Origin of the sequence: Pseudodesulfovibrio karagichevae (genome assembly GCF_041414475.1) — a bacterium.
Taxonomy (GTDB): domain Bacteria; phylum Desulfobacterota; class Desulfovibrionia; order Desulfovibrionales; family Desulfovibrionaceae; genus Pseudodesulfovibrio; species Pseudodesulfovibrio karagichevae.
In genome coordinates, this window is the sequence record NZ_JBGLYH010000005.1 from 1 (window position 1) to 55565 (window position 55565).

Here is a 55565-nt window from a genome sequence, read left to right on the forward strand (position 1 = left end):
GAAAGAGCCAGCGAGTTGCCTCGCTGGCTCCATGAATACAATTATTACAGGAATCATTCGGCGTTACAGCATAAAACGCCTATCAGCCGATTGGGAGCCGCTGTGAACAACGTCTTGCAACTCCACACCTAGCGCCGGACGAAAGGGAGCGCATCCAGGGGATGAAAGGGTACAACACTTGTCAGCCGGGGGCGAAATCATCCGTCCATAGCCGTGCAGCGGCTATCAAAACCTGATTTTCCGTCAAAACAAAAGAGCCGACGTCCGAGAACAACGGACGTCGGCTTTTTGTCATGACACGGGACCGGTTAGGCCCGCGCGTGTCGGCGGTTTTGCGGCCTCTTGCCGTGCATGAGCCAGACGCCCGCCACCAGGATGACCAGGGACAGGGCCAGGAAGTGCAGGAACATGGCCTTCTGGATGGCTCCCCAGATGATGTACAGGGACCCGGCCCCTGCCAGGCAAGGGCAGGCGTAGCGGTTGAAGGCGCCGAGGTCGGTGAAGGTCTTCATGACCCAGATGTAGAGGGAGATGTAGATGACGTAGAGGAAGGCGATGGGCAGTTCGGAGATGTCCATGAAGTTGCCCCACCAGCCCGCGAAGTTGCCGTACCAGACCACGAGCCAGAAGCAGGACAGGGCGTAGCCGATCATGGCCGAGTGGGTGGTGCAGTTGTTCACCGGGTTGACCCGGCAGAACAGGTCGGGCTTGGGACCCAGGCCGCGCGAGGCGATGGAGAACATGCCGCGCGCCGAGCCCATGATCAGGCCGTTCAGGGTGCCCAGGCAGGAGATGATCACGAAGACCGTGAGCAGGGTGCCGCCGAGGCGGCCGAAGATGATCGAGATGACCCGCACCGGGGCCGCGTCGCCCTGGGCCAGGACCTGGTCGTTGGTCAGGACCCCGGAGATGCCCATGTAGTAGAGCATGTAGATGCAGACCACGCTGATGGTCCCGACCACCAGGGCGCGGGGCAGGGTCGTCTTCGCGTCCTTGAGTTCGGCGTTGATGACCGTGGCGATGATCCAGCCTTCATAGGCGAAGGCCGTGGACAGGGTGGCCAGGGCCAGGCCGCCGCCCCCGTGGGACACGGTTTTGGCCGCCACCGTGAAATTCTCCACGGTCATGCCGTTGGTCAGTCCGACGATGGTCCCGACCACGGCGACCAGTCCCAGGGGAATGAGCTTGACCACGGTGGAGGTCACCTGCCACCGTCCGGCCAGGACCGGCGAGAAGAAGTTGAGCAGAAAGAAGGCGGTCATGTAGCCCCAGGCCAGCGGCCAGAGCGCGCCCTCCACGCCCATCAGCCCCTGGGTGTAGTTGGCCGAGACCCAGGCCAGGACCGCGACCAGGGTGGGGTAGTAGATGAAGGTCATGAACCAGGCCACCAGGTATCCGGCGGTCTTGCCGTAGGCCTGTTCGAAGTAGTCCACCACACCGTTGATCTTCTGGATCCGGGTGGCGATCTTGGAGAAGACGTAGGCGGTGACGACCATGATCACCCCGCCGATGAGCCAGGCGAGCAGGGCCGTGGGCAGGCTCCCGTTTGATGCCTCGAGCACGTTGTCCGCCTTGAAGAATACGCCCGAGCCGATGACGATGCCCACGACCATGGCGGTCGCGGTCCAGAATCCGTACTTTTTTTGTAGATTGTTCATGATGATATAGGGTCGCCCTGCACGGGCTGTATGTGGGGGTTGCAAAAACGGCCCGTCCTTCCCGAAAACCGCACCTCCTGCGGCGACAGGCCACGGACCCCTTACCGTTCACGGGCGGATACGTCCAGCCCTTTGGGGGCTCTTTTTGACAGGGCAGCCGCTTTGGGGGCCTTCGACGCTTGACTCGCTGATCAACTTGCCCTAAACCTAATTGGTCCAACCAATTTTGCATGGGACGGAAAATGGAAGCCAGACCGGTTAGCAGAAAAAGTATATCCGATGAGATCGTCAGCCAGATCAGGGAGATGATCGATCACGGACGGTTGCAGCCAGGAGACCGGCTGCCCGCCGAGCGCAGGCTGGCCGAGCAGTTCGGCGTGTCCCGCACCACGGTGCGCGAGGGGATAAAGATTCTGTCCGAGTCAGGGCTGCTGACCAGCCGCCAGGGGGCGGGCACCTTTGTCAGCCGCCCGGACGACGGGGCCAGGGGCGGGTCGCTTATCGAAGCGGTCCTGTCCGGGAACCACGACCTTCAGGACGTGTTCGAGGTGCGCAAGATGCTTGAACCCGAGATCGCGGCCCTGGCCGCGCGCAACGGCTCCCCGGACGCCAAGACCCGGCTCGAGGCCATCCTCATGGAGCAGGAGCAGGCCATTGCCGACGGCGAGAGCGGGGCGGGCATCGACAACCGGTTCCACCAGGCATTGGCCGAGGCCTCCGGCAACCCGGTCCTGCGAGAAATGGTCGCGGCCCTGCACGAGGGGTTTTCCCACAGCCGGGCCGAGGAGGTCCAGTCCCCCCAGCGGCAGAAGGCCTCCCTGGCCGCCCACCGGGCCATTGTCGAGGCGGTCAAGAACGGCCACGCCATGCAGGCCGAGCGGGCCATGCGGGAACATCTCGATGAAGTTGAAAGAATCATCTTTGATAATCAAAGAGGAGCATACTCAAGGAGATAACGATGAAGGAAATCAAAGACAAAGCACGGGAACTGATGAAGGGCTTTTGCCGGGTCTGCAAGGTCTGCGACGGCAAGGCCTGCGCGGGCGAGGTGCCGGGCATGGGCGGCCTGGGCACGGGCGCGTCCTTCAAGGCCAACCTGGAGGCCCTGGAGGGCTTCCGCCTGAACATGCGGCTGCTGCACGACGCGGCCGAGCCGGACACCTCCACCTCTCTGCTGGGCATCGACATGGCCATGCCGGTCATGGCCGCGCCCATCGGCGGCGTGTCCTTCAACATGGGCGGCGGCGTGTCCGAGGAAGACTACGCCGATGCCGTGGTCGGCGGCTGCAAGGCGGCTGGGATCGTCGGCTGTACCGGCGACGGCGTGCCGCCCTTCCTGCACGAGGCCGGGTTCGCGGCCATCGAAAAGAACGACGGCCACGGCATCCCGTTCATCAAGCCCTGGGAGGGCGCGGAGTTGAACGAGAAGCTCGAGAAGGCGCGCAAGACCGGCTGTTCCGTGTTCGGCATGGACGTGGACGCCGCCGGGCTGATCACCCTGCGCCAGATGGGCCGTCCCGTGTCGCCCAAGCCCGTGGCCGAGCTCAAGAAGCTCATCGACCTGGTCCACGGCTGGGACGCCAAGTTCATCGTCAAGGGCATCATGACCCCGGACGAGGCCGAGCTGGCCGTTCAGGCGGGCGCTGACGCCATCATCGTCTCCAATCACGGCGGGCGCGTGCTCGACCACACCCCCGGCACGGCCGAGGCCCTGCCCGATGTGGCCGAGAAGGTCCACGGCAAGATCACCGTCCTGGTGGACGGCGGCATCCGCACCGGCGCGGACGTGCTCAAGATGCTGGCGCTCGGCGCGGACGGCGTGCTCATCGGCCGCCCGGTCTCCGTGGCCGCCGTGGGCGGATTGCAGGAAGGCGTGGAAAAGTACTTCGCGACCATCAAAGCCCAGCTCTCCGGAGCCATGGTCCTGACCGGGTGCAAGGACATCGCCTCCATCGACACCAACGTTCTCTTCTAAGGAGCGCAGAGCCTTGCTTACCACCTACATCCTGTACATCTGCCTCGGTGCCGTGGCCGGCGTCCTGGCCGGACTGCTCGGCATCGGCGGGGGGCTGGTCATCGTGCCCATGCTCAACTTCGCCTTCGAGTGGCAGAACTTCCCCATGGAGCACATCCAGCACGTCGCGCTGGGCACGTCCATGGCCACGATCATCTTCACCTCGCTGTCCAGCATGCGCGCCCACCACAAGCGCGGGGCCATCAACTACACCGCCTTCTGGCGGCTGACTCCCGGCATCATCGTGGGCACCTACCTGGGCTCCTGGATCGCCTCGCTGCTGTCCACCCTGTTCCTGAAGGTCTTCTTCGGCCTGTTCTTGTACTATGTGGCCACGCAGATGCTGCTGAACATCAAGCCCAAGGCCGCCCACGAGCTGCCCGGCGCGGCCGGAACCTTCGGCGCGGGCGGCGTCATCGGCGTGTTCTCGGCCCTGGTCGGCATCGGCGGCGGCACCCTGACCGTGCCGTTCCTGTCCTGGTGCAACCTGACCATGCACACGGCCATCGCCACGGCCGCGGCGGTGGGCCTGCCCATCGCCCTGGCGGGCACCGCCGGGTACGTCATCAACGGCTGGTCCGTGGCCGGCATCCCCGGTCCGCACATCGGCTACGTGTACATCCCGGCCCTGCTCGGCATCATCGTGACCAGCATGCTGACCGCGCCCTACGGCGCCAAGCTGGCCCACAGCCTGCCCGTGGCCAAGCTCAAGAAGATCTTCGCCATCCTCTTGTTCCTGGTCGGCACGCGTATGCTTTGGAGCGCCTTCATGTAGGCTGCTCTCCCAAACCTCTAGGCAATAAAAAAAGGGGCTGCGTTCGCAGTCCCTTTTTTTATATCGGCGAAGATCCGAAATTCCGCTTCTTACAAACCGTTCTCCCTCTGATGGGCGTCCAGGACGTTGTCCACGCGGACGAGCTTTTCCTCTATCTTGCCGGGCTTGATGGTGTAGCGGGTCACGGTCCATTCGAGCTGGTCGATGAACTCCACGTGGCCGTAGCCGTTTTCGGGCAGCAGGTCGCGGATGGCCTCGATGAAGTCGTCGATCAGGATGTAGTGGCCCTCGTGGTCCACGCGCAGGACGTCGCCGTCATAGGCCACCTGCTCGAAGGGGCAGATATCCTTGATCTTGTCGTACATTTCCGGGCTGACGCGGTGAAAGTCACCGTAGACGCGGACATCTTCCATGGTATTTCTCCCTTGGGGAACGTTGTGGGAGTGAGTTAGGCATTCAGGCCCAGGCGGTCAACCAGAAAGCGGGATTTCTGTTCCAGGTCGTGCCACAGCAGGGCGCGGTTGTCCCGGCCCAGGCGGATGAGTTCCTCGTCCGAGTACTTGGTGTCCAGCTTGAGCTTGTTGCCCATGACCTGGCCGATCTGTTTGGCGGTCTTGGACCGGGCCAGGGACGAGTGCTGCACGTGGCGCACGGCCAGGCCGCCCACGTACAGGGCGGGCGTGCCGTCGAGGCCCGCGCGCAGGTCGCGGTCCAGGTCGTCGAACTGGGACGGGGTGTAGCGCAGGTCGAAGGGGCCGGTGCGCTCGATCGAGCGCAGGTTGACCAGGTGGCAGCAGCCCGACACGGACAGGCAGGCCCGGGTGTAGGTGAATAGGCCGGTGTCGGTGGACCCGGCGCAGTTGTCGTAGACCGGCACCCGGCTGGGCAGGGCGCCCGGCTCGGGCGCCTGGGGAGCCACGGGAAAGAGGTTGTAGTCGGCGGACTGCAGGCCGTAGGGCGGGACGGCGGCGGTGATCCGGCAGCCCACGGCCCCGATGTCGTCGCGGCCGCGCACCGGGCCGAGCAGGCGCAGGAGCCAGTCCCCGGGCAGGACGATGTCGTCGTCCAGGAAAGCGGCCCACCGGGCCTTGCGCACTCCGGGCAGGGACAGCAGCCAGTTGCGCGCGGCGGGAGCGCCCACGTTGACGGGCAAGGTCTCGATGTGGAACCGGTCCGCGCCGAATTGCTGGGCCGCGCGGGCCAGGACCCGGTCCGTGTGGTCCGTGGACCCGTTGTTCAGGGCGAACACGCGGGCCGGGCCGATGTCGCTGGCAAACAGCGATTCCAGGGTTTCGGCCAGGAGGTCCGCCTTGTTCCAGGAATAGACCAGCACGGCCGCCTCGGCGCAGTCCTCCGGCTTGGCCACGGGCGTGGGACGGAAGAGGTCGTGCAGCTTCAGCGTCAGGTTGACGTGCCACGGGATGGCCTGCCACAGCCCGGCCAGGGCGCCCTTGGCCTCGCCGGTACGGCCCATGCGCAGCAGGGTCTCGCCGCCCGCGTACGCCCGCCACAGCCCCCAGACGGCCGGGTCGAGCCCTTCGATGAGCGGCAGGGCCTCCTCGGGCGGCAGACAGTGGAAGGCCCGGTCCGCCATAAACCGCGCCCGCAGCGGCAGACTCGCCTCGGTCCATTCGACCATGTCCAGGGCGGCCATGGCGATCTCCGGCCTGCCCAGGTGGATGAGGTCCTGCCAGATGAAATGCAGCCAGCCCAGGCCCGTTTCCGGGTTGCCCAGGACCACGACCATGAAGCGCAGGATCAGCCCCCGGTCGTCCTGCCGGGCCAGCTCGTACCAGGTGTCCGCGGCCTCGCCCTCTTCGGGCCGTTTCATGTCGGCGGCCAGGACCATGAGCCGGGCCAGGGCGCGGTCCGCCTTGAGTCCGAGGTTGACCGCCTTGACCGCCCAGCGGGCCAGATCCGGGTGGAGCGGGTGGGCCTGCATGGACCACAGGGCCATGCCCACTGCCGCGCTCCGGCAGCCGGGGTTCTCCTCGCTCAGGATGAACAGGCCGGGCAGCAGTCCGGCCAGGGCCTCGGGCAGCCCCATGCCCAGCTGCCAGCCGGAAAAATGGCGCGAAAAGGCGGGCTGGACGGGCGCGCAGAGCGGCAGGGTGCGGGGGAAGGCGAAACGGTTCATGCTGTTTGCCGATTAACAGAAATTCATGGCCTGGGCCAGTCAGCCGGAGGCCAAGGCCTTGAGGTCGTCGAGGATGATCCTCGCCGCCCGGCCCGGCGCGCCGGGGTCGCCGACCATGGTGCGCAGGACCTTGAGCCCGTTCTTGACCTCGTCGTATGCCTCGGGGTCGTCCAGCCAGGACCGGGCGGTCCGGGCCAGGTTCTCGGGCGAGGCGTCCCGGCCGACGTATTCCGGGTAGATCTCCTGGCCCAGGATGAGGTTGGGCAGGGAGATGTACTGCACGTTGACGAGCATCCGCCCCACCAACTCGGACAGGGGCGAGACCTTGTAGGCCACCAGCACCGGGGTGCCGATGAGCGCCGTCTCCAGCGTCACCGTGCCCGAGGCGGCCAGGATGAACTTGCAGGTGCGGAAGGTCTGGTAGCGCTCCTTCGGCGAAACGAAGGACACCGGGATGTCCGCGGGCCACAGGGAGCGCAGCAGGGATTCGTCCATGCCCGGCGCGCGGACCAGGACGTATTCCAGGCCGGGGTGGTCCACGGCGAGCCGTCGGGCCGCGTCCGCGAACACCGGGAGCAGGGAGGTGACCTCCTTGGTCCGGCTGCCCGGCAGCAGGCCGATGCGGTTCTCCCGGACCGGGAGCGCGTCCAGCAGGTCCAGCGGCAGGACGTCCATGAGCGGGTGGCCCACATAGTCCACATCCATGCCGTACTTGGCGTAGAAGTCCTTCTCGAACGGCAGGATGCAGATGACCTTGCGGACGAACTCGCGCAGGAAATTGGCCCGCCCGGAACGCCACGCCCATATCTGCGGGCTGATGTAGTAGTAGACCGGGATGCCGAGCTTCCTGGCCATGCGGGCGATGCGGAAGTTGAACTCCGGGCAGTCCACCAGGACGATGGCCCTGGGCCGGATGGCCGCAAGCTCCTTCCTGATCACCCCGAGGAGCTTGAGGATGCGCGGCAGGCCGCCGAGGATCTCGGTGATGCCGACCAGGGATATCTCGCGCATGGAGTGGCGCGGCGTGAACCCCTCGGCCTCCATGGCCGGGCCGCCCATGCCGGTGAAGGGCACGTCCGGGTCCAGGGACCGAAACGCCTTCATCAACTCCGCGCCGTGCAAATCGCCGGAGGCCTCGCCCACGCTGAACCAGATGGGGCCGGATGGATTGCCTGTCTGCATGCACAGTTAGTAGCCCATGTCCGCCCGCGCCGCAAGGCGAACCGGGATATGCCCGTCTACGGGGGTTGCCATGGGAGGCGTAGGCCTGTACTAGACACTCGCAACGCGAACTCTAGAACGAGGATATATATATGTTGAAAGTCGGAGTGGTCGGTCTGGGCCGGATGGGCGGCGTCCATCTGCGCAATTACACCGAAATGCCCGATGTGGAAGTGGTCGGCGTGGTCGATGTGGACGCCAAGGCGCGCGAAGGCGCCGCCGCCCGGTTCGGCGTGCCGGTCTTCGCCACCCTGGACGAACTGCTCGCCCAAAAGCCGGACGCCGTGTCCGTGTGCGTGCCCACCTTCCTGCACCATGAGGCGGGCATGCGTCTCCTGGACAAGGGCGTTTCCACGCTCATCGAAAAGCCCCTGGCCGCCACCGCCGCCGAGGGTGCGGAACTCGTGGCCAAGGCCGGGGAAAAAGGCGCCGTGCTCATGGTCGGCCATTCGGAACGCTTCAACCCGGCCATCGAGCGGGTCAAATCCCTGCTCGAAGACGACGTCATCTCCGTGCACATCGAGCGCGTCAGCCCGTACCCGGTGCGTATCCAGGACGTGGGCGTGATCAAGGACCTCGGGTCCCACGATATCGACCTGATCCGCTACCTGACCGGCTCGGACTTCAAGCACGTACACGTGGTCGCCTCCGCCACCTTCGGCAAGCACGAGGATTCCGCCGTGATCACCGCTGAAATGGAAAACGGCGTCCTGGCCCAGATTTCCACCAACTGGGTGAGCCCGTTCCGAGGCCGCAGGATCAACGTGGCCTGCAAGTCCCGGTTCGTGGCCGCCGACCTGATCGCCCAGAGCGTCATGGAATATTCGCCCTTTTCCGAGGTCGAAAAGACCTACTCCGTGCGCGAATGGCCCGTGGTGGCCCGTGAACCCATCAAGGCCGAACTGACCGCCTTCCTGGACGCCCTGCGCAACGGCGCTCCTGCGCCCATCACCGGCCAAGACGGCCTCGAAGTCCTCAAGACCTTCGAACGCCTCTTCGACAGCCTGAACAGCTAGGCGTCCTACCGTACCGATAAAAAAGGGCCGCTCCGTTCGGAGCGGCCCTTTTTTTGCCTCCGGCGGCCGGGGGAAGGGGAAGGAAACCCCTTTGAAAAGGGCTTTTCCTTCCCCTTCCCCCGGCCCCCCATCCCCATCTTTTCCTAAACTTCTTATCGCCGCTTCGCGGGGCATGCACATAAAAAAGCCTCCGACTCATAATAAGCCGGAGGTCTTTATTCTTTCATTCTTCTGGAGCGATTCGGGTGCGCCAGCACCCGACAGCGGCTCTCCCACCGCGCTCGCACAAGGCTTTCGAGAGTGGGGCAGCTGTGCATATTATCAGGGGCAAGGCAACCGCAGCGTAGCCGTCTACGTGAGGATTGGCTTGCCCCCGAAAAATGTGCAGATGGCCCGCTATCGGAAGCCGCCTTACTTGACCGCTACCGACGCATCCTCCGTGACGGGTGTGTCTTTTGGAGCCTCCACCGAAATATAGTCGACGACATCCGCCAGCCCATTGACCTCTTCCGCTATAGCTAACGCAGCCGTTTTCTGGCTGTAGTCCTTGGCGCGTCCGATGAGGATGGCATGGCTGCGGATGACTTCCACGCGGAGGTCCGAGCCGTCGAGGCGCTTGGTCTCGCCGAACCGATCGGACAGTTCCTTGACCAGGAGTTCGTCGCGGGCTGCGTCGCGGGCGGCCTGCCTGGCCGGGGGGAGCGGGTAGAACTTGCAGGTGATCGTCTTGATGCCCTCCACCGTGGCCGCCGTGCGGATGGCGTAGTCCGCCTGGTTGCGGCTCTTTACATGGCCCACCAGGTACGCCTTGGCGTCAATGACGTGGGCCGAGAGGCGGATGTCGTTGAGTTCGAGGCGCTCGCGCAGCCGCCGCTCCATCTGGGCGTCGCGGATGATGCACAGGCTGCCGCCTTCCACGTTGTCGCGCGGCAGGTACTTGTCGGCCGTGACCATGGCGTCGTAGCCGGTCATGGCCCCTCCGGCCACCTGGACGGCTGGGTAGAGCGCGCATCCGGCCAGGAGCGCGGAAAGGATGGCGGCCAGTACCGCCCGGCATACTTTTTCGGGCATCATTGACCAAAGAGTATAGTGGAAGGTCTAGATAATGTCTAACACTATCGGGCGGGTCATCCCTTGACGGCCAGGACGTGGACCAGGCCCGCGATGGACTGCCGGTCCACGATGTGGAATTCGGGCAGCCGGTCCTTGATGTCGTCCCAGTAATTGGCGCGGATGGCCAGGACCGCCTTGTCGTGTCCGGCCATCGCCTCGATGAGCCGGTCATAGTTGTCGTATTCGGGATAATCGTGTCCGGCGTAGTAGGTGTAGATGCCGGAATAGACCCGCGCGGCAAATGGCGCGTAGCCGCGTTCGATGTAGTCCTTGAGGACCAGGGCCTGGCGCCGGGGGCTCATGGCGTCGTTCAGGGACGGGGCGGCCAGCATGCCCACCGGGTGGATCCACAGGATCATGGCCAGGGCGCAGGTCAGGAGCGCGGCGCGGAATCCCTTGGCGCGCACCGAAACGATGGCCGCGCCGCCGAGGATGAGCACGGCCGCGCACAACCCCATGCCGTGCACGGGCACCGGGAGCGGGATGAGGTCGCCGCCCAGGAGCAGGGCCGCGCCGATGACGGCCCACAGGCCGCCCTCCAGGGTCCACAGCCGCCTGGCGCGGGTGTCGCTCATGGTCCGCAGGGCGTCGGCGATGAGGATGGCCAGGGGCGGGAACATGGGCAGGACGTAGATGAAGACCTTGCCGGACAGGGACGAGAGAAAGAGGAAGGTGGCCGCGAACATGATCCAGAGCAGGGTCCTGGGTCCGGCCTGGCGGCGTCCGCTCCACAGGGCGGACCAGAAGGACAGGGAGAGCAGCCGGTGCACCGGGGCGGCGAACAGGGCCAGGGGCCAGGGCATCCAGGCCAGGGGGAAGGCCGCGAAATACCACCACCACGATTCCTTGTGGTGGAAGGTGTGGGTGGCCCGCTCCAATATCTGCTTGCCGAGCACGGTGTTGATCAGGAAGCCCGGCCCCTCGGCCACGATCACGCCCGCGATCCAGAGGGCGAGCATGCCGAGCATGGCCAGCAGGCCCAGGCCCGTGCGCCGGGAGAGCAGCCGCCTTACCTCGCCCTTGAAGGCCAGGAACAGGGCGATGTCGACCAACGGGAACAGGAAGCCGAGCGGCCCCTTGACCAGGGTGGCGGCCCCGGCCAGGACGAATCCCCAGACCGGCCACCAGCCCTCGGACTTATCGGTGTAGGCCCGGTAGAAGGCGGCGTGGCTGAGGATGATCAGGGCCGCGAACATCAGGTCCATGCGCGAGTAGTGCAGCAGGGCCGCGACCATGAAGGTGGACATCAGGATCAGGGTGGAGGCCAGGGAGGTGGTCCGGTCGAACTTGAGGGTGCGGGCCAGGGCGTAGGCCGCGAACAGGAAGAACAGGCCGGACAGGGCCGCGCCCAGGAAGAAGACGGCGGGCTGGTGGAACGGGGTCAGCTTGTCCAGGAGCCAGAGGAACCAGAAGTAGACCGGCGGCTTGTCCGGGTAGGGCTGGCCGTTCAGGGCCAGGACGATCCATTTGCCGTGGGCGGCCAGGTTGTTGTAGGCGTCGGCGTAGCGGACCTCGTCCGAGAACCACAGGGCGCGGTTGTTCAGGGCGAACCAGGTCTGGGCCAGCACGGCCAGGGTCATGGTCAGCCAGGGGTGGTTTTCGAGCCGGGTCCAGATGGTGCGAAGGGCGCTCATGTCATGATCTCCTGAAAAGCGAGGAATCGGCGATGATCACGGCGGCGAAGCCGCCCACGCTGCCGAGCAGCCAGCCGAAGAATACGTCCGAGGGGTGATGCCAGCCGAGGTAGATGCGCGAGAAGCCCACCAGGGCGAGGAACAGGCCGAGCAGCGCGGTGACGGCCAGGCGGGACAGGCGCAGGGCCAGGGGCAGGGTCCAGCCGGTGATCTCGGTGGTGTGGCCCGAGGGCAGGGACTCCTGCGCGGCGCGGCCGGACAGGGGCTCATACCAGTGGCCGTTGCCCGGCCGGGGCCTGCCGATGAGGTACTTGCTGAAATGCACGGCCAGCCCGGCCACCACTCCCTGGACCACGAGCAGGACCAGGACGAAGCGCAGCCGCTCCCGGTTGCCGCTGCGCCAGGCGGTCAGGAGCATGCCCGCGTAGAGCAGGTAGAACAGCGGGTTGCACCAGTCGGTGACGATCTTCATGAACAGCCTGAGCCCGGCGTGGGCCTCGCGGTGGTTCCGGAAGAACGCGGCCACGTCCCCCTCGCCCGCGAACCCGAACCAGAGCACGGCCAGGACGAGCAGGAGCGGCGCGGAATAGAGCGCCCAATGTTTCAGGGATGTGCAGCGCATGCGGGTTTATAAGCCATCGGAAGAGCCCAGGCAAGCCGGGGCGCGGCGGGCGTCTAGGACTCGCCGTCTCCGTTCTCGGGGTAGGGTTCGTGGGTGTACCGGGCCCAGACTTCCGGGCTCGCCTTCAGGTCCTTGAGGATGTCGGTCAGGGACTTACCTTCCTGTTTCCAGTACTTGTCGGCGTTGTCCGAACACTCGAAGGGGATGACCAGGGTTCCGTCCTCGGTCAGGAAGGGTTTCTTCTCGTCCATGGCGAGGGACTATTTCACGGAACCGGCGCAAAGACAAGCCTCCTGTTCCGAGGATGGATCGCCCGTGTTGACGGGATGTTGGCGCGCCGTGTCCGGAATCAGGCCACGGCCTGCTCGCTCGCGGGCAGGCAGACCTTGCGGTCGATCTCGCGGACCTTCCGGAGCATGGACTTGGCGATGCGCTTGAACTCGCCCAGGTCCTTGGCCTCGTAGGCGTACTTGGCCCGGGTCAGCCCGGCCATGTCAACGATCTCGTTGAACAGGTAGGGCCCGTAGAGCGGGTCCTGCTTCATGAACTGCTCTATCTTCCTCAGGGTCTCGTGGATCGTCTGCTGGTTGGCCTGGAGGTCCTTGAACAGCTTGGAGAGGTGCTTTTCCGCGTTGCGCATGGAGTTGGTCCACATGGGCGAGCGTGGTTCCATGCGCAGGGGCGGCACGGTGTGGCGGCAGCGGTCCAGGTCGCGCAGGAAGCTCTCCACCGCGCCCGGGGCCGAGGCCAGGATGCCCTTGGTGTAGGCCGTGTCCACGTCGACCACGCTGGCGCCCTCGATGGGCACGCCGCCGCCGTAGAGGTTGAAGATCGGGAAGTCGGACTGCTTGAGGTCGTCCTCCAGCTCGCGCTTGGCGGTCATGTACTGGACCGTGGTCAGGATCTCCTCGCCGTCCATGTTGCGGGTGGTCTGGTGCCAGGAATACCGCTTGCGGTCGGTGGTGTGGTTGTGGTGGCCGCCCGAGTGGGACATGCCGTTGATCCAGGCGTAGTCCTGCCCGGCCAGGAGCAGGTGGGAGACCCCGCAGTAGCGCAAAAAGCGCGACAGGGTCACCGAGACGTTGCCGCCCGCGTCGAGCACCAGGTCCCGGTCCTTGAGCACGTAGGTGCCCACGCCGCCCACGGTCCACAGGGGCAGGGTGGGGCCGGGGTAGCGCTTGAGGACCATGGGGTCGATCTTGGTGGAGTAGACCAGGGGCACGTCCTGGACGAAATCCGGGTCCAGCCGCTCGTATACCTTGAGCATGGACTTGTCGTAGTCGATGGCCGCGCACAGGTGCGGCTTGATGCCGAGGTTCTGCAGGGACGGGATGGTCTGCAATGCGCAGGTGTAGAGCACGTGGCCCATTTTTTCCTTGAGCAGCGGGGCCATGGTCTCCAGCGACGGGCCCGCGCCGAGGATGACCGCGCCCACGCCCGCGCCCCGGCCCTCCATGGCTTTGAGGCTGCCGTCGCGCATGGCCTTGGCGAAGTTGTCGATCTCGTTGCCGACCATGACGTCCTGGCGGTGGCGCAGGGTGGACAGCTCCAGGGAGAAATTCTCGAGTTTGTTTCTCAGCCAGGTGGCCCAGCGGGCGTACTCGGGCCCGAGCTGGCGGCTGGGGATGTCGCTCTTCAGGTGGATCTGGCCGTAGATGAACTGGAGATCCAGGTTGCGGACCACCTCGGACAGGAACCGTTCGTCCGGGACCAGCAGGTGGAACTTCTTGTTTTCGAAGAAGGGCCGGTAGTCGGTCTGGCCCAGGCAGGCCAGGAGCATCTCGGAGCGGGGCTCCAGGAGCATGACCTTGTGGGTGTCCGGGGTGTTGGTCAGCAGGTGGTTGATGCCGTAGCCCAGGTTGCAGCCGACCACGAAGGTGGCCGAGGTCCCGGCCTTTTCCGGGTGCAGCCAGTTTCCGTACAGCCCCTCCGGGGGCAGGGATTCGAACAACCCCTTGCCGCTGTCCATGCGCCAGTCGTGCAGGCCGAACTCGTTGCGGAACAGCCGCGTCTTGAGCATCTCCTCGTTGAACGGGCGGGTGGACAACCACTGGAAAATGGGGTTCCCGGTGCGTTGCAGGTATTCGATGTTGTCTTTCAGGAACGGGTACGGATTCATGGTACGGCCTCGCATGCGCAAAAAATGACGGTTCGACGAGGAAAATGCACTTTGCATGCCAGTTGCGCCAAGCCTGTTTTTGCCCTACGGTGCGGGCATCCATTTTGAACCCAACCCGCATGATTTCAGGGCGCTACGATGAACAAGAACCTGCTTGAGCTGATCGGCGACACGCCGCTGGTGGAAATCCGACACCTCAACCCCAATCCGAACGTCAGGATTTTGGCCAAGATCGAGAGCCAGAATCCCGGCGGGTCCATCAAGGACCGCGTGGCGGCGGCCATGATCCAGGCCGCCGAGGAGTCGGGCGAGCTGACCAGGGACAAGATCATCATCGAGGCCACCTCGGGCAACACCGGCGTGGGCCTGGCCATGGTCGCGGCCATCAAGGGCTACCGCATCAAGCTGCTCATGCCCGAGACGGCGAGCGAGGAGCGCAAGATGATCATGGCCGCCTACGGCGCGGAGCTGGAGCTGACTCCGGGGCATCTGGCCACGGACGGGGCCATCGAGCAGGCCTACCGCTACGCCCGCGAGGAGCCGGACAAGTACGTGCTTATGGACCAGTACAACAACCCGGCCTCCATCCGCGCGCACTACATGGGCACCGGGCTCGAAATCTGGAACCAGACCGGCGGCGCGGTGACCCACTGCGTCATGACGCTGGGCACCTCGGGCACGGCCATGGGCATCGCGAAAAGGCTGCACGAGATGGGCCAGGTCTACGTGGCGGCGGTGGAGCCCTACGCGGGCCACAAGATCCAGGGCCTCAAGAACATGCTCGAATCCTACCCGCCGGGCATCTACGACAAGCACGCTCTGGACGAGATCCTGCACGTGGAGGACGAGGTCGCCTTCGAGAACTGCCGCAGGCTGGCCCGGCACGAGGGCATCTTCGCGGGCATGAGCTCGGGCGCGGCGCTGGGCGGGGCGTTGCAGCTGGCCGAGCGGCTGGACAGCGGCCTCATAGTGGTCATCTTCCCGGATTCGGGCGAGCGCTACCTGTCCACCCACCTCTACCGTCAGCGGTCCGGCAGCGGGGTGACGATTTTCGACATGGCCTCCGGGGCCGACAAGATGCTCAACACCGGCGCGGGGTTGGGCGCGTACACCATGGGCCCGAGCCTGGACAACCCGGACGGCCTGGACTCCTGGCGCAGGCTGGCCCTGCTCGACGTGTTCGTCCGGCACCTGGCCGGGCGGGGCGTCAAGGTCGCGGGCGTGGCCGGGCTGACCGACATGGACGACCGCACCCTGGCCGCCGCCCGCGAGGCGGACACGGACCGGGCCTCCTTTGCCGCCGACCGGCGCGAGGCGATTCTGGCGCGCGGCCGGGCCATGGGGCTGTCCGACGTCCTGACATTTCCCCTGTCGTCCAACAGCAATGAGACCGCGCTCACCCTCTGCCGCAAGCTGCTCGGCAAGGGGCTGGCCTACGAGAAGCTGCGCAGCGTCTACTTCGACGTGTTCCGCGACAAGCGGTACGGCGAGATCGGCACGGTCGACATGGACAAGGTGTCCGGCGGCCGCACCGTGGACCTGGACGCCTATGTCAAGGACAACCCGCTCGATTTCACGCTCTTGAAGCGCGCTTCGCTCATGGACCTGAAGCGCGGCGAGGTCCTGGAGACCCAGTGGGGCAACGTGCGCCCGAGCTGGTTTTTGCAGCACGCGGCCATGGCGCTCGACGAGTCTAGCCGCACCGACGTGATGATCGGATCGGACAAGCACCGCTTCCCGCACCTGGAGAACCTGCGGGCCATCTGGTCCACGGCCGGGCGCGAGGTCCAGGCCTGGATGGTCTGCCAGCAGACCTCGGACGCCGAGGGCGAAACGCTGGCCACGGTGGCCGAAAAGCTCGGCGGCTTCCGCGCTGCCCGGCTCTGGCTGCTCTCCGCGGCCACCCGCAAGACCCTGTGCGCCTCGGACGACAACCTGGCCATGTGGGCCCGCAACTGGCGGCGCATCCAGGAGGGCGCGGTGGCCCTGACCCTGGCGCTCGACGCGCGCGGCGACGCGGTTTCCACCGACGTGGAACAGGCGGTCTTCGACGTCAAGGCGGCCTTCAGGACCGCGCTGGACGACGGCCTCAACCTCCACCGCTTCTGGCCCGCCCTGTTCAAGTTCATCAAGCAGGTCAACCACTGGACCGCCGACAACCAGCTCTCCGGCGCGGCCGCCAAGGTTTGTCTCGACGAGCTCAAGGCCATCGACACCATCCTCGCCATCCTCGACCCCGCCCAGATGCCCGTGCCCCTCGGCGACCTGCCCCAGGCGGTCCAGGGCATGGTGGCGGACCGGCAGAAGGCCCGCGAGGTCAAGGACTTCGGCTTGTCGGATGAGTTGCGGGACAAGATCGCGGCCGCCGGATTCAGGGTGGAAGACACCGCCGGAGCGCCGAGGGTGTTTAAGGCGTAGAGATTATTCTTGATATGGGATAAAAAAGGGCCGTCCGGAAGGGCGGCCCTCTTCTTTAGGAATGGCTGGGGAGTTATTCGTAGAAATTGGGGATAGCTCTTAATTGTTCAGCATAATCGTATATTTCATCGATATTGGCGATAGGGATTTTGTTGATGCTCTTATCTTTATCTGTGACAATGCCCAAATAGTATTGCGAAGTATTGAAGTAGAGTCTGCAAATCGGTTTGCGGTTGTTGTCATCAAGAAGTATACCACAGTAGCTTAGTGTGTCTCTTATCGCTACCCGTTCCGGGCTAACGATCTGCCGCAGTATGGCTTTGATAATTAGATATGCATCTTTTTCATCCTCAGTAGTTATTACTTGTGGCTTACCGTTTAATATCTCAACAGGTTCCTCTTCAATCGCTTCTGCTACCATTGCGTTTTTAAGACGTTCATTAATCGCATCGTTTATGTAGAGCTGGAGTGCCTTTTTGACGAGGTCAGTGAATTTTTCTTTCACCGAAGGCATCAGTTTTCCCGAGTAAACCTGAGATGCAAAATGTCGGACGAATTCTTCTGAAGGGTCTTGGCTTTCAGCCACTATGAGCTTTTTTATGGCCCTTGTGTATTTCAGTTCGCTCGCCGCTGAAAGGGTCTTTTCCAAGTCAAACTGTGTCTTGGACATTTTTTTTAGTTCAGGGATAAGACTCTCTTCCAATGTTTTGAAATTAACAACCATGAAAGGACGTTCATCCATTAAATTCGACCTGTCGAGATCGGTATAAAATTGATACTGTATTCCATCGGTAAGAACGCCAATTCTTGCAGTGGGCGTTACCTGAAAATATCTTTGTAGTTGTGATGCATTGCATTGGCTGAGGTTTGAATTGCAAGTTTTGCATTCTATCAGCATGATAGGTTTACCGTCTAGCAGTACGGCATAGTCAACTTTTTCTCCCTTTTTCACGCCAACATCAGCTGTATATTCCGGGAACACTTCCTGGGGGTTGAAAGGGTCGTAACCCAATGTTTGCAAAAAGGGGAGAACCAACGCGTTCTTGGTCATTTCTTCATTGCTTATCATTTCTTCATTGCTTATCATTTCTCCATGCTCGCGGATTCGAGCAGCAAGAGCTTGAATTCTTTCTTCGAACTCCATATGAAGCCTCCTTTGATATTTATCAAAACAGGTATATCAATTGTGGTTTTTTGGCAATCTTTTGAACACTAGAGCCAGAAGAGAACCTTGCTCACTTGCTTCGTCCTTCAACATCCTGTGTGCTGAGTCTTTCTTGCTTATGGCATCGTGGTATTTCGCTTAGGAGAAGTATGCCTTGGCTTGCAAGACTCTGGTGTCATAGAAGGAGGTAACTTATCTTAACCAATACAACACCCACAACACCACGGGCATGATGATGTCCGCGAAGAACACGGGCCCGGCGTTGCCGGGTTTTTTGTTGCCGCCCACGCGGAGGTCGGCGGCGTGGACGGTGAAGGCGCCGACCAGGAAGAAGGTGGCGAAGAGGATGGTGGCGAGCCAGAAGCCGTCGCGCAGGGAGGAGTGGCGCAGGCCGAAGGCCAGGACGCCGCAGCCGCCCAGCGCCAGGTTGGCGAAGGCGATTTCCTTTTGGAACGGGCTGCCCGGCCGCCAGCCGATGTAGGCGGCGACCTGGTCTGATTTGTAGTAGTGGCCGAGGAAGGCCCACAGCGCGCCCAGGCCGACCTGGACGCCGAGGAGCCAGGCCAGGAGCGTGGCGAAGAAGGTCGCGTCGGTGAACATCCAGTTCAGGAAGGCGCAGATGACGGCTGCAACGGCCAGGTAGACGACGTACATAATCCCCTCCGGTGTTTCAGGTGGCGGATGGCCGCGCCGGGAGCTCGGCACGGAGCTTCCTGAACGCTATATCGAAAAGAAAGAGCCGTCAAAAGCCGATTCAAAATAACTGCCCTGCGTCTCCTCGCGAAGCGTAACCCCACCCGCGCCGCAGGCGCATAAACGGGATGCAAGGGTGCGAACCCTTGCCCGCCGGAGGCGAAATCATCCGTCCATCGCCGCGCAGCGGCTTTCAAGTCCTGGTTCTCATCTCATCCTCAAAAGCAAAAAAGGGAGCCGTCCCGAACAGAACGGCTCCCGGTGTGGTTGCTGCGCGGTACGCTGCAGTTAGTCAAACAGATACAGGAATTCCCCGTAGCCCTCTGCCTGCATCTTGTCCTTGGGGACGAATCGCAGGGCGGCCGAGTTCATGCAGTAGCGCAGGCCGGTGGGTTGCGGGCCGTCGTCGAAGACGTGGCCCAGGTGGTTGTCACCGGCCTTGCTGCGGACCTCGGTGCGCACCGAGAAGAGGGAGCGGTCCTCCTTTTCCACGATGTTCCCCGGCACCAGGGGCTTGGTGAAGCTCGGCCAGCCCGTGCCGGATTCGTACTTGTCCGTGCTCGAAAAGAGCGGTTCGCCGCTGACGATGTCCACGTAGATGCCCTCGGCGTGGTTGTCCCAGTAGGTGTTGTCGAAGGGCGGTTCCGTGCCTTCCTCCTGGGTGACCTTGTACTGCAGGGGGGTGAGGGTCTTCTTCAGGGTGGCGTCGTCCGGCTTGACGAAGGCCTTGTCGGCTCCGGTGACCAGGGCGTTGTCGCGCACGGCCTCGATCACGTCGTCGGCCGCATCGCCCCAGTGGTCCTCCACGAACCGGTCGCGGCCCGAGAAGTAGCGGTAGGTCTTGTAGCGCACGGGATTGTGCTTGTAGTAGTCCTGGTGATAGGCCTCGGCCGGATAGAAGGTGGTGTACTCGATGAGCGGCGTGACCACGGGGTTGTCGAAGCGGCCGGATTCGTCCAGGGCCTTCTTCGACGCCTCGGCGACCTCGCGCTGCTGGGCGTTGTGGTAGAAGATGGCCGAGGTGTATTGGAACCCCCGGTCGCCGAAGGAGCCGCCGGAATCGGTGGGGTCGAAGTGCCGCCAGTAGTGGTCCAGAACCTCGGCGTAGCTGATCCGCGCGGGGTCAAACGTCACCTGCACCGACTCGCGGTAGCCGGTGGACCCGCTGGAGACCTGCTCGTAGGTCGGGTTGGGCTCGCTGCCCCCCGCGTAGCCGGAGACCACCTTGATCACGCCGGGCAGTTTTTCCATATCCGATTCCACGCACCAGAAGCAGCCGCCCGCCAGGGTGGCTATCTCATAGTTCGCATTGCCGCTGTCAGCCATGGCTTGTTCCTCCGAAGACGAATATATGCTCAATCCGAACCCCAGCGCCAAAAGCAGGGCGCCGGTCAGGGTAAAAGAGGCAAGTTTACGAATCATGTGATCACCTCCAAGGGTGACAATGATAGTTATTATTACATCTAAATAGGCACGATCCCCCGTAAGTCAATGCGGCCGGGCCATGGGGCGGGCGGTCCGTAAATTGGTGAATCGTTATTTTTTACCGGAAAAGGGTGGATTTTTGACTTGTTTTGGGGCAAGTGGCATTGCTTCGCGGCGGCGGGATGTGCATAGTACCCGTATCAGGTCCAGGGCCGCGACCGAATTTCGCATTCAATCACATCAAGGAGAGACCATGCCCAACCAGAATTATACTCTTTTCAGCGGCGGCGCCCAGGGTGCCGAGAATCAGTTCGGCAAGCTCGCCGAATACCACGGCCTGTCCGAAGTGAACTACACCTTCGAGGGCCACCGCATCGAGCGCACCCGCGGCGTGCGCGTCCTGACCGACGAGGAGCTGACCCAGAAGGACGTCAGCCTGACCTACGTTTCCAAGCTCCTGAACCGCAAGTTCACCAACGCGGAGAAGATGCGCAAGGTCCTGCAGACCATCATGTGGCAGGTGGACGCCAGCCAGCAGATATTCGTGGTCGGCACCATCCTGGAGGACGGCACCGTCAAGGGCGGCACCGGCTGGGGCGCGGAGTTCGCCAAGATCTGCAACAAGGAGCTGTTCGTCTTCGACCAGGCCAAGGACGCCTGGTCCTCGTGGGAACACGGCGCATGGAAGAGTGTGGCGGCCCCGGTGATCACCGCCGGACACTTCACCGGCACCGGCACCCGCTTCCTGGAGGACAACGGCAAGAAGGCGCTTGAAGAGCTGTTCTCCCGTTCTTTTTAATGGAACCGTCGAAAGACAAATGAAAAAGGCGGCCCGGATGATCCGGGCCGCCTTTTTTATCGCGTTGTCGCGCCGAAGCTAGACTTCGAGTTTCTTCTTGGTCTTCTTCTTGGTCTGCGAGTACTTCTTCACGTCGATGTTGTACTTCTTCACCTTGTAGTTGACGATCCGGTAGGACACGCGCAGGTCGCGGGCGGATTGCAGCATGTTGCCGCCGGTCTTCTTGAGCGAGTCGATGAGCAGCTCCTGCTCGAACTTGGCCACGGCCTCGCCGAAGGACAGGTTGGTGCCCGTGGCCGAACTCTCGGCCGACTGGAGGGTCGGCGGCAGGTGGTAGGTGCGGATGACCTGCTCCTCGCAGAGCAGGACCGCGCGCTCCATGCAGTTCTTCAGCTCGCGCACGTTTCCTGGCCAGTGGTACATGACCAGCAGCTCGATGGCGGGCGTGGAGATGCGCTTGACCTCCTTGCCGTATTCGTCGGTGAATTCGGCCAGGAAGTGTTCGGCCAGAGGCAGGATGTCCTCGCGGCGTTCTTTCAAGGGCGGGATAAAGATCGGGAAGACGTTGATGCGGTAGTACAGGTCCTCGCGGAACAGCCCCTTTTCCAGCAGCTCTTCCAGCGGCTGGTGGGTGGCGCAGATGAGGCGCACGTCGACCGTGATGGTCTGCTCGCTGCCGACCCGCTGGATCTCCTTCTCCTGGATGGCGCGCAGGACCTTGGCCTGGGCGTCCAGGGACAGCTCGCCGATCTCGTCCAGGAACAGGGTGCCCTGGTCCGCGACCTCGAACAGGCCGCGCTTGGTCTGGAAGGCCCCGGTGAACGCGCCCTTCTGGTGGCCGAACAGTTCGGACTCGATGAGTTCGGACGGCAGGGCCGCGCAGTTGAGCTTGATCAGCGGCTTGTCCGCGCGCGGGCTGGACTGGTGGATGGCCTCGGCCAACAGCTCCTTGCCGGTGCCGGACTCGCCGCGCAGCAGCGCCGTGGCCCGGCTCGGGGCCACCTGGGTGGACTGGCGCAGGACCAGGCGCATGGCCTTGGAGGCCGCCACGAAGTCCTTGGGCGGGGCCGTGTCGGCCCCGGCGGCCATGAGGCCCTGGGAGAGCAGGTGGTTCTGGGTGGCCATCTCCTCCTGGAGCTGGGCCACGTGCCCGGCGATGATGCCCGCCACCACCTCGAGGAAGTCGCGGTGGGCGGCCATGTCCTCGGCCGGGATGAGCGGGACGTCCACGGACAGCGCGCCGATGACCTCGGCTTCGTCCGAGCGCAGGTTGATGACCGGGACGCAGATGAAGCCGAGCTTGCGGAGCTCCTCTTCGCTGCGGCCGAACGCCTTGTTCAGGAACTCGGGGTCGTCGGACATGCGCGGCACGCTGATGGACTGGCCCGAGTCGAAGACCCGGCCGATGATGCCCCGGCCCGGCGAATAGGTCACGTCGTCGGACTGCGCCGGGCTGTACGTCAGCGAGAGCTTCAGGTTCTCGGTCTTGGGGTCCATGATGACCATGAACGCCCGGACGTATTCCATGTCCAGGGCCAGGGTTTTCAGGAGTGCGTTGAGCGATTCCTCAAGGGTCGTTTCCTTCCTTAAGGTATCCTGAATGGTCTTCAGCGTAAGCAGGTAGCTGAGATCATCGGAGTGGTCCTGTGTGTTGGTTGCCATTCTACTTTCTCTAGGAGTTCAAGGCCTTGACGCCGAGCTCCAGGGCTTTGAGGTTCACGGCCTGCAGTTTGGCCGGGAGGTTCGCCTTGATGGCGGCTTCCAGGGCCTCGGGGCCGAAGGGCAGTTCCCCGGCCGCGCACAGCGCGCCGAGCATGGCGATGTTGCCGGACTGCACGGCCCCGGCTTCGAGGCCGATGGACTGGTTGGCCATGAAGTACACCTTGCTGGTGCAGGCGGACACGGCCTTCTTGATGTCGTCGATGGTCGGGCATTCCTGTTTGCCCATGGCCACGGACAGGGGCGGCATGTACTCGGTGGACGAGACCACCAGGCCGCCCTGGCGCAGGTAGGGCAGGGCGCGCATGGTCTCCATGGGCTCGAACCCGAGGAGGATGTCGGCCTCGCCGATGCCGATCTTGGGCGACTTGCAGCCGATGAGCACCGTGGATTCGACCACGCCGCCGCGCTGGGCCATGCCGTGGATCTCGCCGGAGGTCACGGTCAGCCCCTGGCTGAGGGCGGTCTTGGCCAGCAGGGTGGTGGCGGTCAGGGTGCCCTGGCCGCCCACGCCGGTCATGAATATACGGATTTTCTTGGTATCGGGCATGGTTAGCTGCCTCTCTTCTTGGCTTTGATGTGCCCGCAGACCTGCAGGCAGAGCATGCAGCCGTTGCACAGGATCGGGTTGACCGCGGCCTTGCCGCCTTCCTTGAACATGGCCGGGCAGGCCAGCTTGTCCAGGCAGTCGAACCGGCCGGTGCAGGACTCGGCGACGTAGGCCACCTGCGGGGCGACCTTCTTGTAGACCCTGCGGGTGTATAGCGGGCAGGGCTCCTTGGCGATGAGCACGCGCACGCCGCCCATCTCGCCGAGTTCTTCCAGGGCGGCCATGGTCTTCTTCTGGTTGAACGGGTTGACCGTGCGCACCTCGGTGACGCCCAGGCCGCGCACGGCGGACTCGATGTCGAGCGGGTGGTCGTTGTCGCCGATGACCGTCTTGTCCACGCCCGGGTTGGGCTGGTGGCCGGTCATGGCCGTGGTCCGGTTGTCCAGGATGACGATGAGCACGTCATGGGAGTTGAAGACCGCGTTGGCCACGCCGGTCAGGCCGGAGTGGAAGAAGGTGGAGTCGCCGATGAAGGCGACCACTTTCTGGCCGGACGCCTTGGCCACGCCGCCGCCCGCCGAGATGGAGGAGCCCATGCACAGCAGGAAGTCGGCGGTCTGCAGCGGGGGCAGCAGGCCGAGGGTGTAGCAGCCGATGTCCGAGGAGTAGACCGCGTCGTCGCCGAAGACCTTGCGCGCGGCGTAGTAGGTGCCGCGATGCGGGCAGCCCGCGCACAGGTTCGGCGGACGTCCGGGCAGCTCGGGCAGGGAACATTCGCAGGTGGGCACCGGGGATTCGCCCAGACCCTCGCGGATGGCGTTCTCGACCATGGTCACGTCGAACTCGCCGTTGCGGGGCAGGACGTCCTTGCCCTTGATTTCGATGGACAGCCCGTTCTTCTGGGCCAGGACGCGCAGGTCGTTCTCCACGACCGGCTCCAGCTCCTCGACCACCAGGACCGTGTCCACGGATTTGAGGAAATTAAGGCACAAGTTCTCGGGCAGGGGGTTGGAGAAGCCCAGCTCCAGGACTTTGACCCGGTCGGCCAGGCCCGCGTTGTCCAGGGCGTCGGCCACGTAGGCCCGGGAGATGCCGGAGCAGACGATGCCGAATTTGCCGCTGCCGGCGACCGTGTTGTACGGGGAGTTCTCGGCCTCCTCGCGCAGGGCCTCCATGCGTTCCATCAGGCGGACGTGCATGGGCCGGGAAAATGCCGGGATGGGCACGAAGTGCGGCGGGTTGCGCTTGAAGCCCTCGGGCTTGCCGGGGTCCGGGGCCGGGCCGAACTCGACCGGGCCGCGCAGGTGGTTCACGCGGGTGGTGGTCCGCAGAAGCAGGGGCGCGCCGTGCTTCTTGGAGAGAAGCAGGCCGTCGCGGGCCATGTCCTTGGCCTCCTGGGCCGAGGAGGGCTCCAGCACCGGCATGCCGCCCAGGCGGGCGTAGATGCGGTTGTCCTGCTCGTTCTGGCTGGAGTGGCAGCCGGGGTCGTCGGCGGACAGGAGCATCAGCCCGCCGGGAGCGCCCACGTAGCACAGGGTCATGAGCGGGTCGGCCGCCACGTTCACGCCCACGTGCTTCATGGTGCACATGGTCATGGCGCCGGCCAGGGTCGCGCCGCCGGCCACTTCCAGGGCGACCTTCTCGTTGACCGAGTATTCGAAGTAGTATTTGCCGTCGGGCGAAATGCGGTAGAACGTGTCCGGCACTTCGCTGGAGGGGGTGCCGGGGTAACAGGTCACCACCTGGATGCCCGCTTCCACGGCGCCGCGCACGATGGCTTCGTTGCCGAGGAGCAGATGGGTGTCGCCGGGGGTGTCACCCAAGAGCGGATTTGCCATTTTGCCTCTCCTGCGGCCGGTCGCTTCCGCGTCCGGCCTCTGTATATTGATGATTCGTTTAGTTGCTTTCCAACTGGGAGATCTTGTATTCGACGTACGGCTTGTCGCCGATGTCCTCGCCGTCCAGCTTCTTGTAGGCGGCCAGGGCTTCGGCCTTGTCGCCCGCAGTCTCGGCGGCCAGGGCGAGCTGGCGGTAGACCGGGACGGTGTAGGCGGCGGAGGCCGTGCCGGCCAGTTCCTTCATCTCCTTGAGGGCTTCGGCGCCGTTTCCGGCCAGGGCCATGGCCTTGGCGCGGCCCATGCGGGCGACGAACTGCATCTCGCCCTGGGTCATGCCGACCAGGCTCTCCCAGTATCCCCCGGCCTTGGCGTAGTCGCCCAGGCCCATGGCGGTCTGGGCGGCCTCCAGGGTCACTGCGGGCCGGACGGAATCCGTGACGTCGCCGAGCATGGCGTCGAGCTTGGCCAGGCAGTCGGCTCCGGTGGAGGAGACCATGATCTCGCCGAGGCGGGCCTGGGCGCTCGATTCGGCCCGGGCGCTGTAGGCCTTGTAGCCCGCGTAGGCCACGGTGATGGCCAGGATGACGCAGACCGCGGTGATCAGCTGCTTGCGGTAGGTGAACGCGGCTTCGAGGATCGGGTGCAGGGATTCGGGCGTGCGGGCCTCGATGTCGGTCAGCACGTCGGGTTGAACGGGATTGGTTGCAGCCATGGGATTTTCATGCCTCCATGAGGGTGATTTGTGTGGTGAACGGGCCGGGAAGCGAGGCCCGGCAACGCAGAGGGCTTGATAAGCAAAATTGTAAAAAAGGTCAAAGGCTATTTTGGAAGGAAGACGGAAAACAGCCAAAAACAGGGCCTGTAATCAAGCTGTTGCCTTGGGAAATGACAAAAAATGTAAATTGCCCGGCGGTCCCCGGTCCAAAGTGTATTCGGGTCCCCAAGACGGGAATTGACTTTATCCCCCGGAGGAGGTTAGCAAAATGGCTCGCCGGGGCAGAATTTCATTCGGTTTTCACGGCGGCAATTTCAAGGAGAATGTTCATGGAGTTACGCGAACAGATGGTGGAGATGGGCAGGCGCGCCAAGGCGGCGTCGCGCAGGCTTTCGGCGGCCTCGGGCAAGGCCAGGCAGGACGCCCTGCTGATCCTGGCCGACCTGCTGGAGTCCGAGGCCCCGGCCATCCGGGAGGCCAACAGGCTCGACCTGGACGCGGCGGCGCAAAGCGGCCTGGACAAGGCCCGGGTGCAGCGGCTGACCATCAGCGACAAGGTCCTCAAGTCCATGACCCAGGGGTGCCGCGAGGTGGCCGCCATGGCCGACCCGGTGGGCGAGATCGAGTCCATGGTCAAGCGCCCCAACGGCATGCTCGTGGGCCGCATGCGCGTGCCGCTCGGCGTGGTGGCCATGATCTACGAGTCCCGGCCCAACGCCACGGTGGACGCGGGCATCCTCTGCCTCAAGGCGGGCAACGCGGTCATCCTGCGCGGCGGCTCCGAGGCCTTCCACTCCAACAGGTGCCTGGCCGACCTGATGCACAGGGCCCTGGAAAAGGCCGGGCTGCCCAGCGACGCGGTCCAGGTGCCGCCGACCACGGACCGCGAGGCCGTGGCCGAGCTGCTCAAGCTCGAACAGTACATCGACGTGGTCATCCCGCGCGGCGGCGAGGGGCTCATCCGCGCCGTGACCAGCCAGGCGACCATGCCGGTGCTCAAGCACTACAAGGGCGTGTGCCAGATTTTCGCCGATGCCTCCTGCGACATCGACAAGGCCGTGCCGATCATCGAGAACGCCAAGATGCAGTACCCCAGCGGCTGCAACGCCGCGGAGTGCCTGCTGGTCCACCGGGACGTGGCCAAGGCGCTGCTGCCCAGGGTGGCCGAGGCCATCGGCCCCAAGGGCGTGAAGTTCAAGGCCTGCCCCGAGTCCCTGCCCCTGCTCGGCGCGTACGCCGAACCCGCCGCGGAAGCGGACTGGGGCTACGAGTTCCTGGACCTGATCCTGGCGGTCAAGGTGGTCGCGGACCTGGACGAGGCCATGGACTACATCGCGGAGTACGGCTCCAACCACACCGAGGCCATCCTGTCCGAGGACTACGCCAACTGCATGCGCTTCATCCGCGAGGTGGACGCCTCCCTGGTGGTGGCCAACTCGACCACGCGCTTCAACGACGGCGCGCAGCTCGGCCTGGGCGCGGAGATCGGCATCTCCACCTCCAAGCTCCACGCCTACGGCCCCATGGGCATCAAGGAGCTGACCAGCGCCAAGTTCGTTCTTTTGGGCGAAGGGCAGATCCGGGAATAGCCTGCCGACATTATTCATATGGAATTGAACGGGCCGTCCGCAAGGGCGGCCCTTTTTTGTTGGCCGGGTTTTCCTGTTTGCAGTATGCCTATACCATGGAATCGATTTGGAGGTGATTGGCATGAATATCATCTTGAAGCTGCTGGATTGGCCGGTGCTGCTGTTCGTGGGGCTCTTGCTGTTTGTCCGGACCTTCCGGGAGGAAATGCGGAAGGTGATCGTCCGCGGGGGGCTGACCGTCACCTGGGGGGGCGCAACCTTCTCCATCGACAAGCTGCCCGAACAGCTAGACGAGAATTTCGCCCCTATGGACGACGACATCCGGACACTGGAGGAGCGCGTCGCCCGGCTGGAATCGGGGTCGGGCATGCCGCTGGTGCGCGCCGTCAGGCTGGCCTCCCCTCTGCGCGTGACGCCTCTGGAAAGTCCCGGCGGCTTTATGGGTGAGAGCTCCGGGGCGGCTGGGTTCATGCGGGCCAAGGACGATGCGGACGGGGAAATCCATCTTGAAGAGCCGGACCTTGCGCAAGTCGACGCCGGTTCTCCGGAGGTGGATGACGACGTCGCGTGCCGAAAGATGCTGGCCGCCCTGCGCGAGGGCAAGTATCGTTGGCGTAGCCTGGACCGGCTGGCCACGGTGGCCGGGGTTTCGACGGCCAGGGCGGACGCCCTGTTGCGCGTCATGCCGGAGGTCGTCATGGGCGCGGGTAAGCAGGGAAGGCCGCTGGCCCGGCTTCGCTCCATGTGATTCCTCCACCTGCCGCTCCTTGATTTTTCCAAGGCCTGCCCGTATCTGAGGAGTGTAAGGAGATCGGCAATGAAGATAGGTATTTTGGGCGGCAGTTTCAATCCGGTGCACACCGGCCACGTGCGCATGGCCGTGGAGGTCCTCGAACAGCTCGGCCTGGACCGGGTGGAGCTGGTTCCGGCGAGCGAGCCCCCGCACAAGCGGGGGGAGGACGTCCTGCCCTTCGACCTGCGCATGGAGCTGGTCGACCGGGCCATCGCGGACATCCCCGGCCTGGGGTCCAACCCGCTGGAGGCGGAGCGGCCCGGCCCGTCGTTCACCTGCGACACCTTGACCTGCTACCGGACGAAAGAGCCGGAAAAGGAACTGTATTTCATCCTCGGCGCGTCCACCTTCCTGGAGCTGCACAACTGGCATCGCGGCCTGGAGATCCCGGCCCTGGCCTCGCTGGTGGTGGTCAACCGCTGGGAGGCGGCCGACGACGTGGCCGGGTTCGTGGCCGAGCACTGGCCCGAGGCGGCCTCCGAGGGCGGCGGCATGTGGCGGCTGCCCGGCGGCAATACCATCCGGTTGCTGGACAGCCCGCGCCTGGACATCAAGGGCGGGCACATCCGCCGCCGCTGGCTGGACCGGCGCAACCTCAGCCTGCTGGTCCCGGACGGGGTCCGCGACCTGCTTGAGGAACGCGCAGAAGAGATAGAGCGCTACTGGGGCGAGCGGAAGGGGGCGTGATTCCTGACCGGAGCGGTCAGGCCGGGAAGGTCCGGATGGTGTCGAGGACCGCGCCCAGGACCGTTTCGGGCGTGGTCTCGGTCATGCATTCGAAGCCGCGCGCGCATTTCCTGGCCCCGTGCAGGGAGCAGGGGCGGCAGGGCAGGTCTCGTTCCAGGACCACGTCCTTCTCGCCCGCCGGATAGAATCCCCAGGCGCGGGCCGTGGGCCCAAACAGGGCGACCACCGGGGTGCCCACGCCGCAGGCCAGGTGCATGGGCCCGGAGTCGCCGGTGACCAGCAGATCGGCCCGCGCGAGCAGACCGCAGGTGGCGCGCAGGTCGGTGGCGTTGGTCAGGTCGCGCTCGTGGCCGCTCGTCAGCGGCGTCTCGTTTCTTCCCACCACGAACCAGTTCACGCCCTCGGCGTCCAGCAGGGCGGCCAGCCGGATCCAGTTCTCGGCGGGCCACTGCTTGGCCGGGTGGGTGGCGTAGGGGTGCAGGGCCACGCGCGGCCTGTCGCAGGAGATGGGCGACAACCGCCGTTCGGCCGCATGCGTTTCGTCTTCGGTCAGGAAGAGGCGCGGCAGCACGGCCTCGCGTTCGGGCGCGTGCCGGTCCAGGGCCAGGGCGTAGCGCTGGGGGACGTTCAGGGCCTCCAGTTTCACGCGGAAGCGGTCCGAGCGGGTGCGCTCGAACAGGCGGCGGGCCAGGCCGAACTTGGGGTAGCGGCGGACCTCGCCCTTCCAGCGCAGGGCCAGGATGCGCGAGCGCAGGGTGCCGTGCAGGTCAATGAGCGTGCTCCCCGCGTATTGCCGGGCCAGTTCGCCGGTCCTGCGCCACCAGCCCGCGTCGGTCAGGTCCGCCCCGGTCAGGCCTATGGTCCCGGCCACGGCGGGGTGGTTGGCGAGCAGGGGCAGGTTGGCCTCCCTGGTCACGACGACGAAGGTCCGGCCGGTCCGCTCGAACCAGTGGGACAGGACGCCGGTGGCCAGGGCCACGTCGCCCATGTGCCCCAGGCGGAAGACCACGGCGGGGTGTTCGGCTGCGCTCGGATTCATGCCCGTCCTGTTCGCCTCAATCGCCCTGGAAGTCAAGCCTGTTGCGTGTTGCGCAGGTTCGTGGCATCTGCTACATCCATCGGTAATGCACTGTGTTCGTTCCTCTCGTTTCCAGGAAGTGAAAAGAACCCATGGTTGAACTCATACTCGCCGTCGGCGTGGCCATCTTTGTGTCCGCATTCTGCTCCGTGGCCGAAGCGGCCCTCTATTCCATGACCTGGGCCGACATCCAGAAGCTCAAGGACAGCGGCCGCAAGTCCGCGATTCTGCTTCACAAGCTCCGATCGAAGATCGACGAGCCCATCACCGCCATCCTGACCCTGAACACCTGCGCCCACACCGCCGGGGCGGCCGTGGCCGGCTGGGCCTGGGCCAAGCTCTACGGCGAGGACACGCTTTGGCTCTTTACAGTGGGCTTTACGGTAATTATTCTCATTTTCACGGAGATTATGCCCAAGACCCTGGGCGTGCTCTACTCGGACGTGATCGCGCCGCCCCTGGCCCGGCCCCTCAAGGGCATGGTCTGGGTGTTCAAGCCGATCATCGCCGTCATGGGCGTGCTGTCCAAGGCCGTCAGCCACCGGGAGTCCAAGCCGGACCACACCGAGGACGACATCCGGGCCATCGTCAGCCTGACGCGCCGTTCCGGGGTGATCAAGCAGTACGAGGAGACCTCCATCCGGAACATCCTCTCCCTGGACTGCAAGACCGTGGAGCGGATCATGACCCCGAGGACTGTGGTCTTTTCGCTGCCTGCGGACATGACCGTGGCCCAGGCCAGGGAGGAGCACCCCAACTGGCCGCACAGCCGCATCCCGGTGTACGAGGAGGATACCGAGGACATCGTGGGCGTGGTCTACCGGCGGCTGGTGCTCGAGGCCCTGGCCGACGACCGGGACGAGCTCAAGCTGTCGGACATCATGCGCCCGGTGCGCTTCGTCCTGGAGTCCGTCACCCTGGATAAGCTCCTGGTGCAGTTTCTGGGCAGCCGCATGCACCTGGCCGTGGTCCTGGACGAGTACGGCGGGGTGGCCGGGGTGGTCACCCTGGAGGACGTGCTCGAGGAGATTTTGGGCAGCGAAATAGTTGACGAGACGGACCAGGTGGTGGATATGCGGGAACTCGCCCGCACGCAGCGGGATGAGCTGACCCGCGCCCGCAACGGCTCCACCGGCGGGGACAAGAACGAATAGCGCTCGACGCAAGGAATCAAATGGCCAAGAAGTCCAATAAAATCGTGTACGCCGTCGCCCTGGTCCTCTTCCTGGGCGGCCTTTCCTACCTTATCTTTTCCGGCCTGACCCAGGATTCGGTCTACTTCCTGAACGTGACCGAGGCCCTGGCCCAGGACCGTGCGGAGATCGGCAACGCCCGGCTGTTCGGCAAGGTCTCGCCCAAGGGGCTGGCCATCGCCGACGGCAAGCTCGGGGCCGACTTCGACCTGATGGACAAGGTGCAGCACGACAAGGCCCTGCGGGTGGAGTATAAGGGCGCGCTGCCCGACACCTTCAAGGCGGACGTCGAGGTCATCGTGGAGGGCAGGTTCTCCCCGGACGGGCAGGTCTTCCTGGCCAGGACCCTGGTGACCAAGTGCCCCTCCAAGTACGAAGAGAAGAGCAAGCAGATGGACATTCAGCAGGGGCAGGCCGGTTAGTGAAATCTTTTTCACATGATTGCGCCCCGGTTCTTTCCCTTCTATCGCCGTTGAACCCGCCGGACACGATCGCGGGACGGGGGGGCGCCGCTCCCTTCACCCGCTCGTCGAATTTGTTGTAAGGAGCCTCTATGCATCTGACCGGATACGTCGGTTTACTCTTTTCCCTGCTCGCCTTCCTCTTTCTCGCCGGTTTCGCCGGTTTCGCCGCCTGGTCCAGGAAGGATGAGGCCCTTATCGTGGTGGAGCGGGGCCAGATCATCGCCGCATGCGGCGTCATCTTCTCCACGCTCGTCCTGCTGTTCGCCCTGGCCTCCAGGGACTACTCCTTCCGCTACGTCTACAACAACGTGGACCACGCCCTGTCCTTCGTCTACACCCTGACCGCCCTGTGGGGCGGCCGCGAAGGCTCGCTGCTGTGCTGGGAACTGATCATCGCCCTGTCCGGCCTGATCTTCGTGGCCACGCCCGGCTACAAGTCCCTGGCCTCGGAGACCAAGCTCTTCTTCTGGATGTTCTTCCTGACCGTGCAGGGCTTCTTCCTGCTCCTGCTCACGGGCTGGTCCAATCCGTTCATCATGATCGACCCGGCCCCGGCCGACGGGCGCGGCCTGAACCCGCTGCTGCGCAACCCCGGCATGATCTTCCATCCGCCCCTTCTGTTCGCGGGCTTCGCCCTGTACACCATCCCGGCCTGCGCGGCCCTGGCCGCGAGCATCGCCGGGGAGAGGAAATCGTGGATCAAGGCGGTCCGCAACTGGAACATCCTGTCCTGGATATTCCTGACCGCGGGCATCGTCCTGGGCGGCTGGTGGTCCTACATGGAGCTCGGCTGGGGCGGCTACTGGGCCTGGGACCCGGTGGAGAACGCCTCCCTGATCCCCTGGTTCGCGGGCACCGCCGTGCTGCACACGTCGATCATCGAATCGAGGCGCAACGCCCTGCAGCGGACCAACGTCTTTCTGATGTCCCTGACCTTCATCCTGTGCGTCTTCTCGACCTACCTGACCCGCTCCGGCGTGATCGACTCCCTGCACACCTTCGGCGAATCCGGCGTGGCCAAGCCCCTGTTCTGGTCCATGGTCGTGACCCTGGTCATCACCCTGATGGTCACCTTCCTGTCCGAGCGGCTGACCCACCGCTCCCTGTCCGATTTCCTCAGCCGCCAGGGGCTGCTGGTCATCACGGCCTGGTTCCTGCTGGCGCTCGGCCTGGTGGTCACCCTGGGGACCATGTGGCCGGTCATCAGCCGGTTGTGGACCGTCTCCCCCATGGGGCTGGACGCCCATTTCTACAACCGGGTCTGCCTGCCGTTCATGGCCCTGCTGGTGCTCCTCTTCTGCTTCTGCCCCTGGCTGGGCTGGAAGGGCGGCGTCCGCAACATGAAGGGATTCCTCGCGGTCGGCGTCGTGCTGGTGGCCGCCTTCGCCGGGTTCTACCTGTCGGGCATGACCAACGTGCTGGCCGCCCTGACCGCCGCCGCCTCGGTGGCCGCCCTGGTCGGCATCGGCCTGCTCTTCGCCCTGTACCCGGCCCTGCGCGCCATGCGCCAGTCCTGGGGGGCCTACGGCGTGCACCTCGGCCTGGTGCTCCTGGCGCTCGGCGTGGCCTTTTCCGGGCCGTACAAGACCGAGCGCGAGGTGGTCCTGGCCCAGGGCGAATCCGTGGCCATCGGCGAGTTCACCGTGACCTACGCCGGGCTGCACGAGGACCGCAACGTGGGCGACATCGAGATCCGGGCCACGGCCACCCTGGCGGTCGCCAAGGACGGCCGGGACGTGGGCGTGCTCAAGCCCGACAAGCGCATCTACAAGAACTTCCCCAACCAGCAGTTCGCCGAGGTGGGCACCATCCCGAGCTTCGGCGACGAGCTCTACGCCACGCTGCTCGGCCTGACCGAGGACAACAAGGCGAGCTTCAAGATCAGCGTCAACCCGCTGGTCAACTGGATCTGGATCGGCGGCACGATCATGTGCCTGCTCGCCTTCCTCCTGCTCAGGCGCGCGCCCCGGCCCGGCGAGGTCAGGTAGATGGCGGACGCGGGCAAACCCCTGCTGACCGTGAAGCGGGCGGCCAAGTTCTTCGGCAACAAGCTCGTCTTCAAGGAGATATCCTGCGAGGTCCGCCCCGGCGAAATCGTGCTGGTGGCCGGTCCCAACGGCGCGGGCAAGTCCACGCTCATGCGCATCATGGCGGGGCTGAGCAAGCCTTCGGCGGGCGAGGTCCTGCTCGATCTCGAGCCCGAGGAGACCGCCTATCTCGGCCACGCCACCTTCATCTATCCCGGGCTGACCGCTTTGGAGAACCTGCGCTTCTGGGCGTCCATGTACGGCCTGTCGCCGACAAAGGACGAGCTCATGGCCCTGCTCAAGCGGGTGGGGCTGGAGCGGGCCGCCGAGGAAAAGGCCGGGTCGTTCTCGCGCGGCATGGCCCAGCGCCTGAACCTGGCGCGCATCTACCAGGCCCGGCCCAAGCTCATCTTCCTCGACGAACCCGGCACCGGGCTCGACCCCGCCTCGCTGAAACGGCTGCGCGGGGAGATCACCGGTCTGCGCGACCGGGGCGCGGCCATCGTCTGGATCAGCCACCACGTGACCGAGGACGCCGTCCTGGCCGACACGGTCCTGGCCCTGGGCGGGCGCAGGGTGGAATATTTCGGCCCGGCCTCGGGCTTCACCCCGGAGGGCGCATGCTGAAGCGCACCCTGGCCATCGCGAAAAAGGACCTCAAGCTCTCCCTGTCCGGCGGGCAGGGGCTGGTCCAGGCGGTCCTGCTCGGCCTGCTGCTGATTTTCCTGTTCTCGCTGTCCAAGCCGCTGGGCGGGGCCATCTCGCCCCAGGCCGCAGGGGCCATATTCTGGCTGGCCTCGGCCTTCGGCCTGGTCCTGGTCTTCAACGATCTGTTTTCCATAGAGGAAATGAACGGGGCGCGCATCGGCATCCTGTCCTCGCCCGCGCCGGTGCACGCGGTCTGGCTGGGCAAGGGGCTGGCCGGATTCGGTCTGCTGTTCGTCTCGCAGCTGGTGTTCCTGCCGGCCACGGCGGCCTTCCTGGGGCAGTCGGTCAGCGGCCCGTGGTGGCTGCTCTGGGTCACGCTGCTGGGCGCGGATCTCGGGCTGGTCATCATCGGCGCGTTGCTCGGGGCGCTCTCCCAGGGCCAGGCGGCCCGTGAATCGCTGCTGTCGGTCATCGTGTTCCCGCTGCTGCTGCCCGTGCTTCTGTCCTGCATCACTCTGTTCGGCCTGTGTTTCTCGCCCGAGCACACCATGGGCTACGGCCAGTGGCTCGGCCTGATTTTCGCCTTTGACTGTCTGTTCGGCGGGGCCGGGTTGTTCCTGTTCCCGTTCGTCTATAGTGGGGAAGAGTAGTTATGAAAGTTTCCATCCTGGCCATCCTGGCGGGCATCGCGCTGGCGGCGCACCAGGTCATGATCTGGTTCTACGCGCCCATCGCCCAGTCCGGGCCCGTGCAGAAAATCTTCTACATGCACCTGCCGTGCTCCTGGTGGGCCCTGGTCTCCTTTTTCGTGGTCTTCGCGGCCTCCATCCTCTACCTGTTCACGCGCAACGACCGGTACGACCGGGTGGCGGCCGGGGCGGGGGAGCTGGGCGTGCTCTTCGCGACCATGACCCTGATCTCCGGGTCCACCTGGGCCCGGGCCGAGTGGGGCCACTGGTGGCTGTGGGATCCGAAGCTGACCACCGCATTGATCATGTGGTACGTCTACGCCGGGTACCTGGTCCTGCGGAACACCCCCATGGGCCGCGACCGCAAGGCCCTGGTCTGCGCGGTGCTCGGCATCGTCGCCTTCCTGGATGTGCCGCTGGTCTTCTTCGCGGCCAAGCTCTGGGGCAGCGCCCATCCCGACGGCCTGGCCCGCCAGGGCTCGGGCATGGAGGCGCGCATGTGGCACACGGTTTTCGCCGGGCTCTTCGCCTTCGGGCTGCTCTGGGGAGCCATGCTCCTGACCCGCATCCGCCAGCTCGGCCAGAAGGCCCGGCTCGAGGCCATGCTCGTCTGGGACGAGGAATAGCAACTTAGTAAAACGCAAGGATACAGCATGTCCGCAACCACCTATATCTTCATCGCCAACGTGGTCGTCTGGCTCGGCGTGGCCGGGTATCTCGCCTTCCTGGCGTCGCGCTCCGCCGACCTGGAAAAGCGCATCCGCCAACTGGAACTGCTGGGGGACGACCATGACGGATAACCGCGTCCTTATCGGCCGCAAGGCCGTCATCCTGGCCGTGTTCCTGGCCCTGGCGGCCATGTTCGCGACCAGCTTCCTGTACCGCATGAACAACCCCAACCTGGTCGTGAAGTCCCAGCCCTCGCGCAGCTTCACTGACGCGGGCGAAGGGCAGGGCGGTCCGGGCGCGCCCGCCATGGGCGGCGCCGTGAGCGGGGCCATGTCGCGGGTCAAGGAGTACCTGGACCGCGTGAAGAAGAACCCCGACGACGTGGAGGCCCTGGTCGGCCTGGGCAACTCGTTTCTGATGATGCGCGCCTGGGACCGCGCCCTGGAGCCGCTGGAAAAGGCGCGCGGGCTCGAGCCGGACAACACCTCGGTGCTCAAGGCCGTGGGCATCGCCTACTTCAACAAGGAAGACTACGCCAAGGCGAGCGAGGCCTACGAGGCCATCCTCAAGATCGATCCCGAGGACACTCTCGCGCTTTTCAATCTGGGCGTGATTTACAAGCATTCTTTCAAAAAACCGGACATTGCCCAAACATACTTCGAAAAGGTCCTGGCTCTGGAAAAACAAGATGCGGAAATGCTCAAGCTGGCCCGGCAGGAGTTAGGCAAATAGGATTTTCAATCATTCAAGCGTGTTGCCTTCTGTAACACGGGCCGGGATATGATTGACATGAGGCTGAAAATAACTACAATGTCACATTCCGTGGCTTTTCCCGCCGGAGACGGTATTTCCGGCGGTCAACTGGTTTAGCACATTGAGTGGTAACGAACCCTTATACATTTCGAGGAGAGGTAGCATGAGAGTCAAACTGAGTCTGATAGCTCTGTGTCTCGTCATGGCGGCCATGCTGGCTGCCTGTGGCGGCGAAGCGAAAAAGGATGAGAAACAGGATAAGAAGGCTGACGTGGAAACCGGCGAGGTCGCCGCTCCGGCCAAGACCCTGGTCCTCGGCGTTGCCGGCGCCCATTCCGGCGACCTGGCCTCCTACGGCCTGCCCACCGTGAACGCCGCCAAGCTGGTGGCCGACAAGATCAACGCCGCCGGCGGCGTGAACGGCGCCACGGTCGAGGTCATGCCCCAGGACGACCAATGCAAGCCCGAGCTGGCCACCAACGTCGCCACCAAGCTGCTCTCCGACGGCGTGAAGATCGTCCTGGGCCACATCTGCTCCGGCGCCACCAAGGCCGCTCTGCCCATCTACCTGTCCGGCAAGATCGTGGTCATGTCTCCGTCCGCCACCAATCCGCCGCTGACCCAGTCCGGCGAATACCCGAACTTCTTCCGGACTATCGCTCCGGACGACGCCCAGGCCGCCCTGGAAGTCGCCTTCGCCAAGTCCCTGGGCCTGAAAAAGGTCGCCATCATCCACGACAAGGGTGACTACGGCAAGGGCTTCGCCTCTTTCTGCAAGCAGTTCATCGACGCCGACCCGGCCATCGAGCAGGTCCTGTTCGAGGGCGTGACCCCCGGCGCCGTGGATTACTCCGCCGTGGTCCAGAAGATCAAGAGCTCCGGTGCCGAGGGCGTCATCTTCGGCGGCTACCATCCGGAAGCCTCCAAGATCGTTACCGGCATGCGTAAGAAGGGCATGGACATCCCGTTCATGTCGGATGACGGCGTGAAGGACGACACCTTCATCAAGGTCGCCGGCAAGTACGCCGAGGGCGTCTACGCCACCGGTCCCATGGACTTCTCCAGCAACCCGCTTTACCAGGAGGCCGTCGCCGCCCACAAGGCCAAGTTCGGCACCGATCCCGGCCCGTTCTTCCCCGAGGCCTACTCCGCGGCCCTGGCCCTGCTGAACGCCGTCAAGGTCGCCGGCGGCACCGATTACGACAAGATGATCGATGCCCTGCACACCTCCTACGTCGATACCCCGGTCGGCAAGATCAAGTTCGACGCCAAGGGCGACGCCGAGGGCGTCGGCTTCGCCGTCTACCAGGTGAAAGACGGCAAGTACGTGGAAGTCAAGTAGATATAGGCTTCCAAATGGATTAGACCAGGGGACGGGCCATGCCCGTCCCCTGGATTTATTTAATGAACAGGAATCACGACAATGGAATATTTCCTTGAGCTGTTCATGGGTGGCCTCACCCGCGGCAGCATCTATGCTCTGATCGCCCTCGGCTACACCATGGTCTACGGCATCATCGAGCTGATCAACTTCGCCCACGGCGAGATCTACATGATCGGCGCCTTCACCGGGCTCATCGTGGCCGGGCTGCTGACCATGTTGGGCTTTCCGGTATCCGCCATCCTGGTCATCGCCATCGTGTGCGCGGTCATCTGGGCGGCGGCGTACGGCTTCACCATCGAGAAGATGGCCTACAAGCCGCTGCGCAACGCCCCCCGGCTGTCGCCGCTCATCTCCGCCATCGGCATGTCGATCTTCCTGCAGAACTACGTCATGCTCGCCCAGACCTCGGACTTCCTGCCTTTCCCCGAGCTCATTCCGCATTTCGACTTCATGGACAAGACGGGCTCGATCATGAGCTCGGCCGAGCTGGTCATCATCCTGGCCACCGTGGCCTCCTGCGTGGGGCTGACGCTGTTCATCAAGTTCACCAAGCTGGGCAAGGCCATGCGGGCCACGGCGCAGAACCGCAAGATGGCCATGCTGGTGGGCATCAACGTGGACATGGTCATTTCCGCAACCTTTGTCATCGGTTCCAGCCTGGCGGCCGTGGGCGGCGTGCTCATCGCCTCACACATCGGCCAGATCAACTATTACATAGGCTTCATCGCGGGCATCAAGGCGTTCACCGCCGCGGTGCTCGGCGGCATCGGCTCCCTGCCCGGAGCCATGCTCGGCGGCCTGGTCCTCGGCCTGACCGAGGCCTTCGCCACCGGCTACGTCTCCTCGGACTACGAGGACGTTTTCGCCTTCCTGCTGCTCGTCCTGATCCTGATCTTCAGGCCGTCGGGCATCATGGGCAAGGAAAAGACCCAGAAGGTCTAACCGGGATCATCGCGGCCCAAGCGGCCGCTCACCGCGCAAGGAATATACAGTGAGCATTGATAGCAACACCACGAACCAGAGCTTCCTCAGGTTCTTCCTGACCGCAGGGTGCGACGGCTACGCCCAGTCGGTCCGGAAGTCGTTCCTGGTGGCCCTGTGGTTCGTCTTCCTGACCTTCCCGATCATGGTCATCCGGGTGAACACCATCGAGCATACGGTGGTCTGGCACTGGAGCCGGATCGGGTACGTGGCCCTGGCCATCTTTTTCGGTTCCTTTGTCTGGCGCTGGCTGCTGGCGCGCAAGGAGCTCAAAAAGGACGACTCCCGGAACGAGACCCGGGTGGAGTCCCTGCTGACCCGGCTGCAGTCGCACCCGGTCCTCAGATACGCCGCCCTGGGTCTGCTGGCCCTGGCCGCCGTGGTCTACCCGCAGGTCTTCGACCTCTACCAGACCAACATCATGATCTCCTGCCTGGTCTACATCGTGCTCGGCCTGGGCCTGAACATCGTGGTCGGCCTGGCCGGTCTGCTCGACCTGGGCTACGTGGCCTTCTACGCCGTGGGCGCCTATGCCTATGCCCTGTGCAACATGCACTGGGGCATCGGGTTCTGGTACATGCTGCCCGTGGGCGCGGTCCTCGGGGCCGTGCTCGGCATACTCCTCGGCTTCCCGGTCCTGCGCCTTCGCGGCGACTACCTGGCCATCGTCACCCTGGGCTTCGGCGAGATCATCCGCCTGGTCCTCGAGAACTGGGGCGAAGTGACCATGGGCCCCTCCGGCATTTCCTCCATCGCCCGGCCCAGCCTGTTCGGCTTCCATCTCGACGTGGTCGGGTCCACGCAATATATGTATTACATCATGGTCGGCCTGATGGTCTTCACCATCTTCAGCGTCAACCGGCTGCAGAACTCCCGCATCGGGCGCGCCTGGCTGGCCCTGCGCGAGGACGAGATCGCCTGCCAGGCCATGGGCATCGACAAGGTCAAGACCAAGCTCATGGCCTTTGCCCTGGGCGCCACCTGGGCGGGCATGGCCGGCGTGGTCTTCGCGGCCAAGACGACCTTCATCAACCCGGCCTCGTTCACCTTCTGGGAATCGGCCATCATCCTGTCCATCGTGGTCATCGGCGGCATGGGCTCCATCCGGGGCGTCATCGCCGGGGCCATCATCCTCATCCTGGTGCCCGAGTACCTGCGAGAGTTCGCCCAGTTCCGCATGCTCCTGTTCGGGGCCATCATGGTCCTGGTCATGGTCTTCCGGCCCCAGGGGCTGATCAGCGCCAAGCGCAAGTTCTACGAATACAAGGTCGCAGAGGCGGAGGCCGTCCATGAGTAATCCAGTCCTGAACGTCAACGCCGTGAGCAAGGACTTCGGCGGCATCCGCGCCCTGGACGAGGTCGATCTGGTGGTCCACGACAAGGAGATCGTCGCCCTCATCGGCCCCAACGGGGCGGGCAAGACGACCTTCTTCAACTGCATCACCGGCATCTACACGCCGACCAGCGGCGACGTGCTCATCGACCCCGACGCCACGGGCAAGACCCGGCGCATCAACGGCCGCAAGCCGAACATCGTCACCGAGCTGGGCATGGCCCGGACCTTTCAGAACATCCGCCTGTTCCCGTCCATGACCGCCCTGGAAAACGTCATGATCGGCACCCACTGCCGGACCAAGTCTTCCATCTGGGGGGCCATCTCCCGCAACAGGGCCACCCGCCGCGAAGAGCGGGCCGTCGTCCAGAAGGCCTACGACCTGCTGGATCTGGTCGGGCTGAAGGAGTTCGTCAACGAGCTGGCCACGAACATGCCCTACGGCAAGCAGCGCAGGCTCGAGATCGCCCGCGCCCTGGCCACGGACCCGTTCCTCCTGCTCCTGGACGAGCCCGCCGCGGGCATGAACCCGCAGGAGACCCGCGACCTGGAAGACCTGATCATCGGCATTCGTGAAAAATTCAACATCTCCATCATGCTCATCGAGCACGACATGAAGATGGTCATGTCCATGTCCGACCGCATCTACGTGCTCGACTACGGGCGCATGATCGCGGACGGCACGCCCGAGGAGATCGCGGCGAATCCGGAGGTCATCAAGGCCTACCTCGGGGAGGAACACGATGACTAGGATGCTCGAACTGAAAAACGTCGACAGCTTTTACGGCAACATCCAGGCCCTGTACGACGTCAACCTGTACGTCGACCGGGGCGAGATCATCACCCTGATCGGGGCCAACGGGGCGGGCAAGTCCACCACGCTGATGACCATCTGCGGCGTGGTCCAGGCTCGCCAGGGCCAGGTCCTGTACCAGGACGACGACATCACCAGGCTCGCGCCCAACATCATCGTCAGCCAGGGCATCTGCCAGGTGCCCGAAGGCCGCCTGATCTTCCCGGAGCTGACCGTCCAGGAGAACCTGGACATGGGCGCGTTCATGCGCACCAACAAGGCCGAGATCAAGCGGGACATGGAATATTGCTTCGACCTGTTCCCCATCCTGGCGAGGCGGCGCAGGCAGCAGGGCGGCACTCTGTCCGGCGGCGAGCAGCAGATGCTGGCCATCGGCCGCGCGCTCATGGCCCGGCCCGCGCTCCTGCTTCTGGACGAGCCGTCCATGGGGCTGGCCCCGCTGGTGGTCAAGCAGATCTTCGAGATCATCAAGAAGGTCAACAGCGAGAACAACACGACCATCTTCCTGGTGGAGCAGAACGCCAACCTGGCGCTCAAGATCGGCCACCGGGGGTATGTCATGGAAAACGGGAGGGTTGTCCTCTCGGACACCTGCGACAAACTGCTCGCGAACGAGCAGGTAAAACGGGCCTACCTGGGTCTATAATGGAAACCACCGAGGCCGGGCGCTAAGCTCGGCCTTGTCATATTTGATCAGCAAAAACGCTCTGGAGGAATGACATGAGCAAAATACTCGATAAGGCTTTAACCTTTGACGATGTCCTGTTGTTGCCGGGCTATTCCAACGTCCTGCCCGACGCCGTTGACGTGTCCACCTATCTCACACCGGAGCTCAAACTGAACATTCCGCTGCTCTCCGCAGCCATGGACACGGTCACCGAGTCCCGCATGGCCATCTCCATGGCCCGGCACGGCGGCGCGGGCGTGATCCACAAGAACATGTCCGTGCGCGAGCAGGCGAGGGAGATCGACCGGGTCAAGAAGTCCGAATCCGGCATGATCTCCGACCCGATCACGGTCCACCCCGACGATGACCTGGGCAAGGTCAAGTCGATCATGACCGAGTACCGCATCTCCGGCCTCCCCGTGGTCAAGGGCGACCACCTGGTGGGCATCATCACCAACCGCGACATCCGTTTCGTCCAGGACGACAAGGCCCTGGTCTCCGAGCTGATGACCTCCCGCGACCTGGTCACCGTGCCCGAGGGCATCGACAACGAGGAGGCCAAGCGCAAGCTGCACCAGCACCGCATCGAGAAGCTGCTCGTGGTCGACGAGGAGAACCGCCTGAAAGGGCTGATCACCATCAAGGACATCAACAAGCACAAGAAGTACCCCGACGCGGTCAAGGACTCGCGCGGCCGCCTGCTGGTCGGCGCGGCCATCGGCATCGGCAAGGATTGCCTGTCCCGGTCCGAGGCCCTGCTGCACGCGGGCGCCGACTTCCTGGTCCTCGACTCGGCCCACGGCCACTCCGAGAACATCCTCAAGTCCACGCGCGAGCTGCGCGCGGCCTTCCCCGACCTCCAGTTGGTGGGCGGCAACGTGGCCACCTACGAGGGCGCCAAGGCGCTGATCGAGGCGGGCGTGGACACGGTCAAGGTCGGCATCGGCCCCGGCTCCATCTGCACCACCCGCATCGTGGCCGGCGTGGGCGTGCCGCAGATCACGGCGGTCATGGAGGCCAGCCGCGCGGCGCGCGAGGCCGACAAATGCATCATCGCGGACGGCGGCATCAAGTACTCCGGCGACGTGGTCAAGGCGCTGGCCGTGGGCGCGAACTGCTGCATGATGGGCTCGGTCCTGGCCGGCACCGAGGAGTCCCCGGGCGAGACCATCCTGTACCAGGGTCGGACCTACAAGCAGTACCGGGGCATGGGCTCCATCGACGCCATGAAGAAGGGCAGCTCGGACCGCTACTTCCAGGAGAAGTCCAAGAAGCTGGTCCCCGAGGGCATCGTCGGCCGGGTCCCCTATCGCGGCAAGGTGGGCGAGTCCCTGTACCAGTTCATCGGCGGCCTGCGCTCCGGCATGGGCTACACCGGTTCGGCCAACATCGGCGAGCTGTTCGAGAAGTCCAAGATGGTCCAGATCTCCTCGGCCGGCCTGCGCGAATCCCACGTCCACGACGTGACCATCACCAAGGAATCCCCCAACTACCGCGGCGACGGCTAGCCGCCGGTGTCCGGCCCGGTAATGGTAATTCGCCTTTTCATTTCTCCCATTGTGAATTAGAGAGAAACGCATGCACGACAATAGAGTACTCATCCTTGATTTTGGCAGTCAGTTCACTCAGCTGATCGCACGCAGAGTGCGCGAGGCCGGGGTGTATTCCGAGATCCACCCCTGCAACGTCGACCCCGAACGGGTCAAGGCGTTCAAGCCCTCGGCCCTGATCCTGTCCGGCGGCCCGTCCAGCGTTCTGGAAGGCGGCTGCCCCGAATTGAACATGGAATACCTCGAGATGGGTATCCCCGTGCTGGGCATCTGCTACGGCATGCAGCTGCTGGCCCACAATCTCGGCGGCCGGGTGGTGGCTTCCACCGACCGCGAATACGGCCGGGCCCAGTTCTCCGCGCAGAACGACTCCATCCTGTTCGACGGGGTGGAGGAGAAGGACGACCTGACCGTGTGGATGTCCCACGGCGACCGGGTCGAGGTCCTGCCCGACGGCTTCGTGCCCATGGGCAAGACCGACTCCATCGAGTTCGCGGCCATGGGCAACGTCGAGAAGAAAATCTACGCCCTCCAGTTCCACCCCGAAGTGGCCCACACCACGGACGGCTCCCTGATCATCCAGAACTTCCTGTTCAAGGTGGCCGGGCTTGAGGCCTCCTGGTCCATGGCCTCCTTCGTGGACACGACCATCGAGGCCCTCAAGGAGCAGGTCGGCGACGCCAAGGTCGTCCTCGGCCTGTCCGGCGGCATCGACTCCACCGTGGCCGCTGTCATGCTGCATAAGGCCATCGGCAAGAACCTGCACTGCATCTTCGTGGACAACGGGCTGCTGCGCATGGGCGAGCGCGAGGAGGTCATCGGCTTCTTGGCCGAGCACTTCGACCTCAACGTCAAGATGGTCGACGCGGCCGACGAATTCCTGTCCGACCTCAAAGGGGTCGAGGATCCGGAGAAGAAGCGCAAGCTCATCGGCTACAAGTTCATCGAGATCTTCGACCGCGAGGCCAAGGCCATCGAGGGCGTGGAGTTCCTGGGGCAGGGCACCCTGTACCCGGACGTCATCGAATCCGAATCCTTCAAGGGCCCCTCGGCCGTGATCAAATCCCACCACAACGTGGGCGGCCTGCCCGAGAAGATGAATCTCAAACTGGTCGAACCCCTGCGCGAGCTGTTCAAGGACGAGGTGCGCCGCGCCGCCTACGAGCTCGGCCTGCCCGAGCACATCATCTGGCGTCAGCCGTTCCCCGGCCCGGGCTTGTCCATCCGGGTCATCGGCGAGGTCACCGAGGAGCGGCTCAAGATCCTCCGCCTGGCCGACAAGATCGTCCAGAACGAGATGATCGCCGCGGACTGGTACCGCAAGGTCTGGCAGGGCTTCGCCGTGCTCCTGCCGCTCAAGACCGTGGGCGTCATGGGCGACGACCGGACCTACGAGAACGTCATCGCCCTGCGCATCGTCGATTCCCTGGACGCCATGACCGCGGACTGGTCCAGGGTTCCCTCCGAGCTGCTGGCCCGCATGTCCAACCGGATCATCCGGGAGGTCAAGGGCGTCAACCGGGTGGTTCTGGACATCTCCTCCAAGCCGCCGAGCACCATAGAGTGGGAATAACCCGAGCAATTAAACCGATTACCCAGGTGAGCATATGTTTGGAATAGGCGGACCCGAATTATTGATTATCTGCGTGGTGGCGCTCATCGTCATCGGCCCTCAGAAGCTGCCCGAGCTGCTTCGTTCCCTGGGCAAGGGCGTGGCCGAGTTCAAGCGCGTGGGCAACGAGGTCAAGTCGACCCTGGACGACGAGGTCAGCAAGGCCGAGGCCGCCGCCCGCAAGAAGGAAGTGGACGCCGAACTGGCCCGGCGCAAGGCCGAGAAGGCCCAGCAGGAGGCGGCCGCCGAAGCGGTCGTCGAGGCCGAGCCCGGGACCGCCGGTGCCGAATCTCCGGCCGACGAGACCGAGCCCGAAGAGAAAAAGGCCTAAGTTCCGATGCATTCCGACAAAGACGATGTCAAAGGTCCCGAAGAGGAGCCTGTCGCCGGGAATACCGTGGAGCCCGAGGAGGACCCGTCCCTGATCGACGAGGAACCGTCCCCGACCGACCCGGAGAACGGGGAACAGCCTGAATCCGCCGAGCCTGAATCCGCAAAGCCGGAGACCGGCGAGGCGGCGGAGGGCGCGGACGGCTCCGGCGGGAGCGAAGAGGGCGGCGACGCGGTCGCCCCGCCCGAACCGCCCGAGGTCCACGCAGCGACCGCCGTTCCGGCCGAAGGCGGGGACGGCGGGGACGACGATCCGGCCGCCGCAGCGGCCGATGACGAGCCCGACGAAGAGGACGACGAATCCGAAGAGGACGCGGAGCTCGAGGACGGCGAGGGGGCCCAGATGTCCCTGCTCGACCACCTCGGCGAGCTGCGTTCCCGGCTGACCCGCGCGGCGCTCGCCGTGTGCGTGGGCATGGTCGCCTGTTATTCCTTTGCCGGGCAGATGTTCGACATCCTCATGCAGCCCATGGTGGATGTCTTCCAGAAGCAGGCGGCCGCCACCGCCCCGCTGTTGACCCCGGAGTTCTACCAGCAGCTCGGCGCGGTCTTCGAGAAGATGCTTGCCGCCAACGGGTTCAATCATCCCGAACAGATGCAGATCTTCATGGGTGCCCTGCAAAAGGCGCTCATGGCCGTGGCCCGGGAAGGGCACTTCCAGTACACCTACCCGGCCGAGGCCTTCTTCGCGCACATCAAGATATCCATCGTGGCGGGCCTCTTTCTGGTCAGCCCGTACGTGTTCGCCCAGATCTGGGGCTTCATCGCCCCGGGCCTGTACGCCCACGAGCGCAAGTGGATGGTGCCCATGGCCCTGCTCTCGGGCATGTTCTTCACCGGCGGCGCGCTGTTCGGCTATTTCCAGGTCTTCCCCTACGCCTTCGAGTTCTTTGCGGGATTCTCCAACTCGGGCATCCAGTTCGTTCCGAAGCTCAACGAATACCTGAGTTTCTGCCTGAAACTCCTGTTCGCCTTCGGCCTGGTCTTCGAGTTGCCCCTGTTCATCTTCTTCCTGGCCAGGCTGGGCATGGTTTCGTCCACGGGGCTGCGCAGGAAGCGCAAGTACGCCATCCTGTGCGCCTTTGTCGTGGCAGCCATCCTGACCCCGCCCGATCCCTTCACCCAGTGCCTCATGGCCGGACCCCTGATCGTCCTCTACGAGATCGGCATCTGGGTTGCCTACTTCTTCGGCAAGAAGGAGAAGCGCCACCTCAAGAAGCAGGCCGAGGCAGAGGCCAAGGCCCAGGCCGAACTGGACGCCGCCGCCGACGGGGACGGGGAAGAAACGCCGTAACGACCGAATCCGGGGCGGGCATCGCAAAAGTCGGTGCCTGCCCTGTTTATTTTTCTAGTCTTTTCCTCTATGTATGGGGATGACGCTCATGTTCTACAGGAAAGGAGTGCGCCATGCGCCAGGCCACAGTGGCTCGGACCACCAAGGAAACGGACATATCGCTGACCCTGAACCTCGACGGTGAAGGCAAGGTGGCGGTGGACACCGGCATCGGGTTCGCCGACCACATGCTCACCCTGTGCGCCTTCTGGGCCGGGTTCGACCTGGAGTTGACCTGCAAGGGCGACCTGGAGATCGATACCCACCACAGCCTGGAGGATGTCGGGCTCTGCCTGGGCCAGGCCCTGGCCGAGGCCCTGGGCGACAAGCGGGGCATCAACCGCGTGGCCTCGGCCAAGGTTCCCATGGACGAGGCCCTGGCCGAAGTGGTCGTGGACCTCTCCGGCCGCCCCTACATCGTCTACGACGACGCCTTGTTGCCCGGCCTCATCGCGGGCGACGAGAAGGACGTCTGGCGTGAATTCCTGAAGTCCCTGGCCTACAAGGCGGGCATGAACCTGCATGTCAAATTTGAGTACGGCCAAAACGGCCATCACCTGCTGGAAGCGGCCTTCAAGGCCCTGGGCCTGGCCCTGGCCCACGCGGTCACCGTGGGGCGCAAAGGGGTTTCCAGCACCAAAGGGAGTCTCGACTGATGAAACGTTCCGCTGTCTTTTTCGCCCTGGCCCTGTCAAGCTTGGCCCTGCTGGTTGCGGCCGGTTGCGCCAAGTCCACCCGGACGGCCGCCGTGCCTCGTCCCGAGGGCAAGCTGGCCGTGGCCGGGTTCACCAATCCCACCTACAGCTGGGAACTCCTGGCGGGCTACCTCGACGAGGAGGGCAAGCCCGCGCCCGCAGGGACCATCGAGACTCTGGACATGATCCTGACCAACACCCTGCAGAAGCACCAGGTCTTCGACTACATCACCCCGGACGCCGTGCGCCAGTGCGAGGACGTGGTCGTGTTCGAGGACTCGGGCAAGCCCCGCGTGTCCGCGTGGAAGTACTGGCTCGGCGTGGGCAAATGCATCCAGGCCGACTATCTGCTCGTCCCGCAGCTGACCACCTGGCGCGAGCGGGTCGGCAGCGACGCGGGCGTGGATACCCCGGCCTCGGTGGCCATCGATTTCTACCTCATCGACGTCAAGAACGAGCGGATGATCCGCTCCCGCTACGAGGAGACCCAGCAGTCCCTGCTGGAGAACCTCTACAACGCCAAGAAGTTCGCTGCCCGGGGCGGCAAGTGGGTGACCGCCACCCGCCTGGCCCAGGACGGCATGGACGAGAAACTCACGGAACTCGGATTATGATTCTTTTTCCCGCTGTCGACATCAAGAACGGTGAATGCGTCCGCCTGGCCCAGGGCAAGGAGGACGAGGTCACCGTATTCGCCTCGGACCCCGTTGCCCAGGCGCGCTACTGGGAGGACCTCGGCGCGCGTTACCTCCACGTGGTGGACCTGGACGGGGCCTTTTCCGGCGTGCCCAAGAACTTCGAGCTGATCAAGGCCATCTGCTCCGAGATCGCCATCCCGGTGCAGCTCGGCGGCGGCATCCGCGACATCGCCACGGCCCAAAAGTACATAGAGGCGGGCGTGAGCCGGTTGATCATCGGCACCATGGCCCTGGAGGACCCGGAGCTCTTCTCCGACCTGTGCCGGGCCCTGCCCGGGCGCATCGGCGTCTCCCTGGACGCCGTGGACGGCAAGCTCAAGACCAAGGGCTGGGTCGAGGACGCGGGCCTGACCATCGACGACGTCCTGCCGCGCCTGGAAAAGGACGGCATCCGCTTCATCGTCTACACCGATATCTCCCGCGACGGCATGCAGACCGGCGTGAACCTCGACGCCCTGGCCGCCCTGTGCGCCAAGACCTCGGTCCCGGTCATCGCCGCCGGCGGCGTCCATACCCTCGACGACATCAAGAATCTCTACCCCCTGTCGCAAAAGGGGCTGGAGGGCGCCATCTCCGGCCGGGCCATCTACGTCGGCACCCTGGACGTGAAGGAAGCCAACGCCTGGATCGACGCCCAGTAGGCGACCCCGGCGACAACGCGCATGAAAAAGGCCCCGCTGATGCGGGGCCTTTTTTTTGTTCAGAGTTCCTGGCGTTGATAGCCATTCAGGAAATCGCCTAATTGTTTGTCCGAGCGCAGGATGTGATCGGTCAGCCAGTTCCGGAGGAAGGGGAGCAGGACCTCGGGCACCGTGTCGTCTCCGGCGAGATACTGGACGTACAGTTGCCTGGCGTTGGCGGCGAGTTCCTGGTGTTCCAGCTTGTGCGCCTCGATCCTGTCGTAGCCGTGCTCCTCCATGAGGGCTTCCTCATGATCGAAGTGCCAGTTGGTGTAGTCGATCAGTTCGGTCAGTATCGTCTCGACGGCCTGTCGCGGGGAGGTCTGCTTGACCGCGCCGTGGGCGGCGTTGAAGAGGGCGATCAGCTTTTGGTGATCGTCGTCTATGGCCGGATACCCGACACTCAGCGCCTTGCCCCAGGTGATGATGGGCATTGCCCCAATCGCCGCCTATTTCTCGTTGTACATGTGCACATCCTGTTGCGGGAACGGGATGGAGATGCCTTCCTGGTCGAAGACCAGCTTCACCTTCTCGGTCAGGGCGAAGTACACGCCCCAATAGTCGGCGGTCTTGCACCACGGGCGGACCACGAAGTTGACCGAGGAGTCGGCCAGCTCCATGACCTCGATGACCGGTTTGGGATCGGCCAGCACGCGCGGCTCCTCGGAGACGATGCGCTCCAGGGTCTTTTTGGCCTTGAGCAGGTCGTCGTCGTAGCCGATGCCGAAGGTCATGTCCACGCGCCGGGTGTCGTTGGCCGTCACGTTGGTGATGGTCCCGCCGAGCACGGCGGAGTTGGGCACGGTGATGACCTTGTTGTCCGGGGTGGTCAGCACGGTGTTGAAGATGTTGATGGCCGTGACCGTGCCGGACTGGCCGCCCGCGGTCACGTAGTCGCCCTTCTTGAAGAACTTGAGCAGGATGAGCATGACGCCCGCCGCGAAGTTGGACAGGGAGTCCTTCAGGGCCAGGCCCACGGCCAGGCCGGCGGCGCCGAGTACGGCCAGGAAGCTGGTCACGTTGATGCCCGCCTGGCCCAGCGCCGCGATGACCACGGCGGCGATCAGCGCGTAGTAGGTGATGTTCTTGAGGAACGAGGCCAGGGTCTCGTCGACCTTGGCCTTGATCAGGACCTGCCTGATCCCGCGTGCCAGGGCCTTGGCGACGATCCGCCCGATGACGAATATGAGCAGGGCCACGATGATGCGCAGACCGTACTGGGTGACGTACGCCATGATGGTCTCGGTCAGTTGGGAAATATTGATGTCCATGGTTCCTCCGAAAAATGAATGATGATTTCGTCGTGGGAATTGTTAGCACATGGAAGGCGATATCGGAACAGTTTTATGGGCAAAATGCGACGTCTTTTCGCCTACCCGTCGCCCCATTTCCCGTGCTCGTCCACCCGGATGTATTTCTGGAAGGTGTAGTAGAACCCGGCCAGCGCATTGCACAGCCCGGCGGTGCCGTCCAGGAAGCCGAGCTTGAGCAGGTAGAGCTTGACGAAGCGCACGGCGGCGTGGAGCAGGGCCCGGGCCGGGCCGCCCTTGCGGCCCTTTTCGCGCAGGGCGGCCGCGCCCTCCTCGGCGTAGTAGTTGATCTTGTCCATGTGCTGGCGGAAGGACTCGTAGGGGTAGTGCAGGATGTCGCCGGACAGCTTCTTTGTCTCGCCCAGCGGGTTGAAGTGGTAGTGCGCGCCCGAGGCCGTGACTTCCATTTTGCCGGCCCGGAAGACGCGGAAGAGGTAGTCCGGATACCACCCGGAGTGCTTCATGAACCGGTTGAAGTAGAAGGAACTGCGGGGCACGAGATAGCCCGCCACCGGCTCGCCCGCCTTGAGCCTGTCCTCGATGTTCGCGCGCAGTTCGTCGGTCAGGAACTCGTCCTGGTCCAGGGAGACCACCCAGGCGGTGCCGATCTCCCCCAGCGCGAACCGGAACTGGTCCACCGGGCCGGGCCAGGGCCGGACCACGACCCGCGCGCCGCACTTCTCCGCGATCTCGCGGGTGCGGTCCGTGGACTGCGAGTCCACCACCAGAAGCTCGTCGCAGAAGTCGAGCGACTTGAGGCATTTTTCGAGCAGCCGCTCGCCATTGTAGGTCAGGACCAGGCCGGTCACGGTTTCGCGCATGGTTTTCTCCTTGGGCAGGGGGATCATAGCCGCTATCGGCGGCCCGGTCCATCCGAAACGAAAAGGCCCCCCTTCCTGCGAAGAGGGGCCCTTGGTGTATTGCGGATTAGAGGTCGGTGTGATGGTCCGGGCCGGACGGGTTGACCTCGTCGGGCAGGGGGTCGTTGCAGTCCTTGCAGGGCAGGATCAGGTTCAGGGCCACGCCGATCACGCCGGACAGGCCGATGCCGCCGAGCTTGACCACGATCAGGTCGAAGCTCATGCCGCCGATGCCGAAGACCAGGATGATGGCCACGATGGCCAGGTTGCGCGGCAGCATCAGGTCGTTGCCCGCGCGCACCAGGGTGTTGATGCCGATGACGGTGATGGCCCCGAAGAGCAGGATCATGATGCCGCCCATGACCGGCACCGGGATGGTGTTCAGGAACGCGCCGAGCTTGCCCACGAAGGCCAGGATGATGGCGGTGAGGGCCGCCCAGGTCATGATGGCCGGGTTGAAGGAGCGGGTCAGGGCCACGGCCCCGGAGACCTCGGAGTAGGTGGTGTTCGGCGGGCCGCCCAGGCAGGCCGCCAGGGAGGTGGCCAGGCCGTCGCCGAGCAGGGTGTTCTGGATGCCGGGGTCCTTGACGTAGTCCTTGCCGGAGATGCCGCCGATGGCCAGGATGTCGCCGAAGTGTTCGATGGCCGGGGCGATGGCCACGGGCACGATGAACAGGACGGCTTCGAGGTTCCAGGTGGGGAACGTGAACTTGGGCATTTCCAGGATCGGGGCCTCGGCGATCTTGCCGAAGCTGACCAGGGCCGGAGCGGTCCAGTTCTGGAGCTGGCCGGGATCGAAGGTGGCCTGCTGGGCCGCGGAGAAGCCGGTGGCGTCCAGGATCAGGGAGGTCGCGTAGCCCGCGGCGATGCCGAGCATGATCGGGATCAGCTTGATCCATCCCTTGCCCAGCAGGGAGGTGAAGATGGTGGTCAGCAGGGCCACGCCCGCGATGATCATGGCCGTGGTGTTGGGCACCAGCCAGGCCGAGCCGTCGCCGGTGCGGCCCATGGCCATGTGCACGGCGGTGGGGGCCAGGATCAGGCCGATGACCATGATCACCGGGCCGGTGACCACGGGCGGCAGCACGCGGCGCAGCATGTTGGAGCCGTAGATGCGGATGAGCACGCTGAGGATCACGTAGAGCAGGCCTGCGGCCGCCAGGCCGCACATGGTCGACGGGATGCCCCAGGTCTGAACGCCGTAGATGATCGGCGCGATGAAGGCGAAACTGGAGGCCAGGAACACCGGGACCTTGCCCCGGGTAATGACCTGGAACAGCAGGGTGCCCGCGCCCGCCGTGAACAGGGCCACGTTCGGGTCCAGCCCGGTCAGCAGCGGCACCAGGACCAGCGCGCCGAATGCCACGAAAAGCATCTGCGCGCCGAGCAGGGCGTCCTTTGGTCTGAAATTGTACTCGGTGGAATGCACGTTACTCATCTTTACCCACTCCTCTCTCTCTTGGTTGCGGAGCCCCCCGACTCCTTTGTTGCCCCTGAATTCCCAAAAAAAGGCACGCTGTGCAGCGTGCCCTTTGCCTACTTGGTGCCGAATATCTTGTCCCCCGCGTCTCCGAGACCGGGGATGATATAGCCTACGTCGTTCAATTTCTCGTCCACCGCCGCGGTGTAGATTTCCACGTCGGGGTGCTCCTTGAGGATGCGTTCGATGCCCTCGGGCGCGGCGCACAGGAACAGGCCACGGATGGACTTGCAGCCCGCCTCCTTGAGCAGCTTGATGGTCGCGTTCAGGGTGCCGCCGGTGGCCAGCATGGGATCCAGGATCAGGGCCATGCGCTCTTCGATGTTCTTGGCCAGCTTGACGTAGTACTGGACGGGCTCCAGCGTCTCCTCGTTGCGGTAGAAGCCGACCACGGACGCCTTGGCGCCGGGTATCATGTCGAAGACGCCGTCCATCATGCCGAGACCGGCGCGCAGGATGGGCACCACGGTGACCTTCTTGCCCTTGATGCTGTCCACCTCGACCTTGCCCGCCCATCCCTTGATGGTCCTCTTCTCGGTCTCGAAATCCTTGGTCGCCTCGTAGGTGAGCAGCCGGGTGATCTCGTTGGCCAGTGTCCGGAAATGGCTGGTGGAAATGTCGTGCTGACGGAGCAGACCAACCTTGTGCCGGATAAGCGGGTGGTCAACCAGGTGTAAGGCCATGTTCGCCTCTCTTTGGGTTTTGATAATATGTAGAGAAAGTTTCAATTGCGCAAAATTTCTTTTTTCTATGCCGATGCCGGGAACGGGTCAAGAGCCAATTTTGTAAACGATGAGTGCATAAAACCAATTAGAATTTTACTTTCCAATGATTCCCGGTATATCACTTTGACCATGACGAACGACAAATCCGAACAGCGGTGGGAGCGGACGGTTTCAATGAGCGACGCGGGCTTGCGCCTGGACAAGTTTTGGGGCCGGGAGCTGGCCGGGGAGGGCGTTTCCCGTGGCCGGATCAAGGGCTGGATCGAGTCCGGCCTGGCCCTTGTCGACGGCGAGGTCGCGGACAAGGGCAACCGGAAGCTGGCCCCGGGCCAGGACGTGGCCATCCGGGCCGCCGGGCCCGAACCCGGCGAATTCGCGGCTGAGCCCGTCCGGGGCGACATCGAAGCGGTCTACGAGGACGAGCAGATGCTCGTGGTCGTCAAGCCCGCCGGGCTGACCACCCATCCCGCGCCGGGCGAACCCGGCCCCACCCTGGTCAACCTGCTGATCCACCAGTGGCCGGACATCGCCGCCGAAAACAGCTCCATGGACCCGCAGCGGCCGGGCATCGTCCACCGCCTGGACAAGGACACCTCCGGGCTCATGGCCGTGGCCCGGACCGAACCGGCGCGCCTGGCCCTGTCCGCGAGCTTTGCCGGGCACGAGACCTTCAAGGTCTACCTGGCCCTGGTCCACGGGCGCCCCAAGCCCTCGCAGGGGACCATCGACGCGCCCATGGGCCGCGACCCGCGCCACAAGACGCGCATGGCCGTGCTGCCCAAGGGCGGGCGCGAGGCGCGCAGCGACTACCGGGTGCTCTGGACCGGCCCGCGCGGCCTGGCCTCCCTGGTGGCCGTGCGCATCCACACCGGCCGGACCCACCAGATCCGCGTGCACATGGCCCACATCGGCCATCCGCTGCTGGGCGACGCGGTCTACGGCCCGCGCGAGAACGCCGAGTGGGCGCGGCGGCCCGACCTGCTGGCCGGGCTGGCCCCGCGCCAGATGCTCCACGCCTTCTATCTCCGCGTGCCCCATCCGGCCACGGGCGAACCCGTGACCCGCTGGCTGGCCCCGCCCGAGGATTTCCGCACGCTCCTCGCCGGGCTGACCCGCGAGTGTCTGCGCGTGGGCATCGTGGGCATGCCGGGCGGCGGCAAGTCCGCCCTGCTTAAGGCGCTACGCGACCTGGGACGGCCCTGCTTCTCGGCGGACGAGTCCGTGGCCGGGCTGTACGCGCCGGGCGGCGACGGCGCGGCCATGATCCGGCAGCGCTACGGCGGCCAGTACACCCTGGACGACGGCGGCGTGGACAAGCCGGGCCTCTTCAAGGCCATGCGCGAATCCGAGTCCGTGCGGCGTGAAGTCATGGACATGGTCCACCCCATGGTCCGCCATCAGTGCGAGGAATTCTTCCGGGCCCACCGCGACGAGCCCGTGGCCTACGCCGAAATTCCCCTGCTCCTGGAAGGAGGGTGGCACAGGAACGGCACGGTCGACCTGGTGGCCGGGGTGCGCTGCCCGGAGGCCAAGCGCACCGGGGAGCTGCGCGAACTCCGCCGCCTCTCGCCGGAGATCCTGGCCGTGTTCGACTCCTGGCAGTGGCCCGAGGCGGACAAGCTCGCGGCCTGCGACGTGGTCGTGGACAATGACAAGGGACTGGCCGAACTGGCCGAAGGGGCGCGGAATCTGGACGAGACCGCAAAGGCCGCCTGGGAGCGGCGCAACCGGGAGTTCTCGGACTGGATGGACGGGCTGTGGCCCGGGCTGGCCGCCGAGCTTGACGGGCAACCGGCCGCCGAACCGGCCGGGAGGGGCGAGGCGTGATCCCCATCCGCGACAACGTGCCGCGCGAGACCCGGCCCTATGCCGTGCTGTCGATCATCGCCGTCAACGCCCTCGTCTTCCTGGCCGTCTACAGCATGACGCCCGAGGCCAGGACGCGGATCTACTATCTCTTCGGGGTGGTCCCGGCCCGGTTCTTCCAGCCGGACTGGGCGGCCTGGGCGGGGTTTCCGGATACCCTGGGCTGGCCCTTTCTGACCTACATGTTCCTGCACGGCGGCTGGCTGCACGTCATCCTGAACATGTGGATGCTCTGGATATTCGGGGACAACATCGAGGACGTCACCGGCCACGGCTGGTTCGCGCTCTTCTACGTGCTCTGCGGTCTGGCCGCCGTGGCCACGCACATGGCCTTCGAGCGGTCCTCGCCTTTGCCGGTCATCGGCGCGTCCGGGGCCATCGCCGGGATCATGGGCGCGTACATCGTGCTCTATCCGCACGGCAAGGTCCTGACCCTGATCCCGGTCTTCTTCTTCCCCTTCATCTTCCGCATCCCCGCGTCCCTGTTCCTGGGGTTCTGGTTCGTCACGCAGATCCTCTCCGGGGTTTACTCCTCGGCCCACGGCGCGCAGAACGTGGCCTGGTGGGCGCACGTGGGCGGATTCCTCACCGGGATCATCCTGATCCGCTGGTTCCGCCGCCCCGGCCGGTGCCGCTACTGCTACAACCCGGACACCAAGGACTACGACCCCGAGGAAACGGGGCCGCCTGCCGGTTGAGTAGAAAAACAGAGATGGATGCCGCTTCGCGGCGATAGATTGATGACTTCGCCTTGATTCGCCCCGTCCTGGGGCTCACCCCTCCGGGGTCGCGCCTTACCAGGCGCGGTCCAAATCCGCTGTCCTGCGGATTTGTCGGCGGGCAGGGGCTCGCACCCCTGCACCCCATTTTGCGCCTGCGGCGCGGGGTGCTACAGCGCCCGGAACCGGTCGGCCAGGCGCCAGCGGTCCACCAGGGCCGCCACCGCCGGGGGGACCAGACTCCGCC

The 55565-nt window shown here is 64.5% G+C and carries 54 protein-coding genes (1 of these 54 running past the window's edge); 31 read left to right on the forward strand and 23 right to left on the reverse strand.

Features of this window, described 5'->3' with window-relative positions:
• Positions 1 to 308: 308 nt before the first annotated feature.
• A complete protein-coding gene (locus AB6M95_RS03050; RefSeq protein WP_371385258.1) occupies positions 309 to 1658 on the reverse strand; it encodes an APC family permease in 1350 nt (449 codons plus the stop codon).
• A 242-nt stretch (positions 1659 to 1900) separates the two neighbouring features.
• Here AB6M95_RS03050 and AB6M95_RS03055 point away from each other — a divergent pair, with 242 nt between their 5' ends.
• Genes AB6M95_RS03055 through AB6M95_RS03065 form a run of 3 tightly spaced genes read left to right on the forward strand, consistent with a single transcriptional unit; the run spans position 1901 to position 4447 of the window.
• The gene (locus tag AB6M95_RS03055; RefSeq protein WP_371385259.1) at positions 1901 to 2614 is read left to right on the forward strand and encodes a FadR/GntR family transcriptional regulator; all 714 of its coding nucleotides are present in this window, start codon (positions 1901 to 1903) and stop codon (positions 2612 to 2614) included.
• A 2-nt stretch (positions 2615 to 2616) separates the two neighbouring features.
• The gene (locus AB6M95_RS03060) at positions 2617 to 3633 is read left to right on the forward strand and encodes an alpha-hydroxy-acid oxidizing protein (protein WP_371385260.1); all 1017 of its coding nucleotides are present in this window, start codon (positions 2617 to 2619) and stop codon (positions 3631 to 3633) included.
• 13 nt (positions 3634 to 3646) lie between these two features.
• A complete protein-coding gene (locus AB6M95_RS03065) occupies positions 3647 to 4447 on the forward strand; it encodes a sulfite exporter TauE/SafE family protein (RefSeq protein WP_371385261.1) in 801 nt (266 codons plus the stop codon).
• Between the two features lie 89 nt (positions 4448 to 4536).
• On the opposite strand, the gene AB6M95_RS03070 is transcribed toward AB6M95_RS03065, so the two are convergent.
• The 3 genes from AB6M95_RS03070 to lpxB are packed head-to-tail and all read right to left on the reverse strand — an operon-like array spanning position 4537 to position 7766.
• Positions 4537 to 4860 carry a hypothetical protein gene (locus AB6M95_RS03070; protein ID WP_371385262.1) on the reverse strand — a complete coding sequence of 108 codons (324 nt, stop codon included), beginning with the start codon at positions 4858 to 4860 and terminating at the stop codon, positions 4537 to 4539.
• 35 nt (positions 4861 to 4895) lie between these two features.
• Positions 4896 to 6584 carry a glycosyltransferase family 2 protein gene (locus tag AB6M95_RS03075; RefSeq protein WP_371385263.1) on the reverse strand — a complete coding sequence of 563 codons (1689 nt, stop codon included), beginning with the start codon at positions 6582 to 6584 and terminating at the stop codon, positions 4896 to 4898.
• Between the two features lie 39 nt (positions 6585 to 6623).
• Positions 6624 to 7766: a lipid-A-disaccharide synthase gene (gene lpxB, locus AB6M95_RS03080; RefSeq protein ID WP_371385264.1), complete on the reverse strand. Its 1143-nt coding sequence runs from the start codon at positions 7764 to 7766 to the stop codon at positions 6624 to 6626.
• Positions 7767 to 7897: 131 nt separating this feature from the next.
• Between lpxB and AB6M95_RS03085 the strand changes: the two genes are divergently transcribed.
• Entirely contained in the window at positions 7898 to 8821 is a 924-nt protein-coding gene (locus tag AB6M95_RS03085) for a Gfo/Idh/MocA family oxidoreductase (RefSeq protein ID WP_371385265.1), read from the forward strand.
• A 411-nt stretch (positions 8822 to 9232) separates the two neighbouring features.
• On the opposite strand, the gene AB6M95_RS03090 is transcribed toward AB6M95_RS03085, so the two are convergent.
• The 5 genes from AB6M95_RS03090 to AB6M95_RS03110 form a co-directional block, all read right to left on the reverse strand.
• A complete protein-coding gene (locus AB6M95_RS03090; RefSeq protein WP_371385266.1) occupies positions 9233 to 9892 on the reverse strand; it encodes a BON domain-containing protein in 660 nt (219 codons plus the stop codon).
• Positions 9893 to 9948: 56 nt separating this feature from the next.
• On the reverse strand, positions 9949 to 11568 hold the full coding sequence (locus AB6M95_RS03095; protein ID WP_371385267.1) for an ArnT family glycosyltransferase: 1620 nt from the start codon (positions 11566 to 11568) through the stop codon (positions 9949 to 9951).
• Between the two features lies 1 nt (position 11569).
• Positions 11570 to 12190: a phosphatase PAP2 family protein gene (locus AB6M95_RS03100; RefSeq protein ID WP_371385268.1), complete on the reverse strand. Its 621-nt coding sequence runs from the start codon at positions 12188 to 12190 to the stop codon at positions 11570 to 11572.
• Positions 12191 to 12243: 53 nt separating this feature from the next.
• Positions 12244 to 12441: a hypothetical protein gene (locus AB6M95_RS03105; RefSeq protein WP_371385269.1), complete on the reverse strand. Its 198-nt coding sequence runs from the start codon at positions 12439 to 12441 to the stop codon at positions 12244 to 12246.
• 98 nt (positions 12442 to 12539) lie between these two features.
• Positions 12540 to 14309, reverse strand: a complete 1770-nt coding sequence (locus AB6M95_RS03110) for a motility associated factor glycosyltransferase family protein (protein WP_371385270.1) — start codon at positions 14307 to 14309, stop codon at positions 12540 to 12542.
• A 138-nt stretch (positions 14310 to 14447) separates the two neighbouring features.
• Here AB6M95_RS03110 and AB6M95_RS03115 point away from each other — a divergent pair, with 138 nt between their 5' ends.
• Positions 14448 to 16727, forward strand: coding sequence for a cysteine synthase (locus AB6M95_RS03115; protein WP_371385271.1), 2280 nt, complete (start codon positions 14448 to 14450; stop codon positions 16725 to 16727).
• Positions 16728 to 16800: 73 nt separating this feature from the next.
• Here AB6M95_RS03115 and AB6M95_RS03120 read toward each other — a convergent pair whose 3' ends face one another.
• The 3 genes from AB6M95_RS03120 to msrB all read right to left on the reverse strand — a co-directional run bounded on the left by AB6M95_RS03120 (position 16801) and on the right by msrB (position 19911).
• The gene (locus AB6M95_RS03120; protein WP_371385272.1) at positions 16801 to 17871 is read right to left on the reverse strand and encodes a type I restriction endonuclease; all 1071 of its coding nucleotides are present in this window, start codon (positions 17869 to 17871) and stop codon (positions 16801 to 16803) included.
• A gap of 213 nt (positions 17872 to 18084) precedes the next feature.
• Complete coding sequence (locus tag AB6M95_RS03125; protein ID WP_371385273.1) at positions 18085 to 18546, reverse strand: DUF6790 family protein; 462 nt, start codon at positions 18544 to 18546, stop codon at positions 18085 to 18087.
• A 327-nt stretch (positions 18547 to 18873) separates the two neighbouring features.
• Complete coding sequence (gene msrB, locus AB6M95_RS03130) at positions 18874 to 19911, reverse strand: peptide-methionine (R)-S-oxide reductase MsrB (protein ID WP_371385274.1); 1038 nt, start codon at positions 19909 to 19911, stop codon at positions 18874 to 18876.
• Between the two features lie 352 nt (positions 19912 to 20263).
• On the opposite strand from msrB, the gene AB6M95_RS03135 reads away from it, so the two are divergent.
• A complete protein-coding gene (locus AB6M95_RS03135) occupies positions 20264 to 20809 on the forward strand; it encodes a hypothetical protein (protein WP_371385275.1) in 546 nt (181 codons plus the stop codon).
• A gap of 78 nt (positions 20810 to 20887) precedes the next feature.
• Here the strand turns inward: AB6M95_RS03135 and AB6M95_RS03140 are convergent, their stop codons facing one another.
• Genes AB6M95_RS03140 through AB6M95_RS03155 form a run of 4 tightly spaced genes read right to left on the reverse strand, consistent with a single transcriptional unit; the run spans position 20888 to position 25628 of the window.
• Positions 20888 to 22471: a sigma-54-dependent Fis family transcriptional regulator gene (locus AB6M95_RS03140; protein WP_371385276.1), complete on the reverse strand. Its 1584-nt coding sequence runs from the start codon at positions 22469 to 22471 to the stop codon at positions 20888 to 20890.
• Positions 22472 to 22481: 10 nt separating this feature from the next.
• On the reverse strand, positions 22482 to 23078 hold the full coding sequence (locus AB6M95_RS03145) for an indolepyruvate oxidoreductase subunit beta (RefSeq protein ID WP_371385277.1): 597 nt from the start codon (positions 23076 to 23078) through the stop codon (positions 22482 to 22484).
• A 2-nt stretch (positions 23079 to 23080) separates the two neighbouring features.
• Positions 23081 to 24916 carry an indolepyruvate ferredoxin oxidoreductase subunit alpha gene (gene iorA, locus AB6M95_RS03150; protein ID WP_371385278.1) on the reverse strand — a complete coding sequence of 612 codons (1836 nt, stop codon included), beginning with the start codon at positions 24914 to 24916 and terminating at the stop codon, positions 23081 to 23083.
• Positions 24917 to 24974: 58 nt separating this feature from the next.
• The gene (locus tag AB6M95_RS03155; protein WP_371385279.1) at positions 24975 to 25628 is read right to left on the reverse strand and encodes a YfgM family protein; all 654 of its coding nucleotides are present in this window, start codon (positions 25626 to 25628) and stop codon (positions 24975 to 24977) included.
• Between the two features lie 332 nt (positions 25629 to 25960).
• Here AB6M95_RS03155 and AB6M95_RS03160 point away from each other — a divergent pair, with 332 nt between their 5' ends.
• From AB6M95_RS03160 to nadD, 3 genes are all read left to right on the forward strand, one after another.
• Positions 25961 to 27220 carry a glutamate-5-semialdehyde dehydrogenase gene (locus AB6M95_RS03160; protein WP_371385280.1) on the forward strand — a complete coding sequence of 420 codons (1260 nt, stop codon included), beginning with the start codon at positions 25961 to 25963 and terminating at the stop codon, positions 27218 to 27220.
• Between the two features lie 121 nt (positions 27221 to 27341).
• Positions 27342 to 27968, forward strand: coding sequence for a hypothetical protein (locus AB6M95_RS03165; protein ID WP_371385281.1), 627 nt, complete (start codon positions 27342 to 27344; stop codon positions 27966 to 27968).
• 69 nt (positions 27969 to 28037) lie between these two features.
• Complete coding sequence (nadD, locus tag AB6M95_RS03170; protein ID WP_371385282.1) at positions 28038 to 28700, forward strand: nicotinate (nicotinamide) nucleotide adenylyltransferase; 663 nt, start codon at positions 28038 to 28040, stop codon at positions 28698 to 28700.
• 16 nt (positions 28701 to 28716) lie between these two features.
• Here the strand turns inward: nadD and AB6M95_RS03175 are convergent, their stop codons facing one another.
• Entirely contained in the window at positions 28717 to 29739 is a 1023-nt protein-coding gene (locus AB6M95_RS03175; RefSeq protein ID WP_371385283.1) for a glycosyltransferase family 9 protein, read from the reverse strand.
• Between the two features lie 131 nt (positions 29740 to 29870).
• On the opposite strand from AB6M95_RS03175, the gene AB6M95_RS03180 reads away from it, so the two are divergent.
• From AB6M95_RS03180 to hisA, 20 genes are all read left to right on the forward strand, one after another.
• A complete protein-coding gene (locus AB6M95_RS03180) occupies positions 29871 to 30932 on the forward strand; it encodes a hemolysin family protein (protein ID WP_371385284.1) in 1062 nt (353 codons plus the stop codon).
• A gap of 20 nt (positions 30933 to 30952) precedes the next feature.
• Positions 30953 to 31393: a cytochrome c maturation protein CcmE gene (locus AB6M95_RS03185; protein WP_371385285.1), complete on the forward strand. Its 441-nt coding sequence runs from the start codon at positions 30953 to 30955 to the stop codon at positions 31391 to 31393.
• 131 nt (positions 31394 to 31524) lie between these two features.
• Entirely contained in the window at positions 31525 to 33423 is a 1899-nt protein-coding gene (locus AB6M95_RS03190) for a heme lyase CcmF/NrfE family subunit (protein ID WP_371385286.1), read from the forward strand.
• Positions 33424 to 34089 (forward strand): heme ABC exporter ATP-binding protein CcmA, encoded by a 666-nt coding sequence (gene ccmA / locus AB6M95_RS03195; protein WP_371385287.1) that lies wholly within the window; start codon positions 33424 to 33426, stop codon positions 34087 to 34089.
• Positions 34083 to 34760, forward strand: a complete 678-nt coding sequence (locus tag AB6M95_RS03200) for a heme exporter protein CcmB (protein WP_371385288.1) — start codon at positions 34083 to 34085, stop codon at positions 34758 to 34760. The genes ccmA and AB6M95_RS03200 overlap by 7 nt, the downstream gene beginning before the upstream one ends.
• A gap of 2 nt (positions 34761 to 34762) precedes the next feature.
• Positions 34763 to 35425: a cytochrome c biogenesis protein gene (locus AB6M95_RS03205; RefSeq protein WP_371385289.1), complete on the forward strand. Its 663-nt coding sequence runs from the start codon at positions 34763 to 34765 to the stop codon at positions 35423 to 35425.
• Between the two features lie 27 nt (positions 35426 to 35452).
• Entirely contained in the window at positions 35453 to 35599 is a 147-nt protein-coding gene (locus AB6M95_RS03210) for a CcmD family protein (protein ID WP_371385290.1), read from the forward strand.
• On the forward strand, positions 35589 to 36200 hold the full coding sequence (locus AB6M95_RS03215) for a tetratricopeptide repeat protein (RefSeq protein ID WP_371385291.1): 612 nt from the start codon (positions 35589 to 35591) through the stop codon (positions 36198 to 36200). Before AB6M95_RS03210 ends, AB6M95_RS03215 begins: the two co-directional genes overlap by 11 nt.
• 184 nt (positions 36201 to 36384) lie before the next feature.
• Positions 36385 to 37563 carry a branched-chain amino acid ABC transporter substrate-binding protein gene (locus tag AB6M95_RS03220; protein WP_371385292.1) on the forward strand — a complete coding sequence of 393 codons (1179 nt, stop codon included), beginning with the start codon at positions 36385 to 36387 and terminating at the stop codon, positions 37561 to 37563.
• 81 nt (positions 37564 to 37644) lie between these two features.
• Positions 37645 to 38547 (forward strand): branched-chain amino acid ABC transporter permease, encoded by a 903-nt coding sequence (locus AB6M95_RS03225; protein ID WP_371385293.1) that lies wholly within the window; start codon positions 37645 to 37647, stop codon positions 38545 to 38547.
• Between the two features lie 97 nt (positions 38548 to 38644).
• Positions 38645 to 39883 (forward strand): ABC transporter permease subunit, encoded by a 1239-nt coding sequence (locus AB6M95_RS03230; RefSeq protein ID WP_371385363.1) that lies wholly within the window; start codon positions 38645 to 38647, stop codon positions 39881 to 39883.
• Positions 39876 to 40670, forward strand: coding sequence for an ABC transporter ATP-binding protein (locus tag AB6M95_RS03235; RefSeq protein ID WP_371385294.1), 795 nt, complete (start codon positions 39876 to 39878; stop codon positions 40668 to 40670). Before AB6M95_RS03230 ends, AB6M95_RS03235 begins: the two co-directional genes overlap by 8 nt.
• Before the next feature lies 1 nt (position 40671).
• Positions 40672 to 41379 carry an ABC transporter ATP-binding protein gene (locus AB6M95_RS03240; RefSeq protein WP_371385364.1) on the forward strand — a complete coding sequence of 236 codons (708 nt, stop codon included), beginning with the start codon at positions 40672 to 40674 and terminating at the stop codon, positions 41377 to 41379.
• Positions 41380 to 41453: 74 nt separating this feature from the next.
• Positions 41454 to 42908, forward strand: a complete 1455-nt coding sequence (gene guaB / locus AB6M95_RS03245; protein ID WP_371385295.1) for an IMP dehydrogenase — start codon at positions 41454 to 41456, stop codon at positions 42906 to 42908.
• 70 nt (positions 42909 to 42978) lie between these two features.
• Entirely contained in the window at positions 42979 to 44523 is a 1545-nt protein-coding gene (gene guaA, locus AB6M95_RS03250; protein ID WP_371385296.1) for a glutamine-hydrolyzing GMP synthase, read from the forward strand.
• A gap of 34 nt (positions 44524 to 44557) precedes the next feature.
• A complete protein-coding gene (gene tatB, locus AB6M95_RS03255; protein WP_371385297.1) occupies positions 44558 to 44893 on the forward strand; it encodes a Sec-independent protein translocase protein TatB in 336 nt (111 codons plus the stop codon).
• A gap of 6 nt (positions 44894 to 44899) precedes the next feature.
• Complete coding sequence (gene tatC, locus AB6M95_RS03260; RefSeq protein ID WP_371385298.1) at positions 44900 to 46246, forward strand: twin-arginine translocase subunit TatC; 1347 nt, start codon at positions 44900 to 44902, stop codon at positions 46244 to 46246.
• A gap of 113 nt (positions 46247 to 46359) precedes the next feature.
• Positions 46360 to 46941 carry an imidazoleglycerol-phosphate dehydratase HisB gene (gene hisB, locus AB6M95_RS03265; protein ID WP_371385299.1) on the forward strand — a complete coding sequence of 194 codons (582 nt, stop codon included), beginning with the start codon at positions 46360 to 46362 and terminating at the stop codon, positions 46939 to 46941.
• Positions 46941 to 47594 carry a hypothetical protein gene (locus AB6M95_RS03270; protein WP_371385300.1) on the forward strand — a complete coding sequence of 218 codons (654 nt, stop codon included), beginning with the start codon at positions 46941 to 46943 and terminating at the stop codon, positions 47592 to 47594. Before hisB ends, AB6M95_RS03270 begins: the two co-directional genes overlap by 1 nt.
• Positions 47591 to 48319: a 1-(5-phosphoribosyl)-5-[(5-phosphoribosylamino)methylideneamino]imidazole-4-carboxamide isomerase gene (gene hisA, locus AB6M95_RS03275; RefSeq protein ID WP_371385301.1), complete on the forward strand. Its 729-nt coding sequence runs from the start codon at positions 47591 to 47593 to the stop codon at positions 48317 to 48319. Before AB6M95_RS03270 ends, hisA begins: the two co-directional genes overlap by 4 nt.
• A 59-nt stretch (positions 48320 to 48378) precedes the next feature.
• Here the strand turns inward: hisA and AB6M95_RS03280 are convergent, their stop codons facing one another.
• The 5 genes from AB6M95_RS03280 to upp form a co-directional block, all read right to left on the reverse strand.
• On the reverse strand, positions 48379 to 48792 hold the full coding sequence (locus AB6M95_RS03280) for a bacteriohemerythrin (protein WP_371385302.1): 414 nt from the start codon (positions 48790 to 48792) through the stop codon (positions 48379 to 48381).
• 15 nt (positions 48793 to 48807) lie between these two features.
• Positions 48808 to 49629, reverse strand: a complete 822-nt coding sequence (locus tag AB6M95_RS03285) for a mechanosensitive ion channel family protein (RefSeq protein WP_371385303.1) — start codon at positions 49627 to 49629, stop codon at positions 48808 to 48810.
• Positions 49630 to 49730: 101 nt separating this feature from the next.
• On the reverse strand, positions 49731 to 50489 hold the full coding sequence (locus tag AB6M95_RS03290; RefSeq protein ID WP_371385304.1) for a glycosyltransferase family 2 protein: 759 nt from the start codon (positions 50487 to 50489) through the stop codon (positions 49731 to 49733).
• 106 nt (positions 50490 to 50595) lie between these two features.
• Positions 50596 to 51966 (reverse strand): uracil-xanthine permease family protein, encoded by a 1371-nt coding sequence (locus tag AB6M95_RS03295; RefSeq protein ID WP_371385305.1) that lies wholly within the window; start codon positions 51964 to 51966, stop codon positions 50596 to 50598.
• A gap of 98 nt (positions 51967 to 52064) precedes the next feature.
• Positions 52065 to 52691 carry a uracil phosphoribosyltransferase gene (gene upp / locus AB6M95_RS03300; RefSeq protein ID WP_371385306.1) on the reverse strand — a complete coding sequence of 209 codons (627 nt, stop codon included), beginning with the start codon at positions 52689 to 52691 and terminating at the stop codon, positions 52065 to 52067.
• A gap of 216 nt (positions 52692 to 52907) precedes the next feature.
• On the opposite strand from upp, the gene AB6M95_RS03305 reads away from it, so the two are divergent.
• Together AB6M95_RS03305 and AB6M95_RS03310 are read left to right on the forward strand one after the other, a co-directional pair.
• Positions 52908 to 54560, forward strand: a complete 1653-nt coding sequence (locus AB6M95_RS03305) for a dephospho-CoA kinase (protein ID WP_371385307.1) — start codon at positions 52908 to 52910, stop codon at positions 54558 to 54560.
• Positions 54557 to 55297 (forward strand): rhomboid family intramembrane serine protease, encoded by a 741-nt coding sequence (locus tag AB6M95_RS03310; protein WP_371385308.1) that lies wholly within the window; start codon positions 54557 to 54559, stop codon positions 55295 to 55297. The genes AB6M95_RS03305 and AB6M95_RS03310 overlap by 4 nt, the downstream gene beginning before the upstream one ends.
• A gap of 191 nt (positions 55298 to 55488) precedes the next feature.
• On the opposite strand, the gene AB6M95_RS03315 is transcribed toward AB6M95_RS03310, so the two are convergent.
• Positions 55489 to 55565, reverse strand: the 3' end of a protein-coding gene (locus AB6M95_RS03315) for a nicotinate-nucleotide adenylyltransferase (RefSeq protein WP_371385309.1). The gene runs 472 nt beyond the window's last position; the window shows 77 of its 549 coding nt (coding positions 473-549); the start codon falls outside the window, past its right edge; its stop codon occupies positions 55489 to 55491.

Excerpts from the sequence above, each read along its gene's own strand:
- AB6M95_RS03290 (WP_371385304.1), bottom strand. The coding sequence starts at position 50,489 with ATGCGCGAAACCGTGACCGGCCTGGTCCTGACCTACAATGGCGAGCGG.
- AB6M95_RS03220 (WP_371385292.1), top strand. The coding sequence starts at position 36,385 with ATGAGAGTCAAACTGAGTCTGATAGCTCTGTGTCTCGTCATGGCGGCC.
- AB6M95_RS03190 (WP_371385286.1), top strand. The coding sequence starts at position 31,525 with ATGCATCTGACCGGATACGTCGGTTTACTCTTTTCCCTGCTCGCCTTC.
- tatC (WP_371385298.1), top strand. The coding sequence starts at position 44,900 with ATGCATTCCGACAAAGACGATGTCAAAGGTCCCGAAGAGGAGCCTGTC.
- AB6M95_RS03205 (WP_371385289.1), top strand. The coding sequence starts at position 34,763 with ATGAAAGTTTCCATCCTGGCCATCCTGGCGGGCATCGCGCTGGCGGCG.
- AB6M95_RS03070 (WP_371385262.1), bottom strand. The coding sequence starts at position 4,860 with ATGGAAGATGTCCGCGTCTACGGTGACTTTCACCGCGTCAGCCCGGAA.
- AB6M95_RS03160 (WP_371385280.1), top strand. The coding sequence starts at position 25,961 with ATGGAGTTACGCGAACAGATGGTGGAGATGGGCAGGCGCGCCAAGGCG.
- AB6M95_RS03125 (WP_371385273.1), bottom strand. The coding sequence starts at position 18,546 with ATGTACGTCGTCTACCTGGCCGTTGCAGCCGTCATCTGCGCCTTCCTG.
- AB6M95_RS03145 (WP_371385277.1), bottom strand. The coding sequence starts at position 23,078 with ATGCCCGATACCAAGAAAATCCGTATATTCATGACCGGCGTGGGCGGC.
- hisA (WP_371385301.1), top strand. The coding sequence starts at position 47,591 with ATGATTCTTTTTCCCGCTGTCGACATCAAGAACGGTGAATGCGTCCGC.
- AB6M95_RS03225 (WP_371385293.1), top strand. The coding sequence starts at position 37,645 with ATGGAATATTTCCTTGAGCTGTTCATGGGTGGCCTCACCCGCGGCAGC.
- ccmA (WP_371385287.1), top strand. The coding sequence starts at position 33,424 with ATGGCGGACGCGGGCAAACCCCTGCTGACCGTGAAGCGGGCGGCCAAG.
- AB6M95_RS03060 (WP_371385260.1), top strand. The coding sequence starts at position 2,617 with ATGAAGGAAATCAAAGACAAAGCACGGGAACTGATGAAGGGCTTTTGC.
- nadD (WP_371385282.1), top strand. The coding sequence starts at position 28,038 with ATGAAGATAGGTATTTTGGGCGGCAGTTTCAATCCGGTGCACACCGGC.
- AB6M95_RS03090 (WP_371385266.1), bottom strand. The coding sequence starts at position 9,892 with ATGCCCGAAAAAGTATGCCGGGCGGTACTGGCCGCCATCCTTTCCGCG.
- AB6M95_RS03240 (WP_371385364.1), top strand. The coding sequence starts at position 40,672 with ATGCTCGAACTGAAAAACGTCGACAGCTTTTACGGCAACATCCAGGCC.
- AB6M95_RS03075 (WP_371385263.1), bottom strand. The coding sequence starts at position 6,584 with ATGAACCGTTTCGCCTTCCCCCGCACCCTGCCGCTCTGCGCGCCCGTC.
- AB6M95_RS03100 (WP_371385268.1), bottom strand. The coding sequence starts at position 12,190 with ATGCGCTGCACATCCCTGAAACATTGGGCGCTCTATTCCGCGCCGCTC.
- AB6M95_RS03155 (WP_371385279.1), bottom strand. The coding sequence starts at position 25,628 with ATGGCTGCAACCAATCCCGTTCAACCCGACGTGCTGACCGACATCGAG.
- lpxB (WP_371385264.1), bottom strand. The coding sequence starts at position 7,766 with ATGCAGACAGGCAATCCATCCGGCCCCATCTGGTTCAGCGTGGGCGAG.
- AB6M95_RS03185 (WP_371385285.1), top strand. The coding sequence starts at position 30,953 with ATGGCCAAGAAGTCCAATAAAATCGTGTACGCCGTCGCCCTGGTCCTC.
- AB6M95_RS03095 (WP_371385267.1), bottom strand. The coding sequence starts at position 11,568 with ATGAGCGCCCTTCGCACCATCTGGACCCGGCTCGAAAACCACCCCTGG.
- AB6M95_RS03200 (WP_371385288.1), top strand. The coding sequence starts at position 34,083 with ATGCTGAAGCGCACCCTGGCCATCGCGAAAAAGGACCTCAAGCTCTCC.
- AB6M95_RS03280 (WP_371385302.1), bottom strand. The coding sequence starts at position 48,792 with ATGCCCATCATCACCTGGGGCAAGGCGCTGAGTGTCGGGTATCCGGCC.
- AB6M95_RS03305 (WP_371385307.1), top strand. The coding sequence starts at position 52,908 with ATGAGCGACGCGGGCTTGCGCCTGGACAAGTTTTGGGGCCGGGAGCTG.
- AB6M95_RS03085 (WP_371385265.1), top strand. The coding sequence starts at position 7,898 with ATGTTGAAAGTCGGAGTGGTCGGTCTGGGCCGGATGGGCGGCGTCCAT.
- msrB (WP_371385274.1), bottom strand. The coding sequence starts at position 19,911 with ATGGCTGACAGCGGCAATGCGAACTATGAGATAGCCACCCTGGCGGGC.
- AB6M95_RS03115 (WP_371385271.1), top strand. The coding sequence starts at position 14,448 with ATGAACAAGAACCTGCTTGAGCTGATCGGCGACACGCCGCTGGTGGAA.
- guaA (WP_371385296.1), top strand. The coding sequence starts at position 42,979 with ATGCACGACAATAGAGTACTCATCCTTGATTTTGGCAGTCAGTTCACT.
- iorA (WP_371385278.1), bottom strand. The coding sequence starts at position 24,916 with ATGGCAAATCCGCTCTTGGGTGACACCCCCGGCGACACCCATCTGCTC.
- AB6M95_RS03235 (WP_371385294.1), top strand. The coding sequence starts at position 39,876 with ATGAGTAATCCAGTCCTGAACGTCAACGCCGTGAGCAAGGACTTCGGC.
- AB6M95_RS03295 (WP_371385305.1), bottom strand. The coding sequence starts at position 51,966 with ATGAGTAACGTGCATTCCACCGAGTACAATTTCAGACCAAAGGACGCC.
- hisB (WP_371385299.1), top strand. The coding sequence starts at position 46,360 with ATGCGCCAGGCCACAGTGGCTCGGACCACCAAGGAAACGGACATATCG.
- AB6M95_RS03270 (WP_371385300.1), top strand. The coding sequence starts at position 46,941 with ATGAAACGTTCCGCTGTCTTTTTCGCCCTGGCCCTGTCAAGCTTGGCC.
- AB6M95_RS03210 (WP_371385290.1), top strand. The coding sequence starts at position 35,453 with ATGTCCGCAACCACCTATATCTTCATCGCCAACGTGGTCGTCTGGCTC.
- upp (WP_371385306.1), bottom strand. The coding sequence starts at position 52,691 with ATGGCCTTACACCTGGTTGACCACCCGCTTATCCGGCACAAGGTTGGT.
- AB6M95_RS03050 (WP_371385258.1), bottom strand. The coding sequence starts at position 1,658 with ATGAACAATCTACAAAAAAAGTACGGATTCTGGACCGCGACCGCCATG.
- AB6M95_RS03175 (WP_371385283.1), bottom strand. The coding sequence starts at position 29,739 with ATGAATCCGAGCGCAGCCGAACACCCCGCCGTGGTCTTCCGCCTGGGG.
- AB6M95_RS03180 (WP_371385284.1), top strand. The coding sequence starts at position 29,871 with ATGGTTGAACTCATACTCGCCGTCGGCGTGGCCATCTTTGTGTCCGCA.
- AB6M95_RS03135 (WP_371385275.1), top strand. The coding sequence starts at position 20,264 with ATGCCCAACCAGAATTATACTCTTTTCAGCGGCGGCGCCCAGGGTGCC.
- tatB (WP_371385297.1), top strand. The coding sequence starts at position 44,558 with ATGTTTGGAATAGGCGGACCCGAATTATTGATTATCTGCGTGGTGGCG.
- AB6M95_RS03285 (WP_371385303.1), bottom strand. The coding sequence starts at position 49,629 with ATGGACATCAATATTTCCCAACTGACCGAGACCATCATGGCGTACGTC.
- AB6M95_RS03055 (WP_371385259.1), top strand. The coding sequence starts at position 1,901 with ATGGAAGCCAGACCGGTTAGCAGAAAAAGTATATCCGATGAGATCGTC.
- AB6M95_RS03110 (WP_371385270.1), bottom strand. The coding sequence starts at position 14,309 with ATGAATCCGTACCCGTTCCTGAAAGACAACATCGAATACCTGCAACGC.
- AB6M95_RS03120 (WP_371385272.1), bottom strand. The coding sequence starts at position 17,871 with ATGGAGTTCGAAGAAAGAATTCAAGCTCTTGCTGCTCGAATCCGCGAG.
- AB6M95_RS03140 (WP_371385276.1), bottom strand. The coding sequence starts at position 22,471 with ATGGCAACCAACACACAGGACCACTCCGATGATCTCAGCTACCTGCTT.
- guaB (WP_371385295.1), top strand. The coding sequence starts at position 41,454 with ATGAGCAAAATACTCGATAAGGCTTTAACCTTTGACGATGTCCTGTTG.
- AB6M95_RS03165 (WP_371385281.1), top strand. The coding sequence starts at position 27,342 with ATGAATATCATCTTGAAGCTGCTGGATTGGCCGGTGCTGCTGTTCGTG.
- AB6M95_RS03215 (WP_371385291.1), top strand. The coding sequence starts at position 35,589 with ATGACGGATAACCGCGTCCTTATCGGCCGCAAGGCCGTCATCCTGGCC.
- AB6M95_RS03105 (WP_371385269.1), bottom strand. The coding sequence starts at position 12,441 with ATGGACGAGAAGAAACCCTTCCTGACCGAGGACGGAACCCTGGTCATC.